Origin of the sequence: Carnobacterium sp. (genome assembly GCF_049673005.1) — a bacterium.
Classification (GTDB): Bacteria; Bacillota; Bacilli; order Lactobacillales; family Carnobacteriaceae; genus Carnobacterium_A.
Genome location: NZ_JBATXB010000109.1, coordinates 1 through 57,671 on the forward strand (window position 1 = coordinate 1; position 57,671 = coordinate 57,671).

At 33.2% G+C, this 57,671-nt stretch carries 55 protein-coding genes and 1 tRNA gene (1 of these 56 running past the window's edge); 7 read left to right on the forward strand and 49 right to left on the reverse strand.

The features are described 5' to 3' along the window. Positions 1-123: 123 nt before the first annotated feature. Both WBF61_RS07765 and WBF61_RS07770 read right to left on the reverse strand, forming a co-directional pair. The gene (locus WBF61_RS07765; protein WP_424255387.1) at positions 124-1,443 is read right to left on the reverse strand and encodes an MATE family efflux transporter; all 1,320 of its coding nucleotides are present in this window, start codon (positions 1,441-1,443) and stop codon (positions 124-126) included. Positions 1,444-1,915: 472 nt separating this feature from the next. After that, entirely contained in the window at positions 1,916-2,614 is a 699-nt protein-coding gene (locus WBF61_RS07770) for a Crp/Fnr family transcriptional regulator (protein WP_424255389.1), read from the reverse strand. A 304-nt stretch (positions 2,615-2,918) separates the two neighbouring features. Here WBF61_RS07770 and WBF61_RS07775 point away from each other — a divergent pair, with 304 nt between their 5' ends. Beyond that, on the forward strand, positions 2,919-4,202 hold the full coding sequence (locus WBF61_RS07775) for a hydroxymethylglutaryl-CoA reductase, degradative (RefSeq protein ID WP_424255390.1): 1,284 nt from the start codon (positions 2,919-2,921) through the stop codon (positions 4,200-4,202). A 43-nt stretch (positions 4,203-4,245) separates the two neighbouring features. Then, complete coding sequence (locus WBF61_RS07780) at positions 4,246-4,860, forward strand: DedA family protein (RefSeq protein WP_424255391.1); 615 nt, start codon at positions 4,246-4,248, stop codon at positions 4,858-4,860. A gap of 81 nt (positions 4,861-4,941) precedes the next feature. Here the strand turns inward: WBF61_RS07780 and WBF61_RS07785 are convergent, their stop codons facing one another. Then, a complete protein-coding gene (locus WBF61_RS07785; RefSeq protein WP_424255393.1) occupies positions 4,942-5,130 on the reverse strand; it encodes a hypothetical protein in 189 nt (62 codons plus the stop codon). 278 nt (positions 5,131-5,408) lie between these two features. On the opposite strand from WBF61_RS07785, the gene WBF61_RS07790 reads away from it, so the two are divergent. Further along, positions 5,409-6,302 (forward strand): EamA family transporter, encoded by an 894-nt coding sequence (locus tag WBF61_RS07790; protein WP_424255395.1) that lies wholly within the window; start codon positions 5,409-5,411, stop codon positions 6,300-6,302. Between the two features lie 60 nt (positions 6,303-6,362). Here the strand turns inward: WBF61_RS07790 and WBF61_RS07795 are convergent, their stop codons facing one another. The 9 genes from WBF61_RS07795 to WBF61_RS07835 form a co-directional block, all read right to left on the reverse strand. Continuing rightward, complete coding sequence (locus WBF61_RS07795; RefSeq protein ID WP_424255397.1) at positions 6,363-9,203, reverse strand: YhgE/Pip family protein; 2,841 nt, start codon at positions 9,201-9,203, stop codon at positions 6,363-6,365. 32 nt (positions 9,204-9,235) lie between these two features. Further along, positions 9,236-9,715: an Rrf2 family transcriptional regulator gene (locus WBF61_RS07800; RefSeq protein WP_424255398.1), complete on the reverse strand. Its 480-nt coding sequence runs from the start codon at positions 9,713-9,715 to the stop codon at positions 9,236-9,238. A 234-nt stretch (positions 9,716-9,949) separates the two neighbouring features. Beyond that, positions 9,950-10,504 carry an AAA family ATPase gene (locus WBF61_RS07805; protein WP_424255399.1) on the reverse strand — a complete coding sequence of 185 codons (555 nt, stop codon included), beginning with the start codon at positions 10,502-10,504 and terminating at the stop codon, positions 9,950-9,952. Positions 10,505-10,555: 51 nt separating this feature from the next. Beyond that, positions 10,556-12,025: an aminomethyl-transferring glycine dehydrogenase subunit GcvPB gene (gcvPB, locus tag WBF61_RS07810; protein ID WP_424255401.1), complete on the reverse strand. Its 1,470-nt coding sequence runs from the start codon at positions 12,023-12,025 to the stop codon at positions 10,556-10,558. Beyond that, positions 12,022-13,371 (reverse strand): aminomethyl-transferring glycine dehydrogenase subunit GcvPA, encoded by a 1,350-nt coding sequence (gene gcvPA / locus WBF61_RS07815; protein ID WP_424255403.1) that lies wholly within the window; start codon positions 13,369-13,371, stop codon positions 12,022-12,024. The genes gcvPB and gcvPA overlap by 4 nt, the downstream gene beginning before the upstream one ends. Positions 13,372-13,374: 3 nt before the next feature. Further along, positions 13,375-13,800, reverse strand: a complete 426-nt coding sequence (gcvH, locus tag WBF61_RS07820; protein ID WP_424255405.1) for a glycine cleavage system protein GcvH — start codon at positions 13,798-13,800, stop codon at positions 13,375-13,377. Positions 13,801-13,823: 23 nt separating this feature from the next. After that, entirely contained in the window at positions 13,824-14,948 is a 1,125-nt protein-coding gene (gcvT, locus tag WBF61_RS07825) for a glycine cleavage system aminomethyltransferase GcvT (RefSeq protein WP_424255406.1), read from the reverse strand. 53 nt (positions 14,949-15,001) lie between these two features. Beyond that, a complete protein-coding gene (locus WBF61_RS07830; protein ID WP_424255408.1) occupies positions 15,002-15,190 on the reverse strand; it encodes a hypothetical protein in 189 nt (62 codons plus the stop codon). 48 nt (positions 15,191-15,238) lie between these two features. Next, complete coding sequence (locus WBF61_RS07835) at positions 15,239-16,147, reverse strand: DMT family transporter (protein WP_424255409.1); 909 nt, start codon at positions 16,145-16,147, stop codon at positions 15,239-15,241. Positions 16,148-16,339: 192 nt separating this feature from the next. On the opposite strand from WBF61_RS07835, the gene WBF61_RS07840 reads away from it, so the two are divergent. Continuing rightward, positions 16,340-16,513, forward strand: coding sequence for a hypothetical protein (locus WBF61_RS07840; protein WP_424255411.1), 174 nt, complete (start codon positions 16,340-16,342; stop codon positions 16,511-16,513). A gap of 67 nt (positions 16,514-16,580) precedes the next feature. Here WBF61_RS07840 and WBF61_RS07845 read toward each other — a convergent pair whose 3' ends face one another. From WBF61_RS07845 to WBF61_RS07880, 8 genes are all read right to left on the reverse strand, one after another. Continuing rightward, positions 16,581-17,390 carry a MurR/RpiR family transcriptional regulator gene (locus WBF61_RS07845; protein ID WP_424255413.1) on the reverse strand — a complete coding sequence of 270 codons (810 nt, stop codon included), beginning with the start codon at positions 17,388-17,390 and terminating at the stop codon, positions 16,581-16,583. 15 nt (positions 17,391-17,405) lie between these two features. Beyond that, positions 17,406-18,296, reverse strand: coding sequence for an ROK family protein (locus tag WBF61_RS07850; protein WP_424255415.1), 891 nt, complete (start codon positions 18,294-18,296; stop codon positions 17,406-17,408). Between the two features lie 26 nt (positions 18,297-18,322). Further along, positions 18,323-18,775, reverse strand: a complete 453-nt coding sequence (locus WBF61_RS07855) for a YhcH/YjgK/YiaL family protein (protein ID WP_424255416.1) — start codon at positions 18,773-18,775, stop codon at positions 18,323-18,325. Positions 18,776-18,856: 81 nt separating this feature from the next. Continuing rightward, on the reverse strand, positions 18,857-20,230 hold the full coding sequence (locus WBF61_RS07860; RefSeq protein ID WP_424255418.1) for an ABC transporter substrate-binding protein: 1,374 nt from the start codon (positions 20,228-20,230) through the stop codon (positions 18,857-18,859). Positions 20,231-20,248: 18 nt separating this feature from the next. Next, positions 20,249-21,064: a carbohydrate ABC transporter permease gene (locus WBF61_RS07865; protein WP_424255483.1), complete on the reverse strand. Its 816-nt coding sequence runs from the start codon at positions 21,062-21,064 to the stop codon at positions 20,249-20,251. 45 nt (positions 21,065-21,109) lie between these two features. Next, the gene (locus WBF61_RS07870; RefSeq protein ID WP_424255485.1) at positions 21,110-22,012 is read right to left on the reverse strand and encodes a carbohydrate ABC transporter permease; all 903 of its coding nucleotides are present in this window, start codon (positions 22,010-22,012) and stop codon (positions 21,110-21,112) included. Positions 22,013-22,090: 78 nt separating this feature from the next. Continuing rightward, positions 22,091-22,798, reverse strand: a complete 708-nt coding sequence (locus WBF61_RS07875) for an N-acetylmannosamine-6-phosphate 2-epimerase (RefSeq protein ID WP_424255420.1) — start codon at positions 22,796-22,798, stop codon at positions 22,091-22,093. A gap of 12 nt (positions 22,799-22,810) precedes the next feature. Next, positions 22,811-23,683 carry an N-acetylneuraminate lyase gene (locus WBF61_RS07880; protein WP_424255422.1) on the reverse strand — a complete coding sequence of 291 codons (873 nt, stop codon included), beginning with the start codon at positions 23,681-23,683 and terminating at the stop codon, positions 22,811-22,813. A 377-nt stretch (positions 23,684-24,060) separates the two neighbouring features. On the opposite strand from WBF61_RS07880, the gene WBF61_RS07885 reads away from it, so the two are divergent. Further along, a complete protein-coding gene (locus WBF61_RS07885; RefSeq protein ID WP_424255423.1) occupies positions 24,061-24,867 on the forward strand; it encodes a MurR/RpiR family transcriptional regulator in 807 nt (268 codons plus the stop codon). A gap of 50 nt (positions 24,868-24,917) precedes the next feature. Here the strand turns inward: WBF61_RS07885 and WBF61_RS07890 are convergent, their stop codons facing one another. From WBF61_RS07890 to trhA, 5 genes are all read right to left on the reverse strand, one after another. After that, positions 24,918-26,363, reverse strand: a complete 1,446-nt coding sequence (locus WBF61_RS07890; protein ID WP_424255425.1) for a TrkH family potassium uptake protein — start codon at positions 26,361-26,363, stop codon at positions 24,918-24,920. Continuing rightward, positions 26,356-27,732, reverse strand: a complete 1,377-nt coding sequence (gene trkA / locus WBF61_RS07895) for a Trk system potassium transporter TrkA (RefSeq protein WP_424255427.1) — start codon at positions 27,730-27,732, stop codon at positions 26,356-26,358. Before trkA ends, WBF61_RS07890 begins: the two co-directional genes overlap by 8 nt. 482 nt (positions 27,733-28,214) lie before the next feature. Continuing rightward, a complete protein-coding gene (locus WBF61_RS07900; RefSeq protein ID WP_424255429.1) occupies positions 28,215-28,901 on the reverse strand; it encodes an N-acetylmannosamine-6-phosphate 2-epimerase in 687 nt (228 codons plus the stop codon). 3 nt (positions 28,902-28,904) lie between these two features. Continuing rightward, positions 28,905-30,443 (reverse strand): glucose-specific PTS transporter subunit IIBC, encoded by a 1,539-nt coding sequence (ptsG, locus tag WBF61_RS07905; RefSeq protein WP_424255431.1) that lies wholly within the window; start codon positions 30,441-30,443, stop codon positions 28,905-28,907. 289 nt (positions 30,444-30,732) lie between these two features. Beyond that, complete coding sequence (trhA, locus tag WBF61_RS07910; RefSeq protein WP_424255433.1) at positions 30,733-31,380, reverse strand: PAQR family membrane homeostasis protein TrhA; 648 nt, start codon at positions 31,378-31,380, stop codon at positions 30,733-30,735. A gap of 320 nt (positions 31,381-31,700) precedes the next feature. Between trhA and spxA the strand changes: the two genes are divergently transcribed. Continuing rightward, positions 31,701-32,105, forward strand: a complete 405-nt coding sequence (spxA, locus tag WBF61_RS07915; protein WP_424255435.1) for a transcriptional regulator SpxA — start codon at positions 31,701-31,703, stop codon at positions 32,103-32,105. Between the two features lie 134 nt (positions 32,106-32,239). On the opposite strand, the gene WBF61_RS07920 is transcribed toward spxA, so the two are convergent. The 4 genes from WBF61_RS07920 to WBF61_RS07935 form a co-directional block, all read right to left on the reverse strand. Beyond that, entirely contained in the window at positions 32,240-32,659 is a 420-nt protein-coding gene (locus tag WBF61_RS07920) for a YbaN family protein (protein WP_424255437.1), read from the reverse strand. Positions 32,660-32,749: 90 nt separating this feature from the next. Next, entirely contained in the window at positions 32,750-33,685 is a 936-nt protein-coding gene (locus WBF61_RS07925) for a dipeptidase (protein ID WP_424255439.1), read from the reverse strand. 406 nt (positions 33,686-34,091) lie between these two features. Further along, the gene (locus WBF61_RS07930) at positions 34,092-34,727 is read right to left on the reverse strand and encodes an SGNH/GDSL hydrolase family protein (protein ID WP_424255441.1); all 636 of its coding nucleotides are present in this window, start codon (positions 34,725-34,727) and stop codon (positions 34,092-34,094) included. A gap of 19 nt (positions 34,728-34,746) precedes the next feature. After that, positions 34,747-35,628, reverse strand: a complete 882-nt coding sequence (locus tag WBF61_RS07935; protein WP_424255443.1) for an ROK family protein — start codon at positions 35,626-35,628, stop codon at positions 34,747-34,749. Positions 35,629-35,830: 202 nt separating this feature from the next. Between WBF61_RS07935 and WBF61_RS07940 the strand changes: the two genes are divergently transcribed. Next, on the forward strand, positions 35,831-36,244 hold the full coding sequence (locus WBF61_RS07940) for a hypothetical protein (RefSeq protein WP_424255445.1): 414 nt from the start codon (positions 35,831-35,833) through the stop codon (positions 36,242-36,244). Between the two features lie 58 nt (positions 36,245-36,302). On the opposite strand, the gene WBF61_RS07945 is transcribed toward WBF61_RS07940, so the two are convergent. From WBF61_RS07945 to WBF61_RS08040, 20 genes are all read right to left on the reverse strand, one after another. After that, the gene (locus WBF61_RS07945; RefSeq protein ID WP_424255447.1) at positions 36,303-36,686 is read right to left on the reverse strand and encodes a VOC family protein; all 384 of its coding nucleotides are present in this window, start codon (positions 36,684-36,686) and stop codon (positions 36,303-36,305) included. 18 nt (positions 36,687-36,704) lie between these two features. Next, positions 36,705-37,097, reverse strand: a complete 393-nt coding sequence (locus WBF61_RS07950) for a VOC family protein (RefSeq protein ID WP_424255449.1) — start codon at positions 37,095-37,097, stop codon at positions 36,705-36,707. A gap of 60 nt (positions 37,098-37,157) precedes the next feature. Next, a complete protein-coding gene (mgrA, locus tag WBF61_RS07955) occupies positions 37,158-38,147 on the reverse strand; it encodes an L-glyceraldehyde 3-phosphate reductase (protein WP_424255450.1) in 990 nt (329 codons plus the stop codon). 199 nt (positions 38,148-38,346) lie between these two features. Then, complete coding sequence (locus WBF61_RS07960; protein WP_424255452.1) at positions 38,347-38,526, reverse strand: hypothetical protein; 180 nt, start codon at positions 38,524-38,526, stop codon at positions 38,347-38,349. Positions 38,527-38,556: 30 nt separating this feature from the next. Next, the gene (gene mglC / locus WBF61_RS07965) at positions 38,557-39,576 is read right to left on the reverse strand and encodes a galactose/methyl galactoside ABC transporter permease MglC (RefSeq protein WP_424255453.1); all 1,020 of its coding nucleotides are present in this window, start codon (positions 39,574-39,576) and stop codon (positions 38,557-38,559) included. A gap of 55 nt (positions 39,577-39,631) precedes the next feature. After that, positions 39,632-41,131, reverse strand: coding sequence for a galactose/methyl galactoside ABC transporter ATP-binding protein MglA (gene mglA, locus WBF61_RS07970; protein ID WP_424255455.1), 1,500 nt, complete (start codon positions 41,129-41,131; stop codon positions 39,632-39,634). Between the two features lie 134 nt (positions 41,132-41,265). Next, complete coding sequence (locus tag WBF61_RS07975; protein WP_424255457.1) at positions 41,266-42,300, reverse strand: galactose ABC transporter substrate-binding protein; 1,035 nt, start codon at positions 42,298-42,300, stop codon at positions 41,266-41,268. Between the two features lie 173 nt (positions 42,301-42,473). Continuing rightward, complete coding sequence (locus WBF61_RS07980; protein ID WP_424255459.1) at positions 42,474-43,370, reverse strand: DUF368 domain-containing protein; 897 nt, start codon at positions 43,368-43,370, stop codon at positions 42,474-42,476. A gap of 301 nt (positions 43,371-43,671) precedes the next feature. Next, positions 43,672-44,655, reverse strand: a complete 984-nt coding sequence (locus tag WBF61_RS07985) for a substrate-binding domain-containing protein (protein ID WP_424255461.1) — start codon at positions 44,653-44,655, stop codon at positions 43,672-43,674. 22 nt (positions 44,656-44,677) lie between these two features. Then, positions 44,678-46,399 (reverse strand): cache domain-containing sensor histidine kinase, encoded by a 1,722-nt coding sequence (locus WBF61_RS07990; RefSeq protein WP_424255463.1) that lies wholly within the window; start codon positions 46,397-46,399, stop codon positions 44,678-44,680. Positions 46,400-46,427: 28 nt separating this feature from the next. Beyond that, complete coding sequence (locus tag WBF61_RS07995; RefSeq protein WP_424255465.1) at positions 46,428-48,053, reverse strand: response regulator; 1,626 nt, start codon at positions 48,051-48,053, stop codon at positions 46,428-46,430. A 174-nt stretch (positions 48,054-48,227) separates the two neighbouring features. Beyond that, a tRNA-Leu gene (locus tag WBF61_RS08000) sits at positions 48,228-48,311 on the reverse strand. Between the two features lie 126 nt (positions 48,312-48,437). After that, positions 48,438-49,865 carry a glycosyl hydrolase family 28-related protein gene (locus WBF61_RS08005; protein ID WP_424255466.1) on the reverse strand — a complete coding sequence of 476 codons (1,428 nt, stop codon included), beginning with the start codon at positions 49,863-49,865 and terminating at the stop codon, positions 48,438-48,440. Positions 49,866-49,902: 37 nt separating this feature from the next. After that, on the reverse strand, positions 49,903-50,355 hold the full coding sequence (locus tag WBF61_RS08010; RefSeq protein WP_424255468.1) for a SprT family protein: 453 nt from the start codon (positions 50,353-50,355) through the stop codon (positions 49,903-49,905). A 47-nt stretch (positions 50,356-50,402) separates the two neighbouring features. Then, positions 50,403-51,059 (reverse strand): DNA alkylation repair protein, encoded by a 657-nt coding sequence (locus tag WBF61_RS08015; RefSeq protein ID WP_424255469.1) that lies wholly within the window; start codon positions 51,057-51,059, stop codon positions 50,403-50,405. A gap of 119 nt (positions 51,060-51,178) precedes the next feature. Continuing rightward, on the reverse strand, positions 51,179-53,362 hold the full coding sequence (locus WBF61_RS08020) for a Tex family protein (RefSeq protein ID WP_424255471.1): 2,184 nt from the start codon (positions 53,360-53,362) through the stop codon (positions 51,179-51,181). A 140-nt stretch (positions 53,363-53,502) separates the two neighbouring features. Beyond that, positions 53,503-54,345: a metallophosphoesterase gene (locus WBF61_RS08025; RefSeq protein WP_424255472.1), complete on the reverse strand. Its 843-nt coding sequence runs from the start codon at positions 54,343-54,345 to the stop codon at positions 53,503-53,505. A gap of 265 nt (positions 54,346-54,610) precedes the next feature. After that, complete coding sequence (locus WBF61_RS08030; RefSeq protein WP_424255474.1) at positions 54,611-56,125, reverse strand: ABC transporter permease/substrate-binding protein; 1,515 nt, start codon at positions 56,123-56,125, stop codon at positions 54,611-54,613. Further along, a complete protein-coding gene (locus WBF61_RS08035; protein WP_424255476.1) occupies positions 56,122-57,096 on the reverse strand; it encodes an ABC transporter ATP-binding protein in 975 nt (324 codons plus the stop codon). The genes WBF61_RS08030 and WBF61_RS08035 overlap by 4 nt, the downstream gene beginning before the upstream one ends. 27 nt (positions 57,097-57,123) lie before the next feature. Next, positions 57,124-57,671 carry the 3' portion of a metallophosphoesterase family protein gene (locus WBF61_RS08040; protein ID WP_424255477.1) on the reverse strand. 187 nt of this gene lie beyond the right edge of the window, so 548 of the gene's 735 nt are visible here — the last part of the coding sequence; its start codon lies off the right edge, out of view — the gene reads right to left on this strand; the stop codon is at positions 57,124-57,126.

A 57,671-nucleotide genomic window follows, 5' to 3' on the forward strand; every position in this document is an offset into this window, starting at 1 on the left:
AATTGTATCTGCTTTTCTCGTCCTGTAAATACTGTTTATACAGACGGTACTGGACTATTTTTGTTGCAAAAAATATTAGATTTACTAGATAAGTGCTATTACATTTAAGTCCCCTTTGATAGTCTAGTTCTTTTGTTTAATGATTGACGTTTTTTTTAAACGTTCTAAATAAATAATTATTGCTGTTACAATCAATTCTGTTATAACAAATGCAAGCCATACACCTACCATATCCCAATAATAACTTGTTAGTAGCACGATAGGAATAATAAAGATCAAACCCCGTGATAGTGAGATTGACAGTGCTTCTCTAATGTTTTCTGTAGCACTTAAAACCATGGTCACTACAATATTTATCCCCGCAAAGAAGAAACCAAGAAAATAAAATTTTAATCCTGTATCTGCCAGTTGCGCAACATGACTATTATTTTCACTATTAAAAACTTGTATCATACTTTCAGAAAATACTAGCGTAACTGCATAGATAACTGATGCGATTAAAACAGATGTAATCAAAGCATAAGTACGCGTTTTTTTTAGCTTATCCAATTCTTTTAGACCAAAATAGTTGCTTATTAGCGGTTGAGCACCGTGAGCTAGACCAGTAAAAATTGCATTAGCTACTAAAGCTAAATTAGCTACAATTGCATAGGCTGCTACTCCCTCATTTCCTTCCATTCGTAAAATAACGATGTTAAAAGTAATCAAAGCAACAGCTGAGGAAACTTCAATAATGAATGAAGATAGCCCTAAACTAAAAATATCATAAATTAGACTCAATTCCAATTTATTTCTAATTAACTTAAACGTGTTATTTTTATATACAAAATGAACAATCAAAACTCCTATACTTATAATAGGAGCAAGGCCAGTTGCAAAAGCAGCACCAAATATTCCCATGTTAAATATAAATATAAAAATATAATCTAAAACGATATTCGAAAAGCTTCCAACTAGCATGGCAATCATTGATAAATTAGGATTATTGTCATTTCGTACAAAGGCTAATAAAATATTGTTTACTATGAAAAATGGTGCAAAAACTAAAATTGTCGTCAGATAAGTTTGTGTTAATGGTAGAGTTAAGCTATCTGCTCCTAGACTTATGGCTAATTGCTCTGAGGCGAAAATACCGGTCAAGATTAATACTACCGCAACCATAAGCCCTACTTTTAATGAAGTAGAAAATACATGATTAGCTTTTTCATTCTTTTGCGTTTTTAAAATAATAAATTTAGTCGCTCCTCCAATCCCTATCATTAGACCCAAACCATGAATGATACTATAAATAGAAATGGAAAGATTCAATGAGGCTATTCCTGTTGAGCCTAGAGCTTTAGACACAAAATAGGTATCCGCCAAGATATAAAGCGAAAGTCCAATCATACCTAAAATATTTACACTGGTATACTTAATGAATTTTTGAAGGACTGAGTGTTTCATTTTCTTCTCCTTTCAAAACAAAAAGGTATTCTGATAACATTCCTCCTAAGACCTAACGGAATGCTACAGAATACCTTATAAGCTTCACCCGGTGGCGAAGTTTAGGTTTATAATTTTTACGCTTCAAAATAGTATAGTATACGTTCAATAGATGGTCAAGTAATCTTAAATGTGATTCATTATAATATCTTAAATGTGATTCATTATAAAGTCCAGGTCCATACATAAAGTACATTTATTCTTCAAATAGAATACTTGGGATAATTTTTCTAGTTCTCTATTTTGACTTTTCCATTTAAAGAAGGATAAGAGTATTTTCTCGGTATAATAAAGGTCCCTTTTCTTTGACAAAATTAATACTTACAAATACCATCTTATTGATTTAGTTGAGTGTTCTAAGTCCATCGTCAATAGCCTTTTAATTCATCATTTTAAAATACCGGAAACTATTTTTTGCTGCGCTAATTTTTAATTAAATCAAACCTAACTTATTCAAATCAACGATTTTTATCTTTTTATTTTCTTTCTGAATAATTAAGCCTTTCTCTTCTAGTTCTTTAAATTTCCGACTGATTGTTTCAGGTGTTGTTCCTAAATAAGATGCTAAATCTTTTTTACTCATTGGAAGAGTAAACTCCATCGTCGCTTGTTCTTCTTCAATAGAATCTAACAAGAATAAAGCTATTCTTGTTTCAACTTTTTCAGTTGCAAAACGAGTTGTTTGCTTTTCTGATTGAGATAAACGTTTTGAAAACTCCGTTAAGACTTTCAGCGATATTGTTGGATAACTCATTAATAAATTTTGAAAATCATCCCGTTTAATCATACAAACTTTCGTATCTGCCATTGCTTCAGCAAAGGCATCATAGGTCGTTTCATTAAACAAGGCTAATTCTCCAGTAAAGTCTCCGGGTAATAAAAATCTGACTACCTGTTCTTTTCCATTATCAGATAATCTGTATACACGAATTTTTCCTTCATTTATAATATATAAAGAATCTGACTGATCTCCTGCATTATAAAGATGCTCGCCTTTTTTATAGCTAATAGATTGGATTGTTTTAGTTATCTCATTCATTTGGTCTTTTTCGAGATGATTAAAAATAGGTACAATTGAAATACAATTATGGTACGAATGATTTTTACAGCTATGGCAACTTTTCTCTTCCATTAAAATGCCCCCTAAATAATCGGTTATCTCAAACTTGAGTTGTTTTATTATAAAGTAAATCCCTACTAATTGTACCATATTTAATAAGTCAAACTCTTAAACCAATCTATCATTCATTTTCAGTTAAGGACGCTTATTACGGCTGATACCCCTTTTCTTTTTTTTTTACTTTAAAGGGTTTTTATTTGAGAGAAGGTTTAGAATAATACTTAACGTTTCTGTTAAGATGCTTGCCTTTATCTAGAGTAGGAATGCAATCTGTGCTAAACTTATGCATAAACATATTTTTGAAAGAGGTTATGGAATGATGCACTCTTATTTTTCAGAATTTTATAAAAAATCAAAAGCTGAAAGAACGAAGGCTTTACACGATGCTGGAGTAATCTCTAAAGAAGACCTTTTATTTCTTTCTAAAAACCCGCAATTAAACGATCAGTTAGCTGATCATATGATTGAGAACCAGCTAACACAATACGCCCTTCCTCTAGGGGTAGCTTTAAATTTCTTAGTAGACGATAAAAACTACATTGTTCCAATGGTCACTGAGGAACCTTCAGTAATAGCTGCAGCTAGCTCTGCTGCTAAATTAATAGCTAAGGCAAATGGTTTTAAAACTCACTTAACTCAGCGAAAAATGATTGGACAAGTAGCTTTAAAGAATGTTCCAGATGTATCTTTTGCTCTAAGAGAATTAAACTTACACAAAGACGCCATTTTAAAAAAAGCAAATGATGCCCATCCTTCAATTGTCAAAAGAGGTGGTGGAGCTGACGAATTAGAATTTCGTTCTATCTTAGAGACAGACCACTCACCACATTTTTTAGTCGTTCATATTCATGTTCATGTATTAGAAGCTATGGGAGCTAATATCGTCAATACGATGATGGAAGCTGTATCTTTCTATCTAGAAACACTCACTAAAGGTACAGCTTTGATGAGTATTTTATCTAATTATGCAACTGAGTGTCTAGCGACTGCTACTTGTCAAATTCCAGTTGACTTGTTAGATCGTGGAAGTTATAAGGGTGAGGAAGTCAGAGATTTGATAATAGAAGCCTCTCAGTTTGCTTATGTAGATCCTTATCGCGCAACAACTCACAATAAAGGCATTATGAATGGAGTAGATGCCGTTGTTTTAGCCACAGGTAATGACTGGCGTGCTATTGAAGCTGGTGCTCATGCTTATGCGGCTAAATCTGGTCAGTATCGTTCTTTATCTCATTGGGTAAAAGCCGAAAATGGTGATTTAAAAGGTTCTTTAACGTTGCCACTACCTGTTGGGTACGTTGGTGGTTCGATTGGTATTCATCCTACTGCTCAATTTAGTCAGCGTTTGTTATCTGTAAAAAACGCCAAAGAATTAGAATCTGTTATCGTTTCCGTGGGTTTAGCTCAGAACTTTGCTGCTTTGAGAGCATTGGTAACAGAAGGTATTCAAAAAGGACATATGGGCTTACATGCTAAATCTTTAGCTATCAGCGCTGGAGCATCTGGAAGCGATATTGAACTAGTTGCAACTGAGTTAAAGAAAAGTACCCACATGAATTTAGAGACAGCTTCAAAAATATTAAACTCTATCTATCCTTAAAATAGACTATTTACAAAATTAATCACGGGGAGTTAACAAAAAAATGAGCAGTTGGATTCAGCAAATAATGGAACAATTTGGTTATATAGGTGTCGCATTTTTAATTATGATTGAAAATATTTTCCCGCCAATCCCTTCAGAAGTTATTTTAACTTTTGGTGGATTTATGACTACTACAACTAGTTTGACAATTACTGGTATGATTATCGTCTCAACAATCGGATCTGTCATTGGAGCGTTAATCTTATACAGCTTGGGATCTTTTTTGGATGTTTATCGTTTAGAGAAAATTATTGATCGATGGGGTCACATCTTACGTTTATCAAAAAACGATTTGCACAAAGCGAATCAGTGGTTTATTAAACATGGTGTTACGACAGTATTTTTTTGTCGCTTTATTCCATTAATTAGAAGTTTAATTTCAATACCAGCCGGAATGTCAAAAATGAGGATAAGTACTTTCCTTTTATTCACTACTTTTGGATCATTAATATGGAACACTGTTTTAATCTATCTGGGTGCTATTCTTGGCTCTAATTGGGAATTAATCGTTTATTATATGTCCATTTATTCAAAATTAGCTTATTTCTTTATTTTCCTAGCGCTCCTACTTACTCTAATCTGGGTAATACGCAGAAAGAAAAAAGGAAACAACTAATTACAATTTGGTGATATCAACTAACAAAATCAATAAAAAAAGGAAAGCAAGGTGGCACTGACCCCTTGCTTTCCTTTTTTTTTACTCATCTGCGTTTAAAACATATTCGTAAGCCGTAATTTTTCCTTTTACTTGTTGTATCTCAAGCTCATTTTCAATATAACTAATTGAATTGCTTAGATCCATTGTTCGCTTAGCTGTTAATCTATCCATTTCTTTTTTTGATTCATTCAATAAGTGTATCACATCGGACTCTGTCATATAACTCATTATAAACCCCTCCTTTTACTTATCCTATTAGTTGATTTAAGTATAATCCTCCTTTCATTTACTAGCAAATAAAAGCATTTAAGTGTGGTCATTCGTATTCTATTTTATTTTTACTTTAGAACTATCATCCTTTATTTTCATTTTTTTATTTTTATTTCTATTATTTGGTATACTTTCTATGCTATTATGAACAAGGCGAAAACAAGCTTAAGGTTATATTTAATTTTTTGTTACATATGTTATTCGCAAATCTATTTATATGAAAAGGTGAAAAAATTATGTGGTTTATTTTTACAATGATCTCCGTTCTTTCTTGGGGAGCAGCAGATTTATTTTATAAAAAAGGGACAAATCCAAAGGACCCTTACAGTCATTTAAGAATCGTGATCATGGTCGGTTCGGTTATGGGAATTCATGCAATTTATACACTTTTATTTACAGGTATTGTTTATGATCCTATGAACATCATTCGTTATTTGCCTGTTTCTAGTATGTATATTCTTTCAATGACCATTGGATACATCGGGTTACGTTATTTGGAGCTTTCTATATCCTCTCCTATAATGAATTCATCTGGAGCTATTGCCTCATTACTAACATTTATATTCTTAGGTCAAGTTATGACTGGTATTCAGTTCTTTGCTGTCGCACTCATTTCAGTTGGTATTATTTTATTATCTATCTTTGAAAAAAAAGCTGCTGATTTAGATAGAATAAAGCACAAAGAAAAAGTTGATCGTAAATATCAAATAGGAGCACTCGCTATTATATTACCTGTTTTGTACGCTTTGATTGACGGACTTGGAACATTTTCCGATGCATTTGTCTTAAATAAAGTTATGAGTGAAGACCAAGCGAATACTTCCTATGAACTTACTTTTCTAATTTGTGCTATCTTGGCTGCCTTTTATCTTATTGTTGTAAAAAAACAGTCGTTTAACTTATTCGAAGAACGAACAAAAGGATATGCTGCACTTTTTGAAACAGTTGGTCAATTTTTCTACGTTTATGCTATCGCTGGTAATGCCATTATTGTTACTCCTTTAATTTCTTCATACAGTATTGTTTCGGTTATTCTTTCTCGTATTTTCTTAAAAGAAAAATTATCTAAAGGACAATATATTGTTATTGCAGGTATTATGGTTGGGATTTTCATTTTAGGTTTTGAATAAATAAGAAAAACGTTTTGAGATAAAACTATCTCAAAACGTTTTTCTTATACTTTTAGATTTTTAGACTTTTACAGTTTCGTCGTACTCATTATTTTCTAGTTCATTCTGTTTTCTTTTTTGAACAATGTGTAGATAGATAAATAATAGACTACTAAATACAATCAAAAGACTTGTTAGAACAAGCATACTTTGATTGAAGAGATCTTGACCTATCCCACCAGAAATAGCTTCTCTAAATCCGTAAATAGAATAAGACATCGGTAAGAACGGATGAATAGAAATAAAGAATTGATTTGTTAATGGCATTGGGAATGTTCCACCTGCACCACCTAATTGGACAACCAATAGAATCATTGCAATAAAACGACCCACATTATCTAAAGATACCGTTAGAAATGTGACTATCGCCATGAAAGCAAGTGCGGTTACCATTGCAACAACGAAAAATTTCCCAACAGATTGTACCTGTAATCCTAACGTCATTAAAATTCCGGCTTCAATAATTGCCATTAATGAAGCAACTGGTAGAGCAACTGACAGTTTTGCTAGCCAAAAAGAAAAACCGGATTGTCCGTTTAAAACTTGTTTTCGTATCGGATAAATGACATTGAATACGACTGCTCCTATATACAAAGCCATTGACATAATATAAGGGGCTAAAGCAGCTCCATAGTTGGGAACATGACTGAACTCCTTATGAATTAGTTCTGTAGGATTCGAAAACATCCTAAACGTTTCATCTGTTGGGTCAATTGTATTAACTTTGTTCGCACCTTCTTGTAAACTAGTTGCTAATGTAGTTGTTCCATCATTTAAAGTAGTTAAACCCTCTCCTAGAATAGCTGATCCATTGGCTAATTGAGTAGAACCATCGGTGATTTTCTCAGCTCCATCTGCTAACTGCTCTGATCCGATTATTAATTTCTCTGAATTGTCGGTTAATTGTCTGGTTCCTTTAACTAACTGATTAGACCCTTTATCTAGCTGATTCACTCCATCTGCTAATAATGGTAATTTCTCAACTACTTGATTTATACCATTATTTAATTGAGCTGCTCCAGTATTTAAAGCGCCAGAATTAGTCTCTAATTGAGTAGTCCCATTTTTTAATGTCTTCACTCCGTTTGTATAAATTGTTATCCCAGCAACTAATCCATCATTGCCTTTCAGACCATTTTGAATCGTCATGAGCCCCTGATTTAACTCAGTCATCCCTTGAATAACGCCTTTATTTTGACCTTCCCCCGTTTGCATCAAAGCTGTTTGAACTGACGTTAGACCGCTTTGTAATTCAGTAATCGCTTGAGATGCCCCCGGTAAAACTTGATTTGAGCCTGTTGCTAATTCAGCAATTTTAGCTTTTAACACCACTAGTTGTGTCGTTAAATCTGCTAATTCTTCTAATTGTGTTTGCAACTCTTTTGCTGAAGCTCCTGCATCCACTGCTTTTTCTGCAATTGCTTGAACAGCGCCCCCAGTTGTACCAGTTTGATTAGCAATAGTTTCAATTGAAGCTGTATTTTCTTTCTCTTGATTTTGTAACTCTACTTGCAAAGCAGTTAATGATTCTGCTTGTTGAGTTCCTTTAAGATTGTCAGAATTTTTTATTTCCTCGATTATTTCAATTGTCTTAGCTGTATTGTTAGTTGTTTTTTCAGCTAGTTTATTTGCTTCTGCTCCAATAGTCGAAAGACTAACACTAGCAGTAGTTAAGTTAGGCTCCATGCCTACTAAGTCTTCACCTACCTTGGTTAAGTCTTGCTTAATTAAACTTGTATTAACTTTACCACTTGTATCATTTAACATACTATTTAAGGTTTGGATGCCTTCATTTAATTTGGGAAGGCCAGATTGTAGGGCTTTTAATTGTTCTGCTTTTTCTTTGTCTTGTGTAGAGGTAGCTAATTGAGAAGATAGTTGTTTTAAGCCAGCTAGTAGTTGATCACTGCCACCTTTAACTTGATCTACCCCATTGCTTAAACTCCCTACGCCATTCTGAAGTATAGAGTTGTTAGCTACCAATTGTCCTGCTCCTGAATTTAATTGGCTAACACCTGCTGTATAGGCTGTTAGTCCCGCTGTTAAATCGGTAGCGCCATTATTTAATTGACCCATTCCATTTTTTAACGGTTCTACGCTTGAGGCTAATTGTCCAATACCTTTATTTAATTTCATTGCACCTAAATCCAATTGAGCAACACCATCTGTGTAGTCCTTCAAACCAATAGTTAACGCATCTGCACCTTCGTTAAAAGTTAGAGTACTATCAGCTAATTTGGTTAGATTTTTAGTTATCTCTTTATTTCCGTCTGTTAGTTTTTTTGTTCCTTCTTTCAACTTTTCTGAACCATCTCCAGCTTCAGTGAATCCATCACCTACTTCACCTATTTGGTCAAATAAAGCTTCTGTATAAGCTTTTGTAACATTTTGAGAAACTTCCATTTTGACTTCTTTGACAGCTGATTTGCTAATCACTTCACCAATAAAGTTTAATGAACCATTTGTTTTATAGGTTAACTTCATTTTTTCAGGGTGTTGATCCATTAATGTAGAAGCATTTTTTGAAAAATCTTTCGGTATTGTCATTACCATATAATATTTACGATTTTCTAATCCTTTTTCTGCCTCTCTTGGGGTTATAAAGTGCCAATCTAAAGCATTATTATTTTTTAAATTTTCTACTAAATCAGCTCCAACAGCTAATTTTTCTCCTTCATAATTAACTTGTTGATCTTCATTTACAACGGCAACTGACAGTTTATCTGTATTGCCATACGGATCCCAGTTCGATTTCAAGAAGAATCCTGCATATAGTATTGGTATAAATAATATAACTACACAAGAAAGTAGCAATATTTTATTAGAGTATATTTCTTTCCATTCTTTTTTCACCATTCTCATTTGTTCTTTTCCTCACTTCTTTTAACTCAAAACTAATTTATTTTTGTTTCATTCCAATTTAAAATAGGGATATCTTGATGTTTTAATGATTTGCGAATCAATTGGGCAACGGTTTGCTCTCTTAAATAGTCTTTATACTGATTATCTGCCTGTTTAAATACTTCAGTCAAAACGATTTCGCCATGATTAGCAGTTGGTCCTAAATCTGAAAACACTTGATTAATCATTCCTGTATTAGGATAGGTGACAATTGGACCTTCTAAAGCTTCAACTACTTCCAGAAGATGAATATTTTCTGGATTTCTAGCTAAAGAAAAACCACCATTACTCCCAGAAACAGAAGTAACTAAACCATTCACAACTAATTTCCTCATAATTTTTTTTATATAGGAAGGTGAAGCTCCTTTTAGCCTACGATTAATAATGTGTGAAGTAATTGGAAAATTTTTATCTTGCGTTGCTAATAATGTAATGATGCAGATTGCCTGTTCTAAACCCCTTGTTAAATTCATACTCTCGCCTCTTTTCTTTTCAGCATTAACTATATCTCGTATCCATTATGGACTTCTTGTATCCACAAACAAATTTACTCTACTTTTTAAATAAAAGCAATTAAAAGTTCTTCATTCCCAAAAAAATATTTCCTGGTAAAACAAAAAAAGATGGAACACAATAAGTCCCATCTGTTGTTTATTCGTTTATAATTTTAACTCATTGTTACAACAATAAATTAAGTCCTATTTAAACTATTTTATCCATTCTTTAATAAATCTTAAAACAGCTTTGACTGATTGACCTAACTCTTGAGCAGGAAGAATTAAATCTGTTTCTACTGGCGCATCAAATTCATCCGTTTGTTTAGCAAATAATAACCTTTGCTGTATATCTTCTAAACAATCGCCTCTTTTTTCCATTCTTTGTTGAATTTCTGCCTCTGTTGTTTCTAGATAGATAATTTTTGTGTAGAAAGGATAAACTTCTTTTAAAGCTGTTGCACCATTTTTATCTAAAACAACACTCATTATGTCATTGAGATCCAATCCTTCTTCCACAGTATCAACGGTCAGTCCGTAAAGATGGTTATTGTATAAAGAGTTTTCAATAAACGCTATATTAGACATATCAGATAATTCTCTAAAATAATAATCTGTTCCTTCTACTTCTCCATTCCTTTTGGGCCGAGTAGTTGTAGTAACTAATTTCGGAATTCCTATCGCTTCTAATTCATTAGCTAGAGTAGTTTTCCCACTGCCACTAACTCCAACTAATACTAGGATCATTTTATTCTCTTCACTACCCATATTTATTCCTCCGTTTTAAAAAACCATCATCATACCTTATTTATCCTCTTATCATTTTTCATCATTTTTATTGTATCTTACTACTAATTTCCTAGCGGCCTTAACTTCATCCATTCGCCTAACAGGTGTTGTATGAGGCGCTTCTAGAACAGTCGCAGGTGTCTGTTCAACTTCTTTTGCAATACCGATTAACGTCTTTGCAAACGCATCTAGAGTCTCTTTTGTTTCAGTCTCTGTTGGTTCAATCATCATTGCTTCTTCAACAATTAGAGGAAAGTAAACAGTAGGTGCATAATAACCAAAATCCAGTAATCTTTTAGCAATATCCATTGTGCGTACACCCAGTTTTTTTTGTTTTAACCCAGATAAAACAAATTCATGCTTACAAAACTGAGTATGCGATACATTATAGTATGGTGCTAGTAATTTACGCAAATAATTCGCATGCAATACCGCACTTTCTGATACTTGATTTAGTCCAATTGGGCCCATTGTTCGAATATAAGTATACGCTCTAACATTGACACCAAAATTCCCAAAATATCCTTTAACTCGTCCTACTGAAAGTGGAAATTCTGAATTGAGTACATACTCATCCTCTTGCTTTTCAATACGTGGAATTGGTAAATAAGGTGCTAAGAAAGATTTAACTCCAACCGGACCTGACCCTGGACCTCCACCTCCATGAGGTGTACTAAACGTTTTGTGTAGATTAAGATGTACGATATCAAAACCCATCACAGCTGGTGTCGTTTTGCCTAAAATAGCATTCAAATTTGCACCATCATAGTATAATAGACCTCCAACGCCGTGAATAATTTTTGAAATTTCTACAATATCTTTTTCAAACAATCCAAGTGTATTGGGATTCGTCAACATTAAACCTGCAACATCTGTTCCCACTTGTTTTTTTAATTCAGCTAAATCAACTGTCCCAGAAGCATTCGATGGAATTTCAACTACGTCAAAACCAGCAATAAATGCACTAGATGGATTTGTTCCATGTGCTGAATCTGGTACAAGAATTTTAGTTCGTTTTTTACCTTCTCCATTTTGCTTATGAAATAATTTCATGATCATAAGACCAGCCCACTCACCTTGTGCTCCAGCAGCGGGTTGCAATGAAAGAGCATCCATTCCTGTAATGATCTTTAAGTCTTCTTGCAATTCATACATCAATTCGAGTGCACCTTGAACTGTTTGTACCGGTTGAAAAGGGTGGATATTAGCAAATCCTGGTAACCGTGCTACATCTTCATTGATTTTAGGATTGTATTTCATTGTACATGAGCCTAATGGATAAAAACCATTATCTACTCCAAAGTTTTTATTCGATAATGCGGTGTAGTGACGCATTAGTTGTGGTTCAGAAACTTCAGGAAGCTCGGCAGGTATTTTTCGTATCAAATGCTCAGGAAACTTTTTTAATAAAGAAACAGAAGCTACATCGCTTTCTGGAAGGCTAGCTGCCTTTCTACCTGGACGGCTGATTTCAAAAATTAATTCATTGTAATCGATCATTTTATCATTCCTTCCAGCACAGCAATAAATTCGTCTATTTCTTCTTTTGTCCGTTGCTCTGTTACAGCAATTAACATATGATTCTTTAATCCATACTCTAATTCTAAATTGTATCCACCAATTATTTTTTGCTCTAAGAGCACTTTATTTGTCTGTGGTATTGAAAAAGGAAGCTCAACGACAAACTCATTAAAAAAAGGAGCTTGATTGTTGACAGAAAAACCTTTCTCTACTAATTTTCTAGCCATATAATCAGCTTTTTCAATATTTAATTGAGCCATGTGGCGTAGCCCTTCTTTACCCAATGCAGACATAAATACTGCCGAAGCTAATGCATTCAACGCTTGATTTGAACTCATATTAGAAGTTGCTTTTTCACGTTTGATGTGTTGCTCACGTGTTTGTAAAGTGAGAACAAATCCACGTTTTCCATCTCTATCAACGGATTGTCCGACGATACGCCCTGGTAATTTACGAATATGTTTTTTCTTAACTGCAAAATAACCACAATGTGGTCCTCCGAATGACATCGATAAGCCTAATGGTTGGGTGTCACCTACGACTATATCAGCACCTAGCTGTCCAGGAGCTTCTAGTAGAGCTAAAGCTAAAGGATTGGCCGAAACAATTAATAAAGCTCCAGTAGATTCTGCTATTTTTTTTATTTCTGATAAATCTTCTATTGAACCAAAAAAATTTGGGTATTGAATAATTACAGCAGCGGTTTCTTGAGTAATAAGTTCTGTTAATTCATTTAAGTCAGTCGTATCTCCATTTAATTTTGCTTCTTCTATTTTATAGTTGAAGCCAGCTGATACCGTTTTTAAAATTTCACGCCCTTGGGGATGAACTCCTTTAGAAATAACGACTTTATCTCTTTTAGTACTCCGAACAGCTAACGTAGCTGCTTCACCAATTGCGGTAAATCCATCATATAAAGATGAATTTGCGGCATCCATTCCTGTTAGTTCACAAATCATTGTTTGAAATTCAAAGATAGCTTGTAGTTCACCTTGGCTAGCTTCTGCTTGATAAGGTGTGTAAGCTGTATAAAATTCTGATCGTGAGATAACATGATCCACTGTACTCGGAATATAATGATCATATGTCCCAGCTCCTAAGAACAAAGTAAATTCTTTGCTATTTTTATTTTTACTCGCCATACCTCGCATTTTCTTATCTAAAGCTGATTCATGCAGAGCAGCTGGGATTTCTAAATTTTTCTTTAACTGTATCGCATCTGGAATATCAGTAAATAAATCAGATATTGAAGAAACTTCTAAAGTTGCTAACATTTCTTCACGATCTTGAAGTGTGTCTGGAAGGTATCTAAAATCATTTCCCATTTTTTATTCCTCCTCGTTTTCCGCTTCTTCATCGTCTTCTTCTAATTTTTCAACTAAATTATCATATTCTTCTTGCGTCAATAAATCTGCTAACTCGCTTGAATCACTGAGTAGAACTTCACTCATCCATCCTTCATTTAACGGGCCTTCATTCACTAATTCAGGAGCATCCTCCAATTCTTCATTAACTAAAACTACTTTTCCAGATACTGGTGAAAATATGACAGATGCTGATTTCGTTGACTCAATTGTGCCTATTTCATCACCTGCACTTACATGAGCTGCTATTTCAGGGAGTTCCACATAAACAACATCTCCTAATTCTTTTGCTGCATATTCTGTTATTCCTAAACGAACTTTATCGTCACCTATCGGCATAACCCATTCATGTTCTTCTGTGTAATAACGTTCCATATCTTTTTCATTCATTTAAATCGCTCCTCTTCCACGGTTCATTTAGTTTTTTTATTTCTTTTATAAAATGGTATCTTTACTACAACTGCTTCAACGAATTTAGTGCGAATTTCAATATAGATCTCTCCATTTAGGTCACTATAATCTGTATTTAAAAGTGCTAGTCCAATGCTTTTATTTAACGTTGGTGATTTAGTACCTGAAGTAACTACCCCTATTTCTTTTCCAAGATTATCATACACTTTACAACCTGAGCGTGGGATTCCTTTACCGACTAATTCGAATCCTTTTATTTTCTGTTTTATCCCTATTTCAAGCTGCTCTTTAAGGTCTTTTTTCCCGATAAAGTCACAATTTTTATTCATCTTCACTGCAAAACCACTATTTGCTTGTAATGGGCTGATCTCTGATGATAATTCATGACCGTATAATGATAACGCAGACTCTAAGCGCAAAGTATCTCTGGAACCTAATCCACAGGGTTTAAGTCCCGCTTCTTTTCCAACTGCCAACAATGATTCCCAAAGTTTTTCTGTTTTATCTACAGCAACATAAAGCTCAAAACCATCTTCTCCCGTATAACCGGTTCTTGAAACCAAAATATCTTCAATTTCACCAACTGAAATATTTTGCTTAAAATGAAATGCTTTTATGTCATTCAAATCTATTTTAGTCAACTTTTGTAGTATTCTCTCTGCAGATGGTCCTTGTAGCGCTATCAAACCTATTGCGTCAGATTTATTCTTTAAAATAACATCACCGAATAAGTTTTCTTTCATCCAATTAAAATCTTTTTCAGTGTTGCTTGCATTTACTGTGACTAAGAAATTAGTCGTCGCTAATTTAGAAATGATGAGATCATCTACAGTTCCACCATTTGAGTAACACATAAAGTGGTACTGCGATTGGCCCACCTCCATTTTTGTTACATCATTTGTTAAGAGCCAATTAAGATACGATTCAGCATCATTTCCTTCAACAAAAAATTCTCCCATGTGAGAAACGTCAAATAAACCTGCTTCATTTCGGACTGCTTTGTGTTCTTCAATAATACCAGTAAACTGTATCGGTAATGCCCAACCGCCAAAATCGGTTAATTTTATTTTATTTCTTTTGTAATAATCAACTAATGGTGTCTGTTTAATTTTATTTGTTGAGGTCATTTTTTTCTCCTCCTAAGTTTATTTAAATGAAAATCAATGTAAAATTCGTATTGTCATTCTTTTCCCACACTGGTTGAACTTTTTGATGATGAATAAATTGACTGTTCAAGAGACGACGTTGGGTTTTCATCGTTTTCTGGTTTTTCTTTGTCTGTTAGTAAATAAATACCGTAAGCTATGACCGTTACACCGACTACACTAGATAGTACACGCGTAGCTTTTCCTACATCTCTCATATCCATTTAATCGCCCCTTTTTCATTAGTGTACTCTTTTTATTCATTTCTATCATTAATTACCTGTTTTTTCATTGTTCAACTCTTTTTTTTGCCTATTATTTTTAAGCTTAAGTTTTTTAAAATCAACCTCCGATATTAAAACACCTATTAAAATTACTGCTGCTCCAACTCCCATTTGAATGGTCACGAACTCATTCAATAGACTAATTGAAAATAACATTCCCCAAAGCGATTCCATTGATAAAATAATGGCTGTCTCAGTATCTGTAGTAAACCTTTGAGCTGCTGTTTGAAGCATAAATCCTACTAATGTGCAAAAGAGACCTAAGTAAACAACGGATAAAGTACCCGTCAGCGTAAACTCAGGAAAAGAATCGCCTTTAAAAATAGTAACGAACAAACCACAGAATGCTGCAACTCCCATTTGAACAATCATTATTGAAAAAATATTTTCTGTCCGAACAAATCGGCTAGTTAAAATAATTTGGAACGAAAAAAATACGGCTCCTATTAATGTCATAAAATCTCCATAATTAAATCCATTAAACCCATCTAAGGATAGCAAGCCAATTCCTATAATCGATAAGAACGCCCCAAAATAAGCTTTTAATTTTATTTTATTTTTAAACAGAAATAATCCAATAAAAGGGACCAAAACAACATTTATTGCTGTTAAAAAAGCATTTTTAGAAGGTGTTGTATAACTTAATCCGACTGTCTGGAATAAAAAAGCCAAGTATAAAATAATTCCTAATAGACTCCCTCTCATCATTGCTTTTTTGGTTATATTTTTTATCTTATTTGAAAAGATTATTGATATGGCAATGAACGCAATGAGAAATCGTCCCGCCATCAACTGATATGGGTTTAAAACACTTAATGCTATATCACTAACAACATATCCTGACCCCCATATTACTGTGACGAGTATAAGTCCTAATCGTCCAAAATTTTGTGTCATTTTCTCACTCCTTTGCTTAAAACTCAATTCTTAGTTTAACATGGAGTTACATAGAAAACTTATTATCTTTCTAAATATTAAAAATATTATTTTAAATGGAAGAAAATCTCACTGTTTTTTAGTTATGATTATTAACTTTTATTTTTTCTTGTTATACTAATTCTAAGATTAACTATCACTGGAGGTGCTGTTATGTTTAATATTTTTGGGAAACTTATGCTAGGTATTGGGCTAATTCTTATTATTTTCGGTTATTTTGGACCTGTTAAGTCAGGTGATCCTATTATTGGTTCTATTTTTATTTTAGTTGGACTTGCTATCTTAGCATTAGCTTTTGTTGTTGGGAAAGATATCCGTCGTTATTAACATTCAAATAAAAAAAGTATCGGACATATAAAAAAAACAGAGAAAACTCTCTGTTTTTTTTTATGGTTTATTCTTCTTTATCTTTAAGTATTGCCTCGATTGTTTTATTCATCTTATAGTTTAATGTTTGATCTGCTAGTAACATCATAGAAATAACATCCATTAGATAAATAATTGCAAACTGTGAATTAACAAAACGTTGATCATCTACGAACGAACTATTGTAAACATACAGACTAATATCACTCGTTTTAGTAATAGCACTATTTGATAAACTAGTAATTGAAACAATCGTTCCATGATTTTTCTTAGACATTCGTAAGGCATCTACTACTTCTTGAGTATTCCCAGAAGTTGATATACCAATAACTAAATCTTTTTCAGTAGCTACAGAACTATTGATTAACATCATATGCGAATCCGTTATGCTGGATACATTTAAACCCATTCGTAAAAGACGTTGGGTCATTTCTATTGCAGTCAATCCTGAACTACCTACTCCATATATAAAAATACGGTGTGCCGTTTTAATCAGAGCGACTACTTCTTCAATTTTTTCTCTATTCATATTTTTTATCGTATTTTTAATTACTTTATCGTAAAAAGAATAAACATCATCAAATATATTTAATCCATGATTTTTATTTTCTTCTTGATAGATAGAACTGATCTTTATTTTCATATCAACGAAATTCTCGCAATTTATTTTTTTACAAAATCTAGTAATTGTTGAAGTTGAAGTTTCTGTTACTTTTGCTAGTTCTGTTATATTCATATTTTTAATTTCTTTGCCTTTTTTCAATATATAGGTCGCAACCTTTTTTTCTTTTAAAGAAAAATAAACAAATTGTTTTTGTATTTCTTCTAATATATCCATTCATTTCACCACTAATCAGCTATTTTTATTTTTAAAATTATATAATGCTCCTAACAATCCAGCATCATTACCTTTTTCAGCAAATTTAATAGTCGTTTTATTAAACATAGGATCTATAATGACTTCTGATACTGCCTTATCAATTTTTTCTTTCAGCATCTCTTTTTGACCCATTATACCACCTCCTAGGATAAGCGTTTCTGGATTAAACAAATATAAAAGATTCGTTATTCCAAGAGCAAGTGTATGAACCATAGCATCAATCTCTTCAATACAAATACGATCCCCTTGCTTAGCTAATTCAACTATTTCATATCCTGTTATTTTTTTTGAATTTTTATTCTTCTTTCTTTTTATAACTCGTTTAATTAAGCTTGATGTTGAAGCCAAATCTTGAAAGTTTTCACCTAAAACAGACATATATCCTATTTCTCCCGCGGTATGTGAGTAACCATGAATCAGCTTATTGTCTAACATGATGGCCCCACCAACTCCGGTCCCTACTGTTAAACAAATGAGAGAAGAAGAATCTCTGCCCGCTCCTAGCCAATATTCTCCTAAACAGGCAGCATTAACATCATTTTCTACTTCACAAGTAATACCAAACTTCTCTTCTAAAATAGACTTAATTTGGGTACCTGTATAGTTTGGTATCGTATAACCAGAATAAATAACTTTACCTAAGTTGCCATCTATCACTCCAGCACTAGAAATACAAATTCCATCTATAGTATATATTTTTATTGCATCTGACACAATTGCTATCACTGCATCCATTATTTCTGAACCATGCTCTGTCTGTTTGACCAGTGTTGATTTTACTTCTTCAATATTCTCACCTAGTTCATTATAGACTCCATACTTTAATGCTGTTCCACCTATATCAACGCATACGTAGTTACTCATATCATAACTCCTTAATTATTTTAATTTTATTCTGTTACTTTAACTTTAAACACAACTTTTCTAATTTTTTTCTCCTCATTTATAGTGATTCCTGTTTTGTGTGCATCTTCTGGATAAAGAATAAGGATGTCATTTCTTTCCATATTCACTGAAAATTTCAGTTGTCCTTCTACAGGTAAAAAATCTTCGTCAAATTTATATTGGCCTTTTTCCATTTTATCTAGGTGCTGATAATCTACTCTTTCTTGACCTTCGATAATTGTTTGAATATCAATAAACTGCTGATGTGCTTCCCATTGTCTTTTATCTGCCGAAGACGTTTTAAAACTTAAGACGTTATACGAAATCTCTTCTGTTAATTTATGTTGTCCATCTTTTAATAAAGTTAACTGATTCGTTTTAATGAAATCTAGACAGGTTGTGATGCCTTCATTTAATTTTTCGTAATGACGCTTTTCTTTTAAATTAAAATACAACATTTTGTCCATTCTCCTTTAGTAAAAAAACCTTCTTTATATCCAATAAAGAATAAAGAAGGCTCATTTACGCTTATATTCAGTTTATTTTAAAATTACAGATTTTTCTGTGTTCGTATCAATAATTCTATTGCCATTTTCAGTAAATGAATCTAAGGCTTCTTTTGGAGTTTTTTCATCTGTAAAGACAGCTTGTAACTCTGGGAAGAAGGCATTTCTCAGTTCTGCATAGCCAGGAGTATTGTTTGAGAAATTAAATATATTCTCACTATTTTTATTATAGGCTTCTAGATATGGTAACTCGCTAACTGCTTCTTCAGAAACAGATTCTCTGACTGGCAAACTATTTTTTGAAGCCTTTACCAATTCTTTATCGGTTGAGAAAAATTTAACAAAATCTTTTGATGCTTCAACTTCTGCTTCTGTTCCAGTATTAAAGACTGCTCCACCAGCAACGTAAGTAAATGATGTTGGATTCTTTTCCCCAGGGATATTAGCTAAACGTAAGTCGAATTTATTAACAATTCCATTTTCCATATCATTTAAGATCCCATTGAATAAAACACTATTTGTAAAACTAACGGCTACCTGTTGATTTTGGAACATAGCGTTAACATCATTACTTGATAATGTTTCTGCACCAGCTGTCGTTAACTCTTTATCATTTAAATTCTTAATGTAATCAAGTGCTTTTACTCCATTTTTTTCATTGACAACAATTTGACCATCTTTATCATAAATTTTGTTTCCGAACATTGTTAAGTATGATAAGTTCCAAGTATCTCCTTGGTTATTTTTTGCAAATAATCCCATTGGAGAAATATCTGGTAATTTTTCTTTTAATGTTTCTAAAATCATTTCATATTCTTCAGGTGTCCAAGTAGCAATTTCGTATTCTCCTGAAATGTACTTATCTAATCCTGCTTTTTTAAACATTTCAGCATTATAAGCTAATGTCCCAGGGTTATGACTGAAGGGATAGAAATAAGTTTCATCATTAATTTGTACGTTTTCCCATATTGTTTCTGGAATATCTTTTTTAGACTCGTCATCAATAATATCGTCCATTGGTGCTAAGATTCCAGCATGTGCATACTCTGTTAAAGCAAATGCTGAGTCAAAGAACATATCAGGTAATGTTTTGGTTTGCATTGCAACACTTAACTTATCCGCACGCTCTTCACCAGGAATAACTTGAACATCAATTTCCACATTAGGATTTTCTTTTGTATACTCTTCAGCTGCTTTTTTGAAAAAGCTATCGTAATCTGCTCCATCTTCTGATGCATCTTGAACACCTTTCCATTGTGGTGTTAACCATAATTCTAATTGAACTTTTTCATCTGTTGATCCCGATCCTGTTGCTGCATCTTTTTTATCCTCTCCACATCCACTAACTAAAAGACCAATACTAAGAATAGCGGCTGCGAAACTATAGAATTTTTTATTAAATTTCATTATTATTCCTCCAATTTTTTATTCTTTTACAGCTCCTGCTGTCATTCCTTTTGTAAAGTACTTTTGGAACAAAATGAACACTATAATCATTGGCAAAGCAGCTAAAGCAGCCCCTGCGACTTTTAATCCTATATTAGGATTAATCGCTTGTTGTAGACTAGCTACCCCCGTTGTTAGCGTATTCATTTCTTTGCTACGTGCCATTAATAATTGCCATAGATAATCATTCCATACTGTAACAAAGTTTAAAATGAATAGGGCTCCTATACCCGGTTTGGCTATTGGCAACATTAATTTTGAAAAAATCATCCATTCACTTGCACCATCTAATTTCGCAGACTCTCTTAGTGAATCTGGAATAGCTTTAAAAAATGAATACAACATAAATGTTCCAAAACCTGTAGCTAAGTTGGGAACAATCATTGCTTGATAAGTGTCAATCCAATTAAAAGCAACAATAATTTTAAATAAAGGAACAATAAATGTTTCTTTAGGAATCATGATTGATGCAATTAGTAACATAAAGAATATTTTTTTACCTTTAAAATGTAATTTTGCAAAAGCATATGCTGCAGATGCAGACAGAATAACACTTAGAGCAGTTGTTGTGAAAGAAACGAAGAAACTGTTAAACATCCATCTTAATGCTGGTTGGCCATCAAATAACTCTTTAAAGTTTCCCCAGTACAATTTAGCTGGTAAGATACTTGGTGGCATTTGATAGATTTCTGAAGATGTTTTAAATGAATTTGTTATTAACCAATACAATGGAAGCAAACTAATTACCGCAAAAGTTAATACTATAATATTGGAAATAAGATCAAATTTTTCCATTTTTTTGATTCTTTTTACTAGTTTCAATTAGCTCCTCTCCTTTTCTTAATCCTTATTTCCAAATGTTTTAAATTGAGGCATAGCAAGTAATAGCGCTATCATAAACATCATGACACCTATTGCTGCAGCGACTCCTGTATTGTTGTAGATAAATGCATTTTGGTAAAGATAGTACATCATCGTAACAGAAGCGTTATTCGGTCCTCCTCCTGTTAGCAATTGGATAACTACAAATATTTTTAATACAGCAATGATGTTAATAATAACTAAATATAAGGTGGTTGGTTTTACTAATGGGATTAAAATGTGCCTGATCCGCTGCCAACGAGTTGCCCCATCTAATTCTGCTGCTTCAAAATAATCTTCTGGTATTCCAATCATTGACGCTACGTATAAAATAATTGATTGCCCTACGTTTCCCACAAAGGTCACAAAGATGATAACAGGCATTACCCAAGTTGTACTTCCCAACAAGTTAATATTTTCTAAACCAGCATTCCCCATTAAGTAATTGATTAATCCGTTAGCTGGATTCAATAAGAAGTTCCAAATAATACTCATTACGACCATTGAAACCATAACGGGTAAATAGTAACTTCCTCTAATAAATGAAACATACTTTGACGTTTTATCATAAACTGCTGTAGCAACGAAGAGACTAAACATAATAGTAAAAAACACAATTGCTGCAACAAATATTAGTGTATTAAATATTGACTTAATAAAGACAGGATCAGCAAATAGTGTTCTATAATTTTCTAATCCCACAAAAACTTCACTCGAATAACTGAACTCAAATAAACTCATTCTAAATCCTTCAAACACTGGATAGGCGATAAAGACTAAAAATAGAATAATCTGCGGTCCTGCAAATAAATAACCAGAATAAGGATTTTCAATTCCTCTAAATTTCTTTTTTCTTTTTGCTTTTATATCTTGAGTAACCATTGCAATAGTTGAATTCGTTGTATTCAATTCGTTAGATTGAGTTTCATTCTTTTTTTGCATGATGACCTCCTCCCTTATTTATCTATTCCCGTTTACTAATGTTGCTGCATGAACAAACCGTTCTGCAATTTCTTGCGGACGAGTGATAGCTCCACCCACTACAACTGAAGTACAACCTAATTCTAAAACGCGTTTGACTTTTTCTGGTAGATTTATTTTCCCTTCAGCTATAACAGGTAGTGTTGCAATTTCTAAAACTTTTTTTAGGTAATCAAAATCATTGTCACTAATATCAAAGCCTTTTGTATCTGCTGTATAGCCATATAGAGTCGTTCCAATAATATCGAAACCGCTCTCGTTCGCTGCTTTTACATCTTCTAAACAAGAGGTATCTGCCATTAATAAAGTATTTGGATATTCTTTTTTTATCTGCTCAATTATATCGGAAAGATCCATATTATCAGGTCTAGATCTAAGTGTTGCATCAATTGCAACAACTTCAACATTCGTCGCACAAACAGCTCGTATCTCTTTCAGCGTTGGTGTGATAAATACCTCTGAATGATCGTACTCTTTTTTTATTATTCCGATAATTGGTAAGCTCACGGTATCTTGTATTGCTTGGATATCTACAATAGAGTTTGATCTTATTCCAACAGCACCAGCTTCTTTTGCAGCCTTAGCCATCCTAGACATAATAAAAGAACTATGTAAAGGTTCATCTGGTAAAGCTTGACAGGAAACAATTACACCATTTTTTATTTGTTCTAAGAACTGATTTCTCATAAAAAACGCTCCTTAATGATTAAAATATTTTTTGTATATCTCTTTAGTTCTTGCTCTTTGTTCATGATTTGGTTTCTTCATAGGTTCGCGGCAATATTGAGCATCTACGCCTAGTTCAGTTAACAATAGTTTAATAGTATTGTATAAACCATTTGAGAGTAAATCTGTAATTAAATCATTAGATTCGCTTTGAAGTTTTCTTGCTTCAACCATATCTCCTTTTTCAGCAGCTTCAAAGGTTGCTCGTGCTTTTCGTGCATTAACATTGAATGTTGATCCGATTGCTCCATCTACACCTAAAGAAACAGCTGGTAACAACATTTCATCAAATCCAGAATAGATAATTTTATCCGGAAAACGATTTCTAACACGTTCTAGTAAATAAAAATCTCCAGCAGTAAACTTAATTCCAACAATCTTTGGATTTTCAAACAATTCAGCAAACTGATCTTCAGAAATAGAAACACCTGTTAAAGCTGGAATAGAATAAAGAATCATTTTTGTATCAATATTTTCTAAAATACTATTGTAATAGTTTTTTATTTCTTCAAAATCAAATTTATAGTAAAAAGGTGTAACAGCTGAAATGGTTTTATATCCTAACTCAGTAACAAATTTTGCTAATTCTTTAGCTTCTTTTAAATTTACTGAACCAACTTGCGCTATTAAATCAACTGCTCCTTTCGTCTCTTCGTAAGCGATTTCAAAAATACGTTTCTTTTCTGACGTATCTAGCATAAAGTTTTCTCCAGTACTACCCCCTACATAAATACCGTCTACTTTATTTTGATCGATATTGTACCTTACTATTTCTCTTAATCCTTTTTCGTAAATTTCTCCATTTTCATCATATGCTACTAATAATGCTGAATATATTTTCCCCATTTTCGTCACCTCTTCATAATTTTTAATTTCTAATTTTTTATCTTTTTTAATTTTCTAGATAACCATTAAGCTAAAGAACAAAGTTACGTAATGTTAGACACTTAGTTAACTCACCTCATTTATCATAAAGACGCTGTTTTTGGTTACGCTTACATTTAATACATTATCATACGGTATTTATTTTTACAAGTGTTTTTTATGAAAATAATTATCTTTCCCATTTTAAATACTTACGAATAACTTCTTAATCCATTTAGCTCGGCGAATAGCACCATCTCATATTATATTATTAAAAAACTATTTCTTCCTAACTCCTTTGTATAAAATACAGTAAAATGGTATTCTAAAAGAAAAAGAATGTATAGGTAGGTCTAAAAATGATAAATAACCTGAATCTTTCAAATCGTATTTCGCAAAATTACAGTCTTCTAACAAAAAAAGATAAGCTTATAGCCAATTTTGTTTTAGAGAACCAAAAAGATGTTGATTTATGGAATATTAAAGAATTGGCAAAGCTAACAGATGCTTCAAACGCAACTATTACCCGTTTTTGTCATAAATTAAAGTATCAGAGTTTTTCAGAATTCAAAACTCTTGTTGGACAAGAATTACAATTGACGCCTGCTCCTGTTCAGCTAACAGAAAAAATAACCGATTATTATAATCAGTTAATCTATTCTTCTTCCCAATTAATCAATCCTTTACAGATTTCTGGATTAATAGAAGCCATTCAAAGTGCTCATAAAGTAGTTGTTTGTGGACTAGGAAGTTCTGGCCTTAGTGCCTTAGAATTTGGCAACCGTCTGGCTAGAATGGGAATTGTCGTGGATGCTGTAACAGATCCTCATATGATGATTATGAGCGCCACATTACTAAAAGAAGGTGATCTGTTAATAGCTATTTCAAACTCTGGTGAAACGGATGCTGTTGTCCAAACTTGTGAAACCGCAAAAAAAGAAAAAGCAACTATATTTGCTATTACGAATAGAAATCATACTAGTCTTACAACAATGGCTACAGATGTTTTATTTGCCTCAGATAATAGAACGATTGTAGACGAGCGTTTTATCAATAGTCAACTCCCTATTTACTTTATTTTAGATATTTTATGTTATGCTCTTCTTGAAAATGAAACGTACTTAGCTAATCGAATAAAAACATTACTTGCTTTAGAACTAAATTAAATCAAAAAAGCTATAGATTTTTTTCTATAGCTTTTTTGATTTAATTCTATTTATCTTCTCCACGTTTTGCTAGAAAAGAGAATGATAATTGGGAAAATCTCTAGTCGTCCTGCAATCATAACAAAAGAAAGTAACATTTTAGACCAATTAGAAAGACCTGAATAGCCTCCCATTGGACCAACGACGCCTAGACCAGGTCCAATATTATTAAATGTTGCAACAATTGAACTAAATGCAGATTCAAAATCATTAAAATCTAATGAAATAATTAACACTAAACCTATAAAAATAACAATATAAACAAGTAAATAGTTTACCACGCTACGAATAGTATCTCGTTCGATTGTTTTCTTTTCATGTTTTATGACTACAATTCGATTTGGGTGACTCATTCTTTTAAATTCAGCAACCGCTGATTTTAAAAGCAATGCTACTCTTGATATTTTTAATCCACCGGCTGTTGATCCAGCACAGCCACCAAAAAACATCAGTAGCAACAATATCACTCGTGAAAATAACGGCCATTCCCCAAAATTCACAGTTGAAAAGCCTGTGGTTGTAATTATTGAAGATACAGAAAAGAATACATCTCTTATCATCGTTCCAATAGATTCATAGGTAGTAAAAATATTTAGGCAAATTAATAAAACTGCTGATCCAATAATTGCAAAATACCAACGAAGTTCTTCACTGCTAAAAGCCTCTTTTACGTGTCCAATTAATATAAAATAATACAAGTTAAAGTTAATTCCAAATAAGATCATACCTACACTCAAAACAATATCAATATACGCACTATCATAGGCTAAGATACTCCCATTTCGTACTCCAAAACCTCCTGTACCTGCTGTACCGAACGCATGAAGAAGAGAGTCAAATAAATTCATGCCCCCAAAAAGCAACAATATAACCATAATCGCAGTCATTGAAAGATAAATCATGTACAATATTCTAGCTGAGGAAGACAGTTTTGCTACAACTTTACCAAATACTGGACCTGGGACTTCTGCCTTCATGATGTGAACAGACTCTGATCCAGTTTGTGGCATCACAGCGAGTGCAAAGACAAGTACACCCATGCCTCCAACTAAATGCGTAAAGCTTCTCCAAAATAACATTGAGTGAGCTAATGCTTCCACGTCTGTTAATATACTTGAACCTGTCGTTGTAAATCCACTACTCGTTTCAAAAAACGCATCTACGAATGAAGGGATATCTCCGCTTATTACAAATGGTAAAGACCCAAAAAATGAGAGTACTATCCATGACAATGCAACAATGACAAATCCTTCTTTTGCATACATCTGTCGTTTATCAACTTCACCTCTACACAATAAATAACTAATTATGACTAATGCTAACATCACTATCAAAAAACTGAATTGATACAAACTATCCTCTTGATAAATAAAACTAACTATCAAAGGAGCTATCATTAGGAGCGCTTCGATTCTCAAAATTCTTCCGATTATAAATTTAACAACCGACTTATTCATTTTTCTTAACCTTCTTTGGCTTTCTGATATCATCAATATCGTTGAAATAACCATTTGCACTTACTACAACAACATAATCTTTTGGCTTAATGACATCTCTTCCATCAGGGAAAATAACTTTCTTTTTCCTAATAATATAAGCAATTAAAAGATTATTCTTAGTATTCAACTGACTTAAAGGTATATTTATAATTTTGCTTGTTTCTTTTACTTTAAATTGAAGCACTTCTACTTGGTCATCCGCTAAACGATACAACGCCTCAACATCTGAACCTTCAGATTCTTCTAATGATCGAACAAAACGAATAATTGAATTGGCAATAATTCGTTTTGGTGTAATGACTGATTGCAACCCAACACTACCAAGTATTTTCATTAATGAAATTCGATTAATTTTAGTAATTATTTTCTTTATATTTTTTTTAGCAGCATACATTGAATTGATAACATTTTCTTCATCTACTCCAGTTAAACTAATGACGGCGTCATAGGTTTCCATCCGTTCTTCATCTAACAGCGTTTGATCTGTTCCATCACCATCAATGACAACTACCTCTGGAAAGTGGCTGCTTAGTTCTGTTGCTTTCTTCTCGTTATGCTCAATAACCTTGATGTTTAGCTTTAAAGGAGCAAGTAGCGTTAATAAATAATAGGTAATTCTTCCTCCACCGATTATCATTACTGACCTAATTTTTTCTTTATAAGAACCTGCCGCTTTATAAAATTTATTTAACTGTTTTTGTCCACCAGTTACATAAATACGGTCCCCTTTTTGCAGAACACTCTCCCCAAAAGGAATAAAGGCTTGCTCTCCTCTAAGAACAATCATAACCATTATATCTTTATGTTGATTTTTGAATTGAACTAAATTGATATTATCCAGTTTACTTTTCTCTTTAATTTCTAGTTCTACCATATTCACTCGACCGTATACAAATGATTCAACACTTAACGCTGATGGGAACTTGATTAGGTTAGCCATATGCTTAGCTGCCTCTAATTCAGGATTAATTAGCATTGTAATTCCTAAACTTTCACGAAGAAAATCAATATGAGTAGAATATTCTTTATCCCTAGCTCTTAAAATTGTATTTTTAGCTCCTAATTTCTTCGCTATAATAGAAGCAATCATATTAATTTCATCTGTTTCTGTCACTGCAATAAATACATCACATTCAGGTACATTCGCTTCTAGCTGAGCATCATAGTTTGCACCATTGCCAACTATTCCTATTATTTCAGTTTTATTTACAATTTTTTCCAAAATCCGACTGTTTTTCTCAATGAGGATAACGTCATTTCCTTCTGTAGATAGTGCGGCACAAAGAAATTCGCCAACTTTTCCTCCACCAACAATAACAATTTTCATAGTATAGTTTGTCCTCCAAGTTACTTCTGTATTTTTTATCTTCTTTTTATAAGAATAAAATGAAATTAAGCGCTATAGTCTAAACTTTAAAATGAGTCTTTTTTTATAGTCATCTAAGCGTTATAGTATCATTCTATTGGTAAAGATTCTAGTGTCAATATCAATAAATCTCAACTTAGATAGTAACACAAAAAAGAATGAATTCGAAAGATTTTTTGAACTCATTTTTTCTGGTAGTTATACTTATCTAACTAGTATTTCTCATCAGCTTAATTTCTATTCACTAGGCGTAAAATTCAAGGTTAATTTTTTAATTCCCAAAGGTTATACTTGTAACCCATATCCTTATTTTATTGATTCAACTTACACTATTAGAGTTTCAATGTTAACTTAACAATAAAAAAACAGAGTAGATTTCTCTACTCTGAAAAAGTCCAGCTTTTTGGTGTCACTATACATACCAGGTTCTGTTATTTTTACTATTATTCGTTAATTTTATCGACAAACGTTTTTGTAATTAACTGTGGTCTTGTAATTGCACTACCAACAACCATTGAAAACACACCTAAATCTTTACATCTTTTTGCTTTTTCAGGGGTATCTACATGTCCTTCAGCAATAACAGGAATGTTAACTGTTTTTAAAATTTCTTTTAGTCTAGCAAAGTCATCATCCGCAATATTGTGTCCTTCAGATTCTTTTGTATAGCCCATCAAGGTTGTTGAAACGCAATCAAAACCTAACTTATCTGCTTCAATTGCTTCTTCAATAGTTGAAATGTCAGCCATCAATAGAATCGTTGGATATTTCAAACGAATTGCTTTAACAAAATCAGCTAATTTTTCATCATTATGGCGTTTGCGACATGTCGCATCTAACGCGATCATTTCACACTTAGATTCAGCTAACTCATCAATCTCTTTCATAGTAGCCGTGATATATATTTCTGAATCTTCGTAATCACGTTTGACGATTCCAACAACTGGAAGCTTTGTATTCTTTTTAATTTCAATGATGTCTTCTTTTGAATTAGCTCTAATTCCACTAGCGCCGCCCTCTTCAACTGCTACAGCCATTCGTCCCATAATATAAGAACTATGCAAGGGTTCGTCTTCTAATGCTTGACACGAGACGATTAATTTTGATTTGACTATTTCTAACATATTCATTATTTATTCATCTCCTAAAATTTCAGTTACTTCATTTTTGATTACGGTGACTTGAGGTCCATAAATGACTTGTACACCGTTTCCTCTAATCAAGACACCTTTACTTCCTGTCTCTTTCAAAGCTTCTTGGTTTACTTTAGTACCATCTTTTACGGTTATACGTAAACGTGTTGCACAATTATCAACGTTAACAACATTCTCTTCTCCACCTAATGCATTAATAATGTTTAATGCTCTACCCTCAGGCTTTTCCTTAGTTTCTGCTACTTCTAATTCATCTGTGCGTCCAGGTGTTTTAAAGTTAAATTTCAAAATAAGGAATTTGAATGTGAAGTAGTATAGGAAGAACCAGACAATCCCAATTAAAACAACGGTAATCCAGTGAGTTTTCGCATTCCCTTGTAAGACTCCGAAAAGTAAGAAATCAATAAATCCACCTGAGAACGTTTGCCCAATAGTGATTTCAAAAATATGTGCCAACATAAATGCTAATCCATCAAAGAACGCATGAACTACATATAGTGCAGGAGCAATAAATAAGAATGAAAATTCTAATGGTTCAGTAATTCCTGTTAAGAAAGAAGTCAATGCGGCTGATAACATCAATCCACCAACTACTTTTTTATTTTCAGGTTTCGCCGTATGATAAATTGCAAGCGCAGCTCCCACTAAACCAAACATCATTGTGATAAAACGACCAGACATAAAACGTGATGTTCCTTCAAAAAATTGAACTGTTGTAGGATCAGCTAGTTGCGCAAAGAAAATGTTTTGTGTTCCTTGTACTAAATTTCCTCCAACTTCTAATGTTCCACCTAACGCAGTTTGCCAGAAAGGCAAATAGAAAATATGATGCAATCCAAAAGGTCCTAATAAGCGTAAGATAAATCCATAGAAAAATGTTCCAATATATCCTGTTGCATTAACGACATCTCCGACACTGAAAATAACGCTTTGGAAAAGAGGCCAAACCAAGTACATGATGCTTCCTAAAATAATTGCTCCAAATGATGTAATGATTGGAACAAAACGAGATCCACCAAAGAAACCAAGGTATTGTGGCAATTCAATTTTATAAAAACGATTATGCAACCATGACGCCATTACCCCTACTAATATACCGCCAAAAACTCCTGATTCCAGCGTTTGAATTCCTAACGTAACTCCTTGGCCTACAGAAGCTAAGTCTTCGGTTACTAAGTTTCCAGTTAATCCAAGAATAGCATTTGTTGTAGAGTGCATAACTAAATAGCCAATTAGTGCAGCTAAAGCGGCCGTACCTTTATCATTGCGTGCTAATCCTATTGCTACCCCAACTGCAAAAATAACTGGTAAGTTAGCAAAAACAATATTACCTGCGCTACTCATAATAGTAAATATAGCTTGCAACCAACTAATGTCTAATATCGGATAAGCAACAATCGTATTAGGATTTGACAACGCGCCTCCAATTCCTAGTAACAAACCTGCAGCTGGAAGTATTGCAATCGGTAACATAAAAGATTTTCCAAACTGTTGTGCTTTTTCAAAAAACGTTTTCATTTTTTCCACTCCCTATCTAATTTATCTTCTTCGCCTATTCTACTTTATGGAAATGTTTTCGTCAATACATAAATAAAGAAAACTTTTTCTTTTGTTCGTGTTAATTAAAAATCGTTTTTAATTCATCTTATGAGTTTATTTTAACAAAATAGCGAGAAAGTGACCATTTTAACCCTTTATTGAATAGATATTTTTTATGATTTGAAATAAGAAATCAAAAAAGCAATCTCTATTTATTTCGTCAAACTTATGAAATAAATAGAAACAGCTTTTATAAGTTTAAATAAGCCTAAACATAAAATAAAATCGTAAAATAAATGAAGGCTGTTCCAGTCATAACAAACAGATGCCATAATACATGCATATACTTTACAGAACGCATACTATAAAAAGCGGCTCCGATTGTAAATGCTAATCCTCCAGTTAATAATAAACCAAATCCATTAAACCCTAATCCTGTATAGAGCTCTTTAATTGCTACTAAACACAACCAACCCATACCAATGTATAAAAATGTAGAAACATTTCTAAATTTTTCTATCCAAAGGCTCTTATAAATAACTCCTAAAAAAGCGATTGCCCAAACGACATAAAATAATGTCCAGCCTTTTGTACCACCAATTGTAACTAGACATAAAGGTGTATAGCTTCCTGCTATCAAGATATAAATACTGCTATGATCAAAGATTTTAAATAATTTTCTAGCTGGTGTAAAAATTAAACTATGGTAAAGAGTTGAGCATAGATAGAGCAAGATAAGTGAAGATCCAAATAGAATATAAGATACTAATTCAATCATTGATCCTGAATTCATTCCTTTTAAGATTAAAACAATTAATCCAGCAATGCTCAAACCAACACCAATACCATGCGTAACTGCGTTTAACACTTCATTTGTAATTAAATATTTTTTAGAAAAAACAGGAACTTTTTTCATCTCTATCCTCCATCTTTATAGCATTTTAGTCAATAAATCTTGTTTTATTTTATCATAGAAACGAAAACTACACAACCTAGTAATCAAAACTATTTGATTGTGATTTATTAGCTTTCTTTAGACGCTTTATCCAAAAGTGATTTTTGTCTTAAATACAGACTTAAGTGCATTGTTTGTTCAAAAAAGACCTTATTGCTATTGCATTTTCTTTTTTTTACTTCTATACTTAAGTTATATTAAGAGCACCATTATACTCGTCTCATTATCTCACCGCTCCACTTACTTAGTTAACTTCGCTTTGACTTAAAAGGAGGACAAAAATGATTACACTATACACTTCCCCGAGCTGTGCATCATGTCGCAAGGCCCGTACCTGGTTAGAAGAAAACAATATTGATTATCTTGAAAAAAATATCTTTAAGGAACCGTTAACGATTAACGAACTTAAACGAATATTGAGTCTAACAGAAAGTGGAACAGAAGAAATCATTTCTTTTCGCTCTCAAGTTTTTCATAATCTTAATATCAGTATAGAAGATATGGCCTTAGGAGAATTACTTCATTTAATTTTGAAGAATCCTGGTTTAATTCGACGCCCCATTTTAATAGATGAAAAAAGACTGCAAATCGGATTTAACGAAGAAGATATTCGTCGATTCTTACCAAGAGATGTCCGGAAATTAGAATTAAAAAAGTTGCAAGAAAAACTTCCAATAGGGTATTAAACAAATGTAAAGTAATCTTAATTTTTAATGTTATCTACCGTAAAAGTTAATACTTTTACGGTTTTACTATTTTTTAAAACGATTAAAAGCAGATACTTATGTGGTTTCACCACTTATGTATCTGCTTTTTTCAGTCACTTTATCTCATTCATTTTCGTTTCATAATTTTTTTCTATAGTCTCTTTTTCTCTTGTTTTAATAAAAAACAGAAGAATGACTGTTTGAGAGATTAACATAAAAATAAGCATTCCTTTTACTAACAATAGTGGAATAAAATAGATTGAAATCCCAACCATTATATAGATACTGATTAACATCTTTATTTTTTTTTCAAATGTAAATGAGCGGTACTTTAAATATTCACCAACATATTCTTGATAAATTTTCGTTGATTTTAACCATTGATTAAATTTTTCTGAACTTTGCGTAAAGCAATATAAAGATAATAGCAAGAAAGGTGTGGTTGGCAATAAAGGTAAAAATGACCCTATCAACCCAAGCGCGAATGACAGACATCCCACACTAATTAAGATAATTTTTTTTATTTTTTTCATTGTCTATTGAATTATTTTCATTCTTGGGTATAAACTAAGAGAAAATAACTCTCAACTCCCCTCATTTTTTAATAACCTAGTTTTCGTTTATTATTTGGGTAAATGTTTCAAAAAGTTTTTCGAAGCAAACCCTTCAACTTCTTCTTTTGAAAATGTCCCTTCTAATCGAGTCACTAAATTTTGCATCTCGCCAGTATGTCTTAACTCTTTAACGTGTGTACTAATTCCATCAAAATCAGATCCAAAACCAATATGGTTTAAGCCTCCTAGCTCTACAAGTGCCTCAAAATGCTTGACTAAATCGTCTATTGTAGAACTCTTCTGATTTTCTTCATTTATAATAAATGGTGGATTAAAAACAAGATGAATCATTGCATCTCGATTAATTAGAGCTTTAATTTGATCATCATCTAAATTTCTTACATGTCCACACAAACTAAAAACATTGGAGTGTGAAGCAATAGGGTATTTCGCTGCTTTCATTACATCCCAGAAACTAGCAACACTCAAATGAGAAACGTCAGTCAATACTTTTCTTTCATTTAACTTTTCAACTATATCAAATCCAAAAGAGGTTAACCCTCCGCCTCTCGGCTCTTGAACACCATCCGCAGCTAAATTAGCTGGATTCCATGTTAACCCTACAGACATTACTCCTAAATCAAGTAAATAATCTAACTTGTTCAAATCATTACCTATGGCTTCTACTCCTTCTAAGGTTAAGAATGAGCCTATTTCATTTTCTTTCAATTTTTTTATATCGTTCCATGCCTTTATTTGTTTCATTTCAGGATTTTTTTCTAAAACTTCTTTTTGATAGTACCTTATCTGTTCTAAAGCTGAAGCATATTTTTCTTCTACAAGAATATCAGGTTCAATAAAAATAGCAAAGGCTTGGATTTTAACTTTTCCTTCTTTCAACCGATTTAAATTAACACTTAGCTCATCTGAATCTTTGAAGTTTAATTTCCCACCAGCCTGTTGCAATTTTAATAATGCATCACAATGCAAATCAATTACATCCATTTGTTATTCCCCTCTTTCTAACATCTACTTGTTTACAGTGTCAACTCAATTCATCATACGCCAATAGTAATCAATATGCAAAAAGTCGCCATTCTCTCTTGTCGAATAAATCCCTTAACTTAATTTATTTTTTAGACAAAAAAAAAGCACTGACAAAAGTCAGTACTTTTTTCCGACAATATTCATTTTCATGAATAGGTCCCATGAATTCCACAAAACAGAGGGGTCCAAACACCTGCATCTTGCAGTTGTACTAAGTACGGTGTGCCTTGTCTAAATTCTAACCACTTGTCGCCGCAGCGAAATGACCGAAGTCACCTGGTTAGAGTCAACTCATCGCATGTAGCTAACTATACCATGTTCTTTTTCTATACACAAGGTTTTTCTGTTTTTTTATTTTTATTCTTTAATTCATTTCTAGATTTTCTAACCAAGTCTTTGAAATCAGACTATGTCCGGCTAATGTAGGGTGAACGCCATCATTCGTAATGGAGTGATTGCCCCATTTATTCCCGTATTCTTTAAATTTATCAGCTAATTCTAAGTAGTCTGCGTTATATTCTTTAGCTAATCTACGAATAATTTTTAACCGTGGATTTAATTGCGCTTCCCATAGGCTTTGTTCATCGGGATCCTTCAGTACAAAAGGTTCAATTAATATAATTTTTGCCTTTGTATGCTCTTTAGCCGTTTGCACTAATATCCGATAATAAAACTCGAATGTATCTAAACTTTCTTGAATGGTACACGTTTCTTTGTCTATACTATGCCAGATATCATTTATTCCAATTAGTAGTGAAATAACCGTTGGTTGTATTTCGATACAATCTTCTTTCCAGCGATTAATCAGATCTACTACTTTGTCACCACTTATTCCTCGATTAATAAACGTCAAGTGTCGCTCAGGATAACTCTCTAATAAATGAGCTGCCGTTAATAAAGGATACCCCTTTCCTAAATCTTTTTTATCTTCCCGATTTCGATCTACGTCCGTGATACTGTCTCCAATAAAAAAAATCGTTTCATTATAATCTAGTTTCATGATCGTCGCCTTCTTTACTTTATTCGTTTATTTGTTTTTGCTTATAATTGTAGACGGCTCCAATTAAATTTGCATCATTTTTAAACTCACAAGTTTTGATTATTGGCTTGAAGGGTGCAATTTTTACAATCTCACTAATCTTATTAAATTCTTCTTCTAATTTTTCAATTAAATCTGGTTTATTAGACACACCACCACCGATTAGAATTAATTCAGGATCATAACTATACTGTAAATTAAAGATCCCTCTGGCTAAATAAGTATAAAATGTTGAAACTTCTTCTTTTGCTATCGAATCTCCTGCTTTGGCAAGTTCAAAAACTTCTTGTCCTGAAATACTTCCTTTTTCTTTATTCATTCTTAGTGCATAGCGTGTAGCCATATTAACAGCTGTTCCTAGATCGCTAAAAGTCTTATCTTGGGTCATTAGCATAAATCCGAATTCGCCACCAAATAGGTGCTTTCCGTGTTTTATTTCACCATCTACAATGACGGATCCTCCGATTCCTGTACCAACAACTACAAACAAAATATTTTTTAAGCCTTTTGCAGCACCTTTCCAGGTTTCAGCTAAAGCAGCGCAGTTTGCATCATTTTCAAAAGAGACTGGGCAATTAAACTCCGTTTCTAATTCATCGTAAATTGGAAAATGGTGTATGTAAGGCACCGCACTTGCTCCATCTATCGTACGTTCTTGTTGGTTAACTGCTCCAGGTGAACTAAATGCAACACCATCAATAGTATATTCTTTTTCAAATTCAGTTTTAATTTCCCTTAAGGTCAGTTTCATTTCTTCCCACGTTGACGGTGTTTTAACATTCCCTTTATGACTTAACTCTTCGTTTTCCCACATTCCATATTTAATGGATGTTCCTCCTATGTCAAATGCTAAGATAGACATTTAAACCACTCCTTTTATTTAAGGATAAGCTATTTCAATGCAAAAGGCCACAAAAAAATTAAGCCCTTACATTTTTTTGATTTAGTTATCTTTCTAACTATTTCATGCGTTAGAATGGTAAATAGTCATTATTTGTCTTATACTTAATTTAGCTATTTCAGTCAAAACTTTATAGTCATATTGTTAGAGGAGGCTTCACAAAATGGAAGAAGAAACTGTTTTAAACTTTCTAAAACGACACGGTTTAGAGTCGAAACAGGGGCAATCTATTTTAGCTGAAAAAATACCATCTAAAGAAAATTGGCTTGCTTCTATCTTCAAAAAAGATAAAGAAAAGTTTTTTTGTATTAATTTTTCTGAACATGAATTAGTTTTAATGCCTTTAGACGAAAAAGATAATACGTTAAAAGAAGGCATTTATAACCAAATTCCATTAAGTGAAATAAAAGAACTTTATTTCGATGAACCTGCTGCCGACAATAAACTTATTGTTGAATATGAAGCTGCTACTAAACCCACAGAACATTACCTTATCCCACAAGAAAATGCTGCTTCCCCATGGCATAGTAAAAACTTAATGCATCTTATGGAACAAATAGGAGTCAAGAAAAACTAAAAAACGAGTCAGGGAAATTTATTCCTGACTCGTTTTTTTTATTTTTTAGATAACTACCTTATTTATTTTGGATAACTTCAATCTTATATCCATCTGGATCCATTACAAAGAAGTAATTCGCTGCTCCATCGCTCAGGACTTTCAATTCTGTTACTTCATTACCAGAGTTTTTGTATTCTTGATGTGTTGACTCTAAATCATCTACTCCAATAGCAATATGTCCATATCCATTCCCTAAGTCATAAGGTTCGGATTGATCATAATTATAAGTTAGTTCTAATTCATATCCACTTTCTTCAATAGCTAGATAAACTAATGTAAACTTTGAATCTGGATAATCTGATTTTCTTACTTCATGGAATCCTAGCACATTTGTATAAAAGTCCATCGATTTCTCTAAATCTTTTACCCTTACACAAGTATGCAGCATTTTTTTGGCCATATGAACTCTCCTTGCTTTTTATTTTTTCTCTTTAACCATATACAATTCAATGGGTAGCCCATCTGGATCTTGCAAGAATGTATATAATCCTCCCGTGAACTCATCTACGCGAATAGCTTCCGTTTCAATACCTTTTTTATTTAACTTATCGACTACATCGTTGATATCTTCAACAGAAAAACATAAGTGTCTTAACCCACGAGCTTCTGGAGTTGTTGGACGTTTTGGTGGATTGGGAAATGAAAATAGTTCTATCTCACTTTCCCCTATCTTTAAATCCAACTTATACGAGTCTCTTTCTTGCCTATAATTTTCTCGAATAATTTCAAGTCCTAATATTTCAGTGTAGAAATTTTTAGACTTCTTATAATCCGATGCAATGATAGCTACATGGTGAATGCTGTTTAACATTTTATTCTTTCCCTCCGAGCATAGAAATACCAGTGAATCTTTATGCGCTAAACTAATTGATTAACGTTGCAATGTTTTTTCTATTTCAGCTAATTCAGTTGCTGTAAAATCAAGATTTTCTAAAGCTTTTACATTATCTTCAATTTGGCTAACCTTGCTTGCTCCTATTAAGACACTTGTAACTTTACCATCTCTTAAGACCCATGATACTGCCATTTCAGCTAATGTTTGTCCGCGTCGTTTTGCAATTTCATTTAGTGCTCTAGACTTGTCTATATTTGCATGAACTTGTTTTTCGTCTAAGAAAATACTACTTGACCGTCCTGCTCTAGAGTCTTCTGGTATGCCGTCAAGATAGCGATCTGTTAACATTCCTTGCGCTAAAGGACTGAATGCTATAGAACCTAATTGATTTTTTGTTAAAACATCTTGTAAACCGTCTTCTATCCAACGATTATACATACTATAGGATGGTTGATGAATAATAAATGGTGTTTTAAGATCTTTAAAAATCTTTGTAATTTCTGTTGTTTGTTCAGCAGAATAATTAGAAACTCCTATATACAAAGCTTTCCCTTGACGAACCATTAAGTCCAACGCTTGTGCTGTTTCTTCAAAAGGTGTATCTGGATCTGGACGGTGAGAATAGAATATATCTACATAATCTAGTCCCATACGATTTAGACTTTGATCAATGCTTGCTGTCAAATTCTTTTTAGAGCCAAATTCTCCATAAGGTCCTGGCCACATATAATAACCGGCTTTACTAGAGATAATTAATTCATCACGATATGGAAGCAAATCTTTTTTTAAGATGCGTCCAAAATTTTCTTCTGCACTACCTGCAGGTGGTCCATAATTATTCGCTAAGTCGAAATGAGTTATACCCAAATCAAAAGCACGGTGAACCATTTTACGACTATTTTCGAATAAATCTACATCACCAAAATTATGCCACATACCTAACGATAAAGCTGGTAATTTTAGTCCACTATTTCCTACACGATTATAGATCATTTTTTCGTAACGATCTTCTGCTGCTTGATACATTGAATCACTCCGCTTCTTTAATCATTTATTTCCCGTTCTCATTATATCGCTTTCATATATAGATAACAACCTATGTGAATTAACTCAGTCAATTCGCTAACGTTAGTTGGCAACACCTTTAAGTAAATCAATAAGTAAAAAAGACAGTCACTTTAAAGACTAGTAATTCAGTCAAATAAGCGAATGTCTCCTTTTTTTATTAACCTAATAACGCAATTCCTAAAACAAGAACTAGTACAATGACGATGCCGAATATGAATTTATTCATCGATTCAACACTGACATCAATTTTTTCATAAAGTGATCCTTTGCCCAATACTTTTTTTACATTTGCTTGTTCTTCTGTTTGAGATAAGTCAATACTTTCTAAATCTTCCAAAATGAGCCTCTCCAATCTGGATTAGTGCGTTTATTTTTTAACAATGTACTTACGAACATCAATAGAAACAGCTAAAATGATGATTAGCCCTTTGATGATATATTGAAGGTATGGGCTCACGCCAACAAATGTCAAACCATAGTTGATAAATTGTAGAATAACCGCTCCCATGATGACACCCGGAATCGTTCCAACTCCACCAGAGAATGAAACCCCACCAATTACACTTGCTGAGATGGCATCTAAATCATAGTTCAATCCGGTATTACTTGTCGTCGAACCAATACGTGCGGCTTCTAAGAATCCAGCAATCCCATATAAAACACCTGAAATAAGAAAGATAATCATGATGTTTTTAACAATATTAACACCAGATACTTCAGCAGCTTCAGTATTTCCACCAATAGCATACATATTTTTACCTAATTTTGTCTTGTTCCACACAAACCACATAATGACTGAGATAATCGCTGCATAGAAAATAATATACGGTAATTTAACCGGTCCGATATCTACTGTATTACGAACTAAATTTGTGTAACGTACATCCAGTGAACCAATGGGTTGTGCCCCATTAGGTGGACGGTCAATATAGATACACGATAGACCATAAGCTATCAACTGAGTTCCAAGAGTAATAATAAATGCGTGAACTTTTAGTTTAGCTACACCGAAACCGTTAATAGCACCAAACATCATTCCAACGGCTATTGCAGCTAATAAAGGCAATATCAATGGAAGTGCTGGTAAATTAGGATACATTCTCGAAGCGTAGGATGTGCTCTGTGCTAAGGAAGAGGCGACAACTGCACAAAGCCCTAAAATACGCCCGGCTGATAAGTCTGTGCCTTTTAAAATAATTAACCCGGCAGCACCTAATGCCATAATAATTCTAGTTGAGGCTTGTCCAAGTATATTTGTAATGTTTTGTAATGAAATAAATGAGGGCTCCATAATAATCACAACCAGTATTAAAGCGCCTAGTACGATATATAAAGAATAATTTAGAAGAAAATCATTCAGGGACATTTTCTTTTGCGTGTTCTCCATTTTTACACCTCTCTTAAAAGATCTTAAAAGTTAAACTTTTGTAGTACTTAATTTATTAAATAAATTTCGCTGACAATCTTAAAATCTCTTCTTGTGTCATATTTTTTGTTTCATCAATTCCTGCAACACGACCATTTGACATAACAAGCATCCGATCACTTATTCCAATTAATTCGGCCATTTCACTAGAAACAACAATGACTGATTTACCTTTGTTTGCCAGTTCTAAAATTAATTGATAAATTTCGTATTTTGCTCCTACATCAATGCCTCGTGTTGGTTCGTCTAATAAATAAACATCTGCATCTGTCAATAACCATCTTCCGATAATCACTTTTTGCTGATTTCCGCCAGATAAACTTCCGATATGTGTTTTAGAACTTGGCGTTTTAACGTTCATGCTTTTAATGACATCAGCTGTATCTTTCTCCATTAGTTTGTCATTAACTATCCCATTTTTTGTATAGTGATTTAAGTTAGCAATGACGGTGTTGAATGTGATGCTTAATACTCCGAATATCCCTGTTGCTCTGCGTTCCTCTGTTACAAATGCAAAACCATTATTGATAGCCTCTCTGGAGTGATTGTTTTGAATTGTTTTTCCATTAAGTAGTATTTCACCTGACTCATGGTGAGCGACACCGAAAATATTTTCCAACAACTCTGTTCGTCTTGATCCAACAAGACCAGCTACCCCTAATACCTCACCTTTTCTCAATGTAAAAGATACATCTTGTATAGAAGGCTGATAAGTTGCTGTTAAATTTTTCACTTCTAATACAACTTCTCCCGGGATATTATTCTTGGGTGGAAAACGGTCGCTTAATTCTCGGCCAACCATTAAGTTAATAATTTTACCCATTGTTAATTCTGCTGATGGCGTTGTGCTTACCCATTGTCCATCGCGCATAATGGTAACCTCATCAGATATCCGTAGAATTTCTTCCATTTTATGCGAGATATAAACTACAGCACATCCTTCTGCTTTTAATTGATTGATAATTCTAAACAAATGATTGACTTCTTTTTCAGAAAGAGAAGAAGTTGGTTCATCTAATACTAAAATTTTTGCACCGTAGCTAACTGCCTTAGCAATTTCTACCATCTGTCTTTGGGAAACAGATAATGTTCCAATTTCTTTTTTAGGGTTCAAATCAATGTCTAATTCTTTAAATATTTTTTCTGTGTCACTATACATCTGCTTTTCGTCAACCAATAAACCTTTAACAGGAAAGCGTCCTAACCAAATGTTTTCCATAATGCTTCTTCTCATTACCTGATTTAATTCTTGATGAACCATTGAAACGCCATGTTCTAATGCATCTTTAGGGTTCTTGAATGTTGTCGGTACGCCATCAATTAATATATCTCCAGCATCTTCAGTGTAAATTCCAAAAAGACATTTCATTAGTGTTGATTTTCCTGCCCCATTTTCACCCATTAAAGCGTGTATGGTCCCCGGTCTTAGACTCAACTGTGCTTGATCCAGCGCTTTTACCCCAGGAAATAACTTATCAATATTTTTCATTTCTAGTACGTAAGTAGGTGTTGCCAAATAAATCACCGCCTCTATCTAACTCTTAATTTTAAAAAAATAATAAGAATTGATTAGCGAAATGGTACCTCGTCCTTTCAACTCCTATTATTTTATCTCTAACCATTTACTTTAGATCATTAGTCAGATTTTTTTTATTCTTTGCCAGAATATGCTTGGTATGGGATACGAATTGAAATTCCTGTATCGTCATATTCATAATCTGTGCCTTCAATATAATCCTTGCCCTGAGTAGCGTTTACTCCTAATGCAAAAATTGCTTCTGCCATACCAACAGCATCCTGTTTAACGGTCCCTGACATATAATTTTTAGAAATTAAATCGACCGCTTCATCTGTAGCGTCTACTCCAAATACTGGAATATATTTATCCTCTCCATTATTGTACCCACCAGATTGTAAGGCTGAGATAGCGCCTGATGCCATTGAGTCATTATTAGCTAAAACAACTTCAATGTTGTCGCCTTCACGTGATAACCAAGCTGAAACAGCTGTATTAGCTTTATCCGCATCCCAGTTTGCTACTTGTTGTCCAATTTCTTTGACTTCAATACCCGCATCTTTAATTGTTGATACCGAGAATTTTGTACGAGCAATGGCTTCAGGATTATCTGCATCACCCATTAACATGACATAGCTTAAAACACCATCGCCATTTTTATCTAATGTTTTATCTGCTTTCCATAATTCAGCAACCATTTCTCCTTGGATGACGCCGGCTTCTTCTGGTCTTGTGCCAACAAATCTAGCTTTATCGTAGCCAGCCAAAACGTCTGCATCTGGCTCACGGTTAAAGAAAATCACTGGAATATCTGCAGCCGAAGCCTTATCGATAACTGTTTGTGCTGCACCAGTATCAACAACGTTTACTAATAAAACTTTAACGCCTTTTTGAATCAAGACGTCAATTTGATCGTTTTGTGTTGCTTGATCTCCTTTAGAATCATTTAATAATAATTCAACATCTTTTTCGCCTTTTGAAGCGTCCTCTAATGCTTGTCGTACAGATGAGATGTATGTGTCATCGTATTTATAAAAGGCTACACCAATCTTCTCCCCAGATCCTGACGAATCTGATCCTTCTTCTGAATCTGAATTTCCACACGCAACCAATGTGCTCATTGTTAATAATGCTGCTGAACCTAATAAAAATCTTTTAAATTTACTCAACTTCAAAACCTCCAAATAGTTATATTTTCGCTACATGTAAACGTTAACATTTTATATCGTAAAGGACTATGTGATTTCATACTGTTCATGTTCAAAATGATACGATGTTATCTTTTCACAAAAAAAAAGTAGATTTCTCTACTTTTTTATACCTATTTATTTTTGATTAAGGTCTAATGAATCTTTTTCTTCCCTATTTGATAAATCCCCATAAAACATAAAACCATTAAGACCAACCCTATCAAAGCAAATGGCAATCCTTTTGCCGTACTTAAATCACTTAGTGCGTTCGTATTATACATAATGGCGAAAGGTGACGCCAATACTAATCCTAAAATACCGCTATAAGTTAACGAACTATAGTGTTTAAATAAATACTCAATAACTTTACTAATTAAAAATATACCAATTAATACACCTATTCCAAAAGTAAACAAAACTGTAAAATTAGGCAATAAGGTTTCCATATCTCCAACTCTTAAAGCATCAATAAAACTCGTGATTGTATTAATGATGGAATAATAATAGCCTAAGATCATTAAGACTAATGAACCACTCATACCGGGAACAATCATTGTTGCAGAGGCTATAATACCAATAAAGAACAATTTCATCAGGCTAAAAGGCGTGACAGCAATAGCTTCAAATGAAGATTCTGAACCTTGAAACATTGGTAGAACGGCTACTACAACAAACATAATAACGAAAATAATTAGATGCTTGCTTGTTAGTTTTTCATTCTTCATTTTTAACCCTGCTTTAAAAGAAACCCATAAAACAGGAACTCCTCCTAGAATCAATCCAACAAAAGCTAAAGCTGTTGGAAGAGTGTAATTGCTTAATAAAAATTCAATGGTATAAGTAAACGCAACAACTCCAAATGCAGCACCAATTAAAATAGGCAATAATGTTTTTAAACTAGCTTTCCAGTTCTTGAATAATTGACTAATCGAAAAAATCATACGATCGTAAATTCCAAGTGAAACAGCCATCGTACCACCACTTACTCCTGGTATAATATTTGAAATGCCAATAACCATTCCTTTAAGTATATCTATTAAATAATTCATATTCATCCTCTTTTACTATATAATGTGCTTCTTTAACATAATAACAGAAGTGAACCATCAAGTGAAATAAAATAAATCTATACGATAAGACTTAGCTTATTTCACTTTCAACTAATATGAGGAAATTAATGTCCTTATTCCATACTATTTTTAATTAAAATTGAAAGAGAGCCATACCAAAATAAAAATAAGAACAGATAGAGACGGTATTACCTTATTTGAACGAGCAGATTAACTGCTTCTAGTTTTCTCTATCTATTAGAACTAACTTTTATATCTCGATACATCCTTGTTTTTCTTGCTAGTCCTGATAAGAGAAAGGAAATAAAAGCCTTTCTTTTTTTGATTGATACATTGTTTTTTGGGTTACCAACTCTACTTCAGTAAAAATAGGTTTGTTTATTTTTTCATCATTACTTGGATTAAGAGCTGACTGAATAGATAAATAACCTATCGCAAAAGGGTTTTGCACAATAAGAGCTAGGATACTTCCGTTTTCCAATAATTCTACGCACTCTATCTGACTGTCAAATCCAATAACAGCTACTTTATTTTGCATTTTTTTATTTTTTACAGCCCTACCTGCTCCGATAGTTGTGTATTCATTAAATGCGATTATTCCATCCATTTCAGGATTATTAGTTAACATTTCTTCAGTTAATAACTGCACCGTTTCATTATCAGACCTCGTCAACTTTTTTTCTATAATCTTTATTCTTGAAAATTCCTCTATAAACCTATAAAAAGCTTTCTCTTTTTCCTTTTCCTGACTACTAAGGGGTTCATCTTCAAAGCTTAAAACTCCAACTTCAGCCTCACTTCCAATTAGTTCAACTAACGTTTTGCCAACTAATTCACCAGCCTCTTTATTATTCGTCCCGATGTAGTTGAAGTTATAAGGATTTTCAAAAAAACTATCCATCATTATCACTCTTATCCCTTTTTTTTGAATAAATTCTAAGTCTTTCTTACTTTTTTCTATATTTATAGCAGAAAAAATAATTGTATCAACTCCTAAGTCGATAGCTTCTTGTACATACACATTTTGTTGATAGCTTTCTTTGGTATTCTTTAACCTCCGTTTCAAAATACTAACATCGTTATAATCTGAAATAGCAGCCATCACACCTTCTTCAATCATTTGGTTGTAATAAGAATCTTGAGTATCTAGAATTAGCATAATTGTCTGTTTACTCTTCGACTGGTTGACGCAGCCTAAAAGCAAGGGGGTTATAAATAAAAATCCAATCACTAATAGATTTCTTCGTTTCTTTTTATTTCCCATAGAAACAACCTTCCTTATTTCATTAAGCTTTTGGCAACCAAATATTAATCGTTGTACCTAAATCTAACTCACTTTTAATCTCTACTCCATATTCTTTTCCAAAATACATTTGGATTCTTTGATGTACATTCCGGATTCCTATTCCACCCTTTTTACTATCCATTCCCTTTTCAATCTCTTGTATTGCTTCTAAACTCATCCCAATTCCATCATCTTTTATCTCGATTAAAATTTTATTCTTTTTATCCATTGCTTTTATAGAAATATTCCCTTCATCTATCATCCGTTCAATACCATGATAGAGAGCATTTTCTAAAAATGGTTGGATAATTATTTTTATTGTCGGATTCACTAAAATAGATTCATCTGCCTCAATAGTATAATGAAATTGATTTTTGTATCTAATCTGTTGAATGGTTAGATAACTCTGAGCATGTGCTAACTCTTGGCTAATTGGAATCATATGGTTGCCTTTATTTAATGAGATACGCAACAGTTTACCTAATGCTGCAACCATCTCAGAAGCTCCTTTATTATTTCCCCTTTCAGACATCCATAAAATAGATTCTAATGTATTGTATAAAAAATGAGGATTAATTTGAGCTTGTAAAACATTCATTTCACTCTTTCTTAACCCTTCTTGCTCGTCTTTTACTTGAACCATTAATTCTTTTACTTGATCAATTAAATGATTATAGGAACCTGATAATTGCTGAATCTCTGTAAACCTATTTTCATGTGTATAAACATCAAATTTATTTTCATTCACATTCTTCATCACTTTTACCATATTAGTAATCGGATGCGCAATGTATTTAGATACACTAATACTCATTACTAGAATTAAACTGAATACGATTAGAAATATCCATAGTGTATTTTTTTTAATATCTACGATAGCTTCATTTAAAGAGTCTGTTAAATAAGAAACTCCTATGATTTTCCAACCTGTTGAAGGAATTGTTGCTACGGCTATCGTATTTTTTTGATCCTCTGTAATATATACTCCATCACTTTTATCTTTAACAAAAGTAAGATTCTCCTCCTTAGCATTTGTCTGGATGATTCTTTGTTTTGGATGATAAATCAACTCATTTTTGTCATCTAAAATAAAAGAATAGCCTCTTTTTCCGATAGTAACTTTATTAAAATAGCTCCCTAAAGAGTTAAAATTATAGTCAATTAACAAGGTATACTGTTTAGATTGAATCGTAACTGGTGTAGTCATCGACAAAACCCATTGATGATTCTTTTCGAATAAATTTTGTACATGTGGAGAAGATACGGTTATTCGCTCACTTTCATTTTGAAACCATCTTTGATTAAATACGGTTTCCATTTCTTTAGGTGTGTATTGCGACGGTGCATAGTGAGTTATTTTACCTTTTTGATCCAATAAACTTACGGAAACCACGTTCCGATTTAAACGAAAACTGGTTCCCAATAATTCTGAAATCTGATTAACCTGTAGTTCAGTTCTTTTTAATTCATCTAAGATTCCATATGCAGTTCCGTTCATAGTTTCAATTTCATTGGTTAAGCTAATACTAGACTGTTTAACACTTTGAAGAGTTGTTATTTTAGAGTGATTCACCAATGTATCTTTGAATATGACCGATAAAAAAATTGAAAACAATAAAATAGTGACAATCGTTAACACACTCAGAGAAAGAGCCAGAATAACTTGTAAACTTTTTATTTTTTTACTCCATTGAATTCCTATTCGCTTTAAAGAATTAAGCATATCCCATCACTTCTTCACTGGTAATAAATCAAACCAGTAACTCTTTCTCCTTGAATGATTCACGAATTTTATTCGGTGATTCTCCAAAGTATTTTTTAAAGCAATAGGAAAAATAGTGTTGATCGGTATATCCTGATGCTAAGGCTACTTCTATTATCTTACAATCTGTTGTTAATAAATGCTCTTTAGCCTTTTCCATCCTTATTTTTATTAATGCATTTGTAAAGGAAATACCATTCTCTTTTTTGAAGAGAGAACTGAAATAACTTGGACTAATAGCCATCTTTTTACTAACTAATTTTAACGAAAGAGCTGGATCATTATAATTATTCACTAAATAATCGTAACTTTTTTTAGCCAATGAATCTGTTTTCTTTTTCCTTTGTAAATGAATACTATCTACAACGGTTAGACAAAATTCTTTGAACCAGTCTCTAATTTCTTCTATTTCTTGATAATAATGAATATCGGAAATCATCTGGATTCGTTGAAGCATAGTGGTATCGTATATCGGAATAACTGATTTATACGCTTTCAAAACAGAAACGTACAGTTCCATTAAAAATATTTGAAGATGAGTCTCATTGTCTTTCTCCAACCCCTGAAATAATTCATCAATAAATTCGAGTAGCTCTTCTTTTGATGCAATTTTTATTAACGAAATTAATTTCGTTTCATTTGATTCATCAAAGACCATTTTTTCTAATCCGCTTGTTTCAATATCCGAAATATAAACTTCTTTGTTTCTTTTCATAAGCATTCCATAGTTTAAAGCTGAGATGGAAGATTGAAAAGATAACCTCGCATCAGAAAGTGAATTGTATTCCTCACTAACCCCGATTCCTACTGAGAAATGAAACAATTTTTTTATAGTCTCACTAATTTCTCTTACGATAATATCTTTATACAAGTCTATATTTTCTTTCGTATCTGATAACATGACGACTATATTCGATGTAAAGTTAAAGACCTCTCCACCTAAATACTTACTCGAAATTTTGCGTGTCACATTCGCTAAAGAGAATTTCATCATTTCTAGATTATGATTTTCTAATTGACTTTTATTTAATGTTGATTTATCAATATTTACATTTAATAATACGTTCCGGTTACCCGTCAGATTAAGTCGATACGTTTCAACTAATTTTTGAATTTCTTCTTCTGGAACCTCTTTGTAATTATCCGTAATTAATGAAACTAAAAAAGACATTTTAATCCCTTGGAAGTTTTCTAAATAATTTGTTTCGATTCTTTTTAAATCATTAGCTTCTCTTTTTTCTTCTATTAATATTTCACGAACTTGATCAAGCATTTTTTCCAAATCTTTAATTGAAATTGGTTTTAATAAATACTCAATAATATTTAGTTTTATGCCGCTAACAGCGTAATCAAAATCATCATGTCCACTTAAAAAAACAATCTTGACCGATGGATGCTTTTCTCTTATTCTTTTAGTTAACTCTATTCCATTCATTACTGGCATACGAATGTCGGTTATTAAGATATCGGGTACATTTTTGCTCATAATTTCTAAGGCTTCTTCCCCATTACTAGCCTCTCCTAAGATAAAAAAACCTTTTTTTTCCCACTGAACTAACTCAATAATTGACTGCCTAATATATTGTTCGTCATCTACTAATAGAATTGAATACAATTTTGACCGCTCCTTTTTTTCTTATAGTTCCATTTTAAGTATTCGCTTACATTATTACAATAACAACTTGTATTTCTTTCCTATCTATACTGAGTTCATTTTTATTTTAGACATATTTAATAAAAAAATAGAACCCGACTAATTTTATCAGCCAAGCTCTACTTTATATTTTTATGCGGCCGAGAAGACTCGAACTTCCACCGGGGATACCCCGACCAGCCCCTCAAGCTGGCGCGTCTGCCATTCCGCCACGACCGCGTTTCAAATGATTTGTAAAAAAACAACCTGTTTCTTACACTAATCACTATACCTCCATGAGGATAAATATGCAACAGAAAAATAGTCTCAAAAAATTCAACTTATCTTTTTGAGACTATACTAGGCTTATTTGTAACTCACTTGAATATGAGAGGTGGTTTTACTCACTTGGACTGCTTTTTTATTAGAAGGATAATTTTTAAGTTGAATGTTTCTCACGGCAACTTCTTTTGCTCGGTATTGAATAGAAATAGCCTTATTATTGGAGCTAAATGGCAACTGAGACTGTGCCTGAGCAAAAAAATGGTTAATCGCTACTTTTTGATAAGCAGATATAACAAGAGCTCTTTTTTTTGAGTTCGCATACAAAGTGGTATCTTGAGGGAAATAAGAGGCAAGAAACGTCCCCCGAATACCAAATGCTGAACGACTTGCTTCATCAGTCAAAGCATGATGCCCGATATGCCTAAAATTATAAGAACGGTTATCATGATAAGATAGATGTCCAATTATTTGAGTATCTGAAGCAGCCGAACTCGTTTTGTGTGCTTTAATCTCTATTCCACCAAAACAATAGGCACTTAAGTTATTAACCAAAATCACATGTTGAGAACCGTCATCTACCTCAATGCCATTCGAATTAGAATACCCCATTTTATGTGCTCTTCCACTAGGGTGATGCACAAAACAGTTAGAAATCAATACATCATCACTATGGTGCGTTGTGATGCCATCATCTCCAAAACCAACTGCTTCTACTTGATCCACCCAAACAAAGCGACTACCAAAACGCGAACGCTTACCGTCTCCTAAATAATTGTAAAATGCCGATGTCACGTCTACCCCATGAAGTCCTGGATTTTTTACTGTTACATTTCGAATCAAAGCAAAATGGACATGTGCCAATGTTAATCCACTAGAACTTGTACCTCCAGATGCTGTTCTTTGCCCTTTGGGTATACGCTCATTATTCCAATCTAGCGTTAATCCTTCAATTCTAATATGGCTATTTCCTCTTAAATAATGCCAATTTGTTACTAGCCTAGCTCTTTTCGGTGCTAAATCAGAAAGAATCAACTGCGTTTGCTCTGTTCCACTTCCAATTAATTCCGTATAAGAAGGCACTTTAATTCCAGTTATCCGATAGTTTCCTGGAGGGATAATGACAGATCTGAATCCTGTTGAAATAGCCTTTTTAAAAGCTGCTGTGCAGTCTGTTACTCCATCTCCAATTGCTCCATAATCTGTTACTGATACTGTTTTAGTCTGTTTTCTTAACCGAATCATAGCTTGATCTAGTTGATCTTTCCATTCAGGGAAAACGTTTCCTTCGCAATCAACAAACGCTGGATGCGTACTCGTATAATCTGTTTTCAATTTAGATAAAAAAGAACCATTTAAACCCTTATACTTTTTATCACTTTTTTTATCAAAATCTTTTAATAATTGAAACTGTTTTTCTGTTTCGTCAATAGCTTGTTTTTTTTCTTTATTGCTATTATAGAATGGAAACGCGTTAGTCAACAACTCATGAATAACAGCCGCTTGATTCATCTAGTCACCTCTTATTCCATTTTATTACCCACTTAGTTTAAAAATCTTCTAAAAACAATTTTCCTTTACATTTTCCACAAACAAATCTATTTGTATTAAACCGACGTTGTCGATAAATTGTTGTCTTACACTTCTCACATCGATAAATCCATATTTTTTTTGTCTTATCTCCTGTTAAAAGAGGCTGCACAAATCGAGTTCCACCAGTTTGTTTTAGCAATTGTTTAAAATCACTGTCTTTATGTTGGTAACCTCTCCTAGCAAGGTGCAGATGATAATGGCATAATTCGTGTTTAATCACTTTTATAAATTCTAGCTTACCAAATGTTTCTAAAATTTTCAGATTAAAGTCTAAATTATGTGATTTCAAATGATACCTTCCACCAGTTGTGCGCAAGCGATTATTAAACGTCGCCTCATGTAAAAAGGGTTTTCCAAACGACTCTATTGATATTTCTTCTACTAATTTTTGTAATTCTATTTGTTCCAATCCTTTTTCTCCGCTCTTTTTCTTATCCTTGGCTTCTCCTTAACTAACTAAATGTATTTACTTCCTTCACTAATGCTAAGTTGCGATAAGTTATTTTTATGTGTTTTAATAAACTGTTCAACCCATTCTGGATTTACTTTGCTATAATCTCTTAATACCCATCCAATGGCCTTATTGATAAAAAATTCATTCTGTCCTAAATTATTGACAATAATTGCTTCTAAAAGTTCTACATTCATCCTATCTTTTCTGTACATCTGATGATTAATAGCTACTCTTCTTAACCAGATACTTTCATCTAGACTCCATTCGATCATCATTTTATTAAGTTCTGGAAAATTGAAAACGATACTCCCTATTACTCTATGAAGTCCATCTACCGTATCCCACCATGATTTATTTTCTATCAATACCCTAATTCTCGCTACGTCTTCTAAAACAAGAAAATCTTTCATTTTATTTAAATAATCCGTTGCTATATACTGAGCTTCTCTATAGGGTTTATCCCAACATTCATTAATAAATTGCCAGTCAATAAGCTTTTTTTTCTTAGCTTCTTTGAAATAAACAGTGCTTATTTTTTTTCTTGTAGTAGCCTGCACTCCTAAAAATGAAAACTGATTTCTCATATACTTAGACATTTTTATAGCTTTCTCTTTATCAGCATTGGATTCTAATTCTTCAAATAAATCATAGCTGTTCATAAAATTTCCTCACCCTTACTAGATAGTATGAACTAAAGTATAGACTAATCCATAAAAAAAATAAAAACAAGAAAAGATATCATTTTATTGACTTCTCTTCTTGCTTTTATTATTTACTATTAGTCTTTCTTTTTAGGTGCCAACATAGTTAAAGAAATACGACCTTTGTTGACATTAATTTCTTCTACCCAGACAGTAACGACATCTCCAACAGCTACTACGTTTGTCGGATGCTGTACAAAACCTTTACTTAACTTTGAAATGTGTACTAATCCATCTTGTTTTACTCCAATATCCACAAACGCGCCAAAATCAACTACATTTCGGACAGTTCCTTCTAGTTCCATTCCTTCTTGTAAGTCCTCCATACTTAAAACGTCTGTGCGTAACAATGGAGCTGACAGTTCATCACGTAAGTCACGACCTGGAGTATACAAAGCTTCTAACATGTCTTTGACTGTTTCCTTACCCAACTCTGTTAGTTGAATCAACTCAGCCATATCTAGTGTCTCTAAAGATTTTTTAGCTTTCATACTGCCTACATCTTCTAATTCTATTTTTGCTAGTTCTAAAATTTCTTTAGCTTGTTTATAGGTTTCAGGATGAATGCCTGTATTATCTAATACATTTTTCCCATCGACTATTCGCATAAAGCCAACAGATTGTTCGTATGCTTTGGGCCCTAAGCGTGGAACTTTTTTCAACTGAGCACGACTTTCAAAGCGTCCGTTTTCTTCACGGTAAGCAATCACATTGTTAGCCGTTGTTTTATTTAACCCCGCAACGTGTTTCAGCAATTGCGCACTAGCAGTATTTACATTTACTCCTACCTGGTTAACAGCTGTTTCTACAACAAAGTCCAACCGTTCTTCTAAATGCTTTTGCGAAACATCGTGCTGGTACTGACCAACGCCAACTGATTTAGGATCTATTTTAACCAATTCAGCTAGTGGATCTTGCAAACGACGCGCGATACTAACGGCACTTCTTTGTTCAACTTGTAAATCTGGAAATTCTTCACGAGCAATTGGACTAGCAGAGTATACTGATGCTCCAGCTTCGTTAACAATCACGTAAAATACCTGACGTTCAATTTCCTTTAAGTTATCAGACACAAATGTTTCTGATTCTCGACTTGCCGTTCCGTTTCCAATGGCAACCATCTCTACATCATACTTTTCAACTAATTGTTTAAACTTAATTGCTGCAGCAGCACGAGCTTCGTTACCTGCTGGTTTATGTGGATAAATAACATCAATATCCATCACCTTACCAGTTGGATCAATAACCGCTAATTTACAGCCTGTACGATAAGCAGGATCGAGTCCTAAGACTACTTTTCCTTTTAAAGGCGGTTGTAAAAGTAAATTTCTAAGGTTTTCTCCAAAAATATTAATGGCTTGTTCATCAGCTTTTTCGGTTAGTTCTGAACGTATTTCGCGTTCAATCGATGGACCAATAAATCGCTTATAGCTATCCTCAATCGCTGACTTAATATACGGGGTAGCAGTTGAGTTTTCTTTTTCTATCACTTTTTTAAATAAATAGTTGAAAATAACCGCTTCGTTTATAACTAATGTCGTTTTTAGAATGTCTTCTTTTTCTCCACGATTAATAGCTAATATACGATGAGAAACTAATTTGTTAATGGGTTCTTTGTAATCATAGTACATTTCAAAGACACCTTTTTCATCTTTCTCTTGTTTTTTCACGCCAGTCGTTATTAATCCATTTTTAAGCGTATATTCTCTTATCCATATCCGGTAAACTGGTTCATCGCTCATTCTTTCTGCGATTATTTCATGTGCTCCAGCCAAAGCTATCTCAACTGTTTCTACTTTTTTCTCATCATTTACATACTTTGTTGCTTCATCATGTATAGCTGAACTAGGAAAAGTTAATAGCCAATCTGCTAGCGGCTCCAATCCACTTTCCTTAGCTATTGTTGCTTTCGTTCTACGTTTTTGTTTGAAAGGACGGTATAAGTCTTCCACTAATTGCATTTTCTCAGCTAATTCGATACTCTTTTTCAATTCAGGTGTCAATTTACCTTGCTCTTCAATTGTACGAATAACGTCTTTTTTACGCTTCTCCAACGTTTGAAGGTAGTTGTATCGTTCTTCGATTTCTCGAATTTGGACTTCATCTAATGTTCCTGTCATCTCTTTACGGTAACGAGCAATAAAAGGCACTGTATTGCCTTCTGCTAATAAATTTAAAACCGTTGCTAGCTGTTTACTCGAATAGGCTTTCAGTTCTTTTCTTAACAAATCTAGCACTAAACTTTCTGTTGTATCTGTCATTCTTTTCTTCCTTTCTTATTTCCATTCATCGTTCTTATTTTAGCATAATCTTCAACCTTTAACCAAAATTGTTCTGATTCTTTTTGGTAACTAGAAAAAGAAAAAAGCACCTATTCAAAAATAGTCGCTTTTTTTAGCTTTTAGCCCTCTTCACTTTCAGGTAATTCAAATGTAAACATCGCATTAAGTAGTTCTGATTTTACACTTTTAGTTGGCCAATGTTTTTTACCCCCTAAACAAGCACAAATAAATTGAACTTGGTCTACAAAAAATGTTTTTCGAAAATGAACATGCCCCATTATGCTATAAACAATATTTGGATAATCATCATAGAGTCTTTCATAGGTAGAGCTTCCTAGAAAGGCATTAAAATAATCGTAAATTTTATGTGGCAATGTAACAACAAATTTAGGATGCGTTACAACATGAGTCATCAAAATAACTTTGCGGTCACCTATTTTCACTAAATCTTCTTCAATTTTTTTTAACATCCATTGAGTAACTGACTCATCAGATTCTCCCCAATCACAAAATCGCTTATCTTGCCAGGTTCCCGCGCGGAGTGTCATTTTACGAAAATCAGCCTTGCTGTATTGTTCTGTGTCTGCAAATCCATAGTCATACCATCCCGAGTTTCCTACTACTGCCCACTCATCATTAATGATATAAGGCTTTTCTAAAATACTTTCTGGTTGTTCTTTGAAGAAACGATATATTTTCTTTGTATCTTTTTCACCATTTATCCTAGACCAATAATCATGATTTCCTGGAACAAATAATAGTTTAATTCCACTTAACTTTGATAATTCATCTAAAAAAGCCTGGGACTCATGGTAATCACTACTAATATCTCCAGCAATTAAAAATAAATCTATTTTCTGTTTTTTTATTTGATAACTCAATAAGCTTGCATAGGATTCGTTTTCCGGTAAATATTTACTATTTGTATCAATGTGCAAATCTGATAATACACCAATTTTCATTGCGATCCTCGTTTCTTTAATGATAGTCTATTTACCATAACTTTTTTATTGGTTTAAAACAATATAGGGAGTGGAACATGATGCGTTCCAACTCCCTATATCGTTTTTATTTTTCTCTCAGAACTAAACAGAGCGCTCAGCATCTTATTTAATTGAGCTTTGCGCTCTAGTCATTTGGAAAAATGATAACGAATTTTGAGGATAAAAAGCATCCTCTTTATTCGTTCCTATTTTTCTTTCATGACTAAACAGAGCGCTCAGCATCTTATTTAATTAGGTTTTTTGATTTTAGGAAGTCTTGTGCTACTTTTTGTGGGTCTTTACTGTTTACATTTACTTCGTAGTTCATTTTACGCATTTCGTCATCTGTTACTTTGCCACTTAATTTATTCAACACTTCTTCTAATTCAGGGTGTTTTTCTAAAGTTTTATTTAGCATCAAAGGAGCACCTTGATAAGGTGGGAATAATCCTTTATCGTCTTCAAGTACCACTAACTCATATTCTTCTAACTCACTGTCTGTTGAATACGCATCTAAAAGGTTAATGTCTCCTGTTTTAATTGCTTGATAACGTAACTTGGGTTCCATCGTCTTTAAGTTATCAAAAGTAATGCCATAAAGTTCCTGAATCCCTAAATAACCATCTTGACGATCGGCAAATTCAAGTGTGAATCCCACTTTAACTTTATCTGAAGCACCTTGTAAGTCAGACATTTTTTCTAAATTATATTCTTTAGCTATTTCAGGTGTTACCGCTAATGTATAGGTATTATTAAACTCCATCGGTTCAAGTAAAGCCATATCATACTGTTCAGCTAATCCCTCACGAGCCTGTTCATAAACTTCTTTTTCACTCGTTGATTTTGCTTCTTCATTTAAGAAAGTCGCTAATATCGTTCCTGTGAATTCAGGATAGATATCAATTGCACCTGATTCTAAAGCATTAAAAACGAAAGTTGTTTTCCCCATATTCGGTTTTAGATTAACTGAAAGATCCGTTTGGTCCTCAATTAGTTCTTTATACATATTCATAATGATTTCTGGCTCTGATCCTAGTTTACCAGCGATTGTGATTTCTTTATCTTGTCCTGTAAATAACGGAACAACTAGAACCCCCACCATAATCGCAGTTACGGCTCCTAATACAATAATCGTTTTTCTAAATGACGTTTTTTCAAAATAACTCAAAAGGAAATCAAAACCAACGGCAAGTAAGGCTGCCGGGATAGCCCCTAATAAAATTAGATAATTATTGCCTCGATCAATTCCTAATAAGATCAAACTACCAAGTCCTCCAGCACCAATTAAGGCGGCAATAGTTGCTGTCCCAATAATTAATACCATTGCATTTCTAATTCCTGCCATGATAATTGGCATAGCAAGAGGCATTTCTACTTTTATTAATTTCCTAAACCGGTCCATGCCCATTGCATCTGCTGCTTCAACTAGTGAAGGATCAATCTCAGTCAATCCTGTATACGTGTTTCTCAGTATTGGCAATAACGCATAGATAACTAGCGCAATAACTGCGGGTAATTTACCAATTCCTACTAACGGAATCATTAATCCGAGTAAAGCCAACGAAGGAATCGTTTGGAAAATTGCCGTTATCTGAATAATAGGACTGGCTATTTTTTTATGATGAGTCAAGAATATAGCTAAAGGAATAGCAATCATTACTGCAATTAATAGCGATATAAAAGAAAGTTGAATGTGCTCGATTAGAGCTGTCCATAGTAGTTCCTTACGATTTTGAAAAGTAGTAATTAATTCATTCATTCGGTATCACCTCTATTTTCAATAGTAGCAGCCAGATAAGACATCAATTGTTGATTGGTTATTTTCCCTATGACTATCTTCTGTTCATTTTTAATAAAAACTGTTTCGTTTTTTGACAGAGCAAGAATAAGTTGATCTACTGATTGCGTTGTGCCCAAAACAACTTCCATTAGCTCCTCAGATTTTGTTGGCAACACAAATCCATCATTCAGCATATCTTGAATAACTTGAACCTCAGCTGTTTCAATATTTCCTGACTTCAAGAAATTTCTAACAAAATCATTCTTAGGGTGACTAACAATTTCCTCTGGCGTTCCTATTTGAACAATTTCCCCTTTTTCCATCAAAGCAATACGACTGCCTAGAGAAATTGCTTCTTGCATGTCATGCGTTACGAAAACAATCGTTTTTTTCCATTTCTTATGCATTTCTGCTACATCTTCTTGTAGATTATGGCGACTAACTGGGTCTAATGCACTAAACGGTTCATCCATCAAAATGATATCAGGATCAGCAGCAAGTGCTCTTAAAACACCTATCCGTTGTTGTTCTCCTCCCGATAGCTCCGATGTTTTTCGATTACGGTACGTTTTTGCTTCTAGTCCTACACTTTCAAGCAACTCTGTCACACGATCGTGCATTTCAGTTTTTGACCATTTTTTCATTTCTGGTACAGTAGTAATGTTTTCTTCAACCGTCATATTCGGAAATAAGGCAATCTGCTGTAGTACATATCCCATATTCCAGCGTAATTCTTGAATATTGTACTCACTTATAGGCTTATCACGGACATAGATAAATCCAGAACTTAGCGAAATCAATCGATTAATCATTTTCAACATCGTTGTTTTTCCGCATCCACTAGGACCGATTAATACAAAGAACTCACCATCTTTAATTTCTAAATTTAAGTTAGAGACAACAGGATTTCCTGGTACATATTCTTTAGATACATCTTTAAATTTTATCATCTTCATTCTCCTAGCACTTATTTTATTTTAACTCTTACCATTCCATACGTATCCATTATTTATAAGTTTGTAGTGCTGAAGCATCTTCGTTTTACTAAAAACGACACCAAGTAGCGAACCCCCGTAAACAGCCCCTCCATCAATCCCAATTTTATTATCTTTTAACCATAAATTAGACGTTTTGTTATCACCATATAACGATGGAGTAATCGTATGACCGAAAACGATCTTTTTGCCAGTATTATTTTTCATAGAATGAAAAGGTTCTCGAATCCAGACAAAGTCTTTTGGAGCGGTTTTTCTCCAATCTTTTTTTGACAAATCAACACCTGCATGGACAAAAACGTAATCTCCCCATTCATAATACAGCGGCAACTCTTTTAGACTTTCTTTCAGAGTTGGATAATGACTTGTCATTAACATAGCTATTTCTGTTGGAGAATACTCGTCTGCTAACCCACTATGAAGGAAGGTTTCAAGCGTCTTCATTCCACCATTCATCTTGTACACGTCATAGTTTTCTTCTGGATTCTCTAAAAAATTTAAAAGCATCTCTTCATGATTTCCTTTTATCC

Excerpts from the sequence above, each read along its gene's own strand:
- WBF61_RS07765 (WP_424255387.1), bottom strand. The coding sequence starts at position 1,443 with ATGAAACACTCAGTCCTTCAAAAATTCATTAAGTATACCAGTGTAAAT.
- WBF61_RS07770 (WP_424255389.1), bottom strand. The coding sequence starts at position 2,614 with ATGGAAGAGAAAAGTTGCCATAGCTGTAAAAATCATTCGTACCATAAT.
- WBF61_RS07775 (WP_424255390.1), top strand. The coding sequence starts at position 2,919 with ATGATGCACTCTTATTTTTCAGAATTTTATAAAAAATCAAAAGCTGAA.
- WBF61_RS07780 (WP_424255391.1), top strand. The coding sequence starts at position 4,246 with ATGAGCAGTTGGATTCAGCAAATAATGGAACAATTTGGTTATATAGGT.
- WBF61_RS07785 (WP_424255393.1), bottom strand. The coding sequence starts at position 5,130 with ATGAGTTATATGACAGAGTCCGATGTGATACACTTATTGAATGAATCA.
- WBF61_RS07790 (WP_424255395.1), top strand. The coding sequence starts at position 5,409 with ATGTGGTTTATTTTTACAATGATCTCCGTTCTTTCTTGGGGAGCAGCA.
- WBF61_RS07795 (WP_424255397.1), bottom strand. The coding sequence starts at position 9,203 with ATGAGAATGGTGAAAAAAGAATGGAAAGAAATATACTCTAATAAAATA.
- WBF61_RS07800 (WP_424255398.1), bottom strand. The coding sequence starts at position 9,715 with ATGAATTTAACAAGGGGTTTAGAACAGGCAATCTGCATCATTACATTA.
- WBF61_RS07805 (WP_424255399.1), bottom strand. The coding sequence starts at position 10,504 with ATGGGTAGTGAAGAGAATAAAATGATCCTAGTATTAGTTGGAGTTAGT.
- gcvPB (WP_424255401.1), bottom strand. The coding sequence starts at position 12,025 with ATGATCGATTACAATGAATTAATTTTTGAAATCAGCCGTCCAGGTAGA.
- gcvPA (WP_424255403.1), bottom strand. The coding sequence starts at position 13,371 with ATGGGAAATGATTTTAGATACCTTCCAGACACACTTCAAGATCGTGAA.
- gcvH (WP_424255405.1), bottom strand. The coding sequence starts at position 13,800 with ATGAATGAAAAAGATATGGAACGTTATTACACAGAAGAACATGAATGG.
- gcvT (WP_424255406.1), bottom strand. The coding sequence starts at position 14,948 with ATGACCTCAACAAATAAAATTAAACAGACACCATTAGTTGATTATTAC.
- WBF61_RS07830 (WP_424255408.1), bottom strand. The coding sequence starts at position 15,190 with ATGGATATGAGAGATGTAGGAAAAGCTACGCGTGTACTATCTAGTGTA.
- WBF61_RS07835 (WP_424255409.1), bottom strand. The coding sequence starts at position 16,147 with ATGACACAAAATTTTGGACGATTAGGACTTATACTCGTCACAGTAATA.
- WBF61_RS07840 (WP_424255411.1), top strand. The coding sequence starts at position 16,340 with ATGTTTAATATTTTTGGGAAACTTATGCTAGGTATTGGGCTAATTCTT.
- WBF61_RS07845 (WP_424255413.1), bottom strand. The coding sequence starts at position 17,390 with ATGGATATATTAGAAGAAATACAAAAACAATTTGTTTATTTTTCTTTA.
- WBF61_RS07850 (WP_424255415.1), bottom strand. The coding sequence starts at position 18,296 with ATGAGTAACTACGTATGCGTTGATATAGGTGGAACAGCATTAAAGTAT.
- WBF61_RS07855 (WP_424255416.1), bottom strand. The coding sequence starts at position 18,775 with ATGTTGTATTTTAATTTAAAAGAAAAGCGTCATTACGAAAAATTAAAT.
- WBF61_RS07860 (WP_424255418.1), bottom strand. The coding sequence starts at position 20,230 with ATGAAATTTAATAAAAAATTCTATAGTTTCGCAGCCGCTATTCTTAGT.
- WBF61_RS07865 (WP_424255483.1), bottom strand. The coding sequence starts at position 21,064 with ATGGAAAAATTTGATCTTATTTCCAATATTATAGTATTAACTTTTGCG.
- WBF61_RS07870 (WP_424255485.1), bottom strand. The coding sequence starts at position 22,012 with ATGGTTACTCAAGATATAAAAGCAAAAAGAAAAAAGAAATTTAGAGGA.
- WBF61_RS07875 (WP_424255420.1), bottom strand. The coding sequence starts at position 22,798 with ATGAGAAATCAGTTCTTAGAACAAATAAAAAATGGTGTAATTGTTTCC.
- WBF61_RS07880 (WP_424255422.1), bottom strand. The coding sequence starts at position 23,683 with ATGGGGAAAATATATTCAGCATTATTAGTAGCATATGATGAAAATGGA.
- WBF61_RS07885 (WP_424255423.1), top strand. The coding sequence starts at position 24,061 with ATGATAAATAACCTGAATCTTTCAAATCGTATTTCGCAAAATTACAGT.
- WBF61_RS07890 (WP_424255425.1), bottom strand. The coding sequence starts at position 26,363 with ATGAATAAGTCGGTTGTTAAATTTATAATCGGAAGAATTTTGAGAATC.
- trkA (WP_424255427.1), bottom strand. The coding sequence starts at position 27,732 with ATGAAAATTGTTATTGTTGGTGGAGGAAAAGTTGGCGAATTTCTTTGT.
- WBF61_RS07900 (WP_424255429.1), bottom strand. The coding sequence starts at position 28,901 with ATGAATATGTTAGAAATAGTCAAATCAAAATTAATCGTCTCGTGTCAA.
- ptsG (WP_424255431.1), bottom strand. The coding sequence starts at position 30,443 with ATGAAAACGTTTTTTGAAAAAGCACAACAGTTTGGAAAATCTTTTATG.
- trhA (WP_424255433.1), bottom strand. The coding sequence starts at position 31,380 with ATGAAAAAAGTTCCTGTTTTTTCTAAAAAATATTTAATTACAAATGAA.
- spxA (WP_424255435.1), top strand. The coding sequence starts at position 31,701 with ATGATTACACTATACACTTCCCCGAGCTGTGCATCATGTCGCAAGGCC.
- WBF61_RS07920 (WP_424255437.1), bottom strand. The coding sequence starts at position 32,659 with ATGAAAAAAATAAAAAAAATTATCTTAATTAGTGTGGGATGTCTGTCA.
- WBF61_RS07925 (WP_424255439.1), bottom strand. The coding sequence starts at position 33,685 with ATGGATGTAATTGATTTGCATTGTGATGCATTATTAAAATTGCAACAG.
- WBF61_RS07930 (WP_424255441.1), bottom strand. The coding sequence starts at position 34,727 with ATGAAACTAGATTATAATGAAACGATTTTTTTTATTGGAGACAGTATC.
- WBF61_RS07935 (WP_424255443.1), bottom strand. The coding sequence starts at position 35,628 with ATGTCTATCTTAGCATTTGACATAGGAGGAACATCCATTAAATATGGA.
- WBF61_RS07940 (WP_424255445.1), top strand. The coding sequence starts at position 35,831 with ATGGAAGAAGAAACTGTTTTAAACTTTCTAAAACGACACGGTTTAGAG.
- WBF61_RS07945 (WP_424255447.1), bottom strand. The coding sequence starts at position 36,686 with ATGGCCAAAAAAATGCTGCATACTTGTGTAAGGGTAAAAGATTTAGAG.
- WBF61_RS07950 (WP_424255449.1), bottom strand. The coding sequence starts at position 37,097 with ATGTTAAACAGCATTCACCATGTAGCTATCATTGCATCGGATTATAAG.
- mgrA (WP_424255450.1), bottom strand. The coding sequence starts at position 38,147 with ATGTATCAAGCAGCAGAAGATCGTTACGAAAAAATGATCTATAATCGT.
- mglC (WP_424255453.1), bottom strand. The coding sequence starts at position 39,576 with ATGGAGAACACGCAAAAGAAAATGTCCCTGAATGATTTTCTTCTAAAT.
- WBF61_RS07980 (WP_424255459.1), bottom strand. The coding sequence starts at position 43,370 with ATGAATTATTTAATAGATATACTTAAAGGAATGGTTATTGGCATTTCA.
- WBF61_RS07985 (WP_424255461.1), bottom strand. The coding sequence starts at position 44,655 with ATGGGAAATAAAAAGAAACGAAGAAATCTATTAGTGATTGGATTTTTA.
- WBF61_RS07990 (WP_424255463.1), bottom strand. The coding sequence starts at position 46,399 with ATGCTTAATTCTTTAAAGCGAATAGGAATTCAATGGAGTAAAAAAATA.
- WBF61_RS08005 (WP_424255466.1), bottom strand. The coding sequence starts at position 49,865 with ATGAATCAAGCGGCTGTTATTCATGAGTTGTTGACTAACGCGTTTCCA.
- WBF61_RS08015 (WP_424255469.1), bottom strand. The coding sequence starts at position 51,059 with ATGAACAGCTATGATTTATTTGAAGAATTAGAATCCAATGCTGATAAA.
- WBF61_RS08020 (WP_424255471.1), bottom strand. The coding sequence starts at position 53,362 with ATGACAGATACAACAGAAAGTTTAGTGCTAGATTTGTTAAGAAAAGAA.
- WBF61_RS08025 (WP_424255472.1), bottom strand. The coding sequence starts at position 54,345 with ATGAAAATTGGTGTATTATCAGATTTGCACATTGATACAAATAGTAAA.
- WBF61_RS08030 (WP_424255474.1), bottom strand. The coding sequence starts at position 56,125 with ATGAATGAATTAATTACTACTTTTCAAAATCGTAAGGAACTACTATGG.
- WBF61_RS08035 (WP_424255476.1), bottom strand. The coding sequence starts at position 57,096 with ATGATAAAATTTAAAGATGTATCTAAAGAATATGTACCAGGAAATCCT.